Below are 57671 nucleotides of genomic sequence, written 5' to 3'. Positions count from 1 at the left end.
TTGTTCTGAAGAGAATATCGGTTCAAAAGAGAAAAGAGGCCAATAATCATAAGAATTCCCGGAAAAGCCTGGGAAGCTAGCAACCAAAGTATCAAGGGATTCTTGCCCTTGAACTTGAATCTAGACATGGCGTAACCTGCCAGCGTTGTTATGACTATGCAAAGCAGAACGGTGACGAGGGTAACTGTCATGCTGTTCGCAAAGTTCCTGCGAAAACTGGTGTCCTGGAAGATCTTTGAGTAATTTCCAGTATATAACTTCTCGGGAAGCTTTAGGGGATTCTGATAAATATCCATAGTCTCTCTGAAAGAGTTTAGTACTAGCATCAAGAGAGGAGAGAGGATTAGGAGAACTACTACAAAGGCAACGATGTTCATTGTAATTACTACGCTTCTCTTAGGCCTCATTTCTTACCTCCCTAATGTAAAAGGTTACTGGTAGAAGGAGAATAAGCAGACAGATTACGCCGATTGCAGAAGCATAACCCTGCTGAAAGTAGGCGAAAGCGTTCTGATAGGAGTACAGCGACAGCAACATTGAAGAGTTTCCAGGTCCACCGTTTGTCATTGAGTAGACGATATCGAACATGTTGAAAGTCCAGATAGTGTTCAAGGTAACAAGGATCAGAATCAAGCTCTTCATTAGAGGCAGAGTGAGATGAAAGAACCTCTTCAATACACCGGCACCATCTATTTCAGCGGCCTCGTATACATCAGACGGAAGGGACTGCAGTCCCGCCAGAAGAGTCACAATAACGAATGGGAGGCCTATCCAGATGTTTGCGACTATACAGGCGAACAGAGAATAGCCGGGGGTTACCAACCAGTTGGGAGGATTTGCAAATCCCACAGCATTCAGAAAGGAATTCAGCGGTCCCATTACCCCAAAGATGTATCTCCAGATCAGTGCCGCGACAACGGGAGTTGTTGCCCAGGGAAGAAGGATGAGTGCTCTGTATAGCCCTCTGAGCCTTATGTACGGAAGATTGAGCAACAGCGCTATCAGCATACCTATTGCAAGCTCAAATCCCACACATGCGGCCGACCATATAAAGTTGTTCTTCAGTCCGGTCCAGAAGAGGCTGTCAGACATCAGGTCTCTAAAATTCTCAAGGCCTGAAAAGTACTTTCCGCCTCCGAAGACAGCATCGGAAAAGAAACTGTTGTATATCCCGTTAACAAATGGGTATACACTTATGAGCGCTACTACGATCAATACCGGTAGAATATACGGCAGCGCCTTGGCCGTTTCGCTCTTTCTGATTTATCATCACTCCCGACAGTTACCGAGTTAATCGGTAGCATGTTTTTCACAGACTGCCAGTATCACCTTAGTACTGGCGAATACAAGCTCTTAATAAGGAAATAATGAAAGGAGTCTCTCAAAAGAGCTTAGATCAAACAGTACACACAACCTCTGCAGAGTCCTTTCACTCTCCTCAAGCTATAACTGATTATTGAAGCCCGAGTTTCTTCAGCATCTTGTTTCCTTCAGTAACAGTATCCTTAAGGGCGGCATCGAGGCTCTCGCTTCCGAGGATGACTTTTTCGAGATTCGGAACAAACAGCTTCCATTCGAAGGAGTAGAATCCGGGCATCCCCGGCTTCACGTTGTCCGAGTATTGGAGCCAGGCTTTTGCGATGTTCCATTCGTTTTCCGGAGAGCTGAATCTCGGATCCTCGAGAGATGACTCTCTGACAGGGAAGAGATAGTCGCTGTAGCTTATCTCGGCTGAGTTTTCAGTATTTGTCATGAATTCTATAAAGGCAAAGGCCTCATCCTTGTGCTTGGACAGCTTTGAGATACCGAAAGCCTGGGGGTCGGACGCATTGATCTTGTTGTCACCGTTCTTGACAAGAAGCATACCCCAGTTGAAGTTCTTGTTCTGAAGCAAGAACCGTCTGTTCCAGCAGCCGAAGGTAACCATTGCGTACTTTCCGTTTATGAATCCCTGCATTAGAGAGGTGTAGTCTATGCTTATAACATCTCTCGGCATCACCCTGTGCTCCGTTATTAGCGAAAGGTAGAATTCAATAGCTTCTTTTGCCCCCTCATTGATCTCGACCTTCCATTTATGATTGCTGTCCTTAGTAAGTATCGTTCCGTCATTCTGAGCGATCAACGTCCAGTGAAACCTCTCCATTAGCGGAGCAAGGATTCCCCAGGTTATTACATTCCCGCTTTCATCTTTCTTTGTAACGCTTTGAGCAATATCGAGGAGCTGTTCCCACGAAATCATTCTGTCGAGAGGTAATCTGATTCCGCTTTCTTCGAATATGTCTTTGTTGTAGAAGATCACCTGCGTTTCCTGACACCACGGAATACCATATAGATTGCCGGTGAAATCGTAGCAATCTTCGAATATGTGGGCAGGGATGTCTGCAATCATGTCGTCTGTGACGTAAGTGTTGAGCGGTGCAGCGTATCCCATCATCCCATACTCTCGGAACTTCTCTGCATCAGTATGAAAGACGTCCGGTGCATTTCCGCCCTGAAAACTCGTCAACAGGTACTGATCTGAAGACTCCCATGTACCCCAGATGATATTGACCTGAATGTCCGGATTCTCCATGTTCCAGATATCGACCAGATCGTATATTTTGTCGACCGCTGCAGGTTGCCAGGCAAGACAGTAGAAATCGAGGGTAACAGCGAATACAACCGTGCTGACTATGAGAAGTAACGAAAAGAGAAATACCTTCTTCACTTAAATCCCTCCTAGTGGGAGACCTTAACGACAATCTTGATTTTGGTCTTGTCAATAGCATCTTTAAAGGCTTCGTCAATATTCTCCAGATCCCAAACTCTGGAAATCAATCTCGAGAAAGAATCTGGATCGCCAGTGATGAAGCCGAAAGCCTTCTTGAAATCCTTCTCGGAGAAACCAAAAGTGCCGACGAGATCTACCTCTTTATAGTGAATAAAGTAAGGATCTATTTCCAGGATCGTGTCTCTCGACATTCCACCAAACAGTTCAAATGTTCCGCCCGGACAAACAAAAGGTAGAAGCTGATTGACAAGTTCCTTTTTATCATTTGCAAGGATAATTGAATCGAAACGAGATTGACTCTTCTTGAAGCTTTCGAAACTCGAATCACTGAAGTCTATAGTTTTGAGACCGCAGTTTGCTGCCATGGACAGCCTGTTATTATCAACATCGGAAATGTATGTCTCGCATCTCATGTTCTTCAGAGCGTTTCCAAGAAGCAGCCCCATTGGCCCACTTCCAACAACCAGGACCCTGTCTTCAGGTTTTATTCTTGCCTTATCAATGCCATGAATCGCACAGGCAAGCGGTTCTGTAAGGGTCGCGGTACTTTCAGGAACATCATCGGGTATTTTCAGAGTCGCCCTTTCCAGGATCTCCGACGGCACTTTCACATACTCGGTAAAGGCCCCTTCGACCCAGAATTTCTTTGAGCAGAGCTCGGGAACTCCCTTTTGACACATCTCACATTTACCGCACTCTATGTAGGGGGCAATAACATATCTAGAATCACCGAAATCGCGATCTACCGATGCGCCTTTTTCAACAATCCTTCCCGTGAATTCATGCCCTAGAATGCAAGGCGGTTTGAACATGTGGTGACCTTTGTTGAATGTCTTGATATCTGTGCCGCAAACACCGACCATCCCTATCTTGACAAGGCCTTCGTTTACCTGAATTGTGGGAGTATCAATATCTTCGATTTCGATCTTCCCAATGCCCTTGTAAATTGCTGCTTTCAAATCAGCCACCTCTTCTAACAGATAATGGGGGAGTTGGCCTCCCCCATTACGAAAATCACATCTCAACCCTGACTTCGACAACGTACCATGCCCAGTTATCTGATGGATACTTGTCGGTGATTTCAGGGAAGTCGTTGATCGGATACGCGAGCTTTATAGGGCCGCCCTGGCTTGCTGGAAGAGCCCTCAAGCTTTCGCCCGATCTGGTTGAGTGAGTCAGCATTATCGGATACTTCAACGCATCTTCATAAGTTACTGCGAATTCTTTCTCATCGGAGCAGACCATCACGACTTTTTTCGCGCCCGAAGGAACCCCTACGAACTTCAGCAGATCGGCGAGAGTCACTCCCACATATGTTTTGTCACCCATCCAGGGATCGGTGACAAAGAACTCGGTTTGGGGCAGTTCTTTGAACTCGTCAAGTGTGAGTTGCCAGACGCCTTCCTCATTTCTCAACGCGATCACACCACTGATCTTTAGTACGGGATTCGCGATTATTGCAGCAGAAAACAGAAGCATTGCCGCAAGAACAACCACTAAGGTTTTCTTCATACTTATTTCCCCTCCTTATTCTTCCTGAGCAATTCCCTCGGCCACTAACAGTTTCAGAGGATCGACCACTCTCTCGTTGTTTCTAAAGATTCCGTAGAGAGAGTACTTCTCATCTTTGGAAATGGCAAATGGAATGTCCAGATTGGTTATTTGAACCATGAAAGTATCGCTGCCATCGTTAAACGTGTAGGTTGTACCCCACTGACCGGTATTGGAACAATTCGAGACGAGCACAAGAGCTCCCTCAAAGTATTCTGGATTGGTTTTCATAGATTTGATATCTACCGGAGCGCTTCTGACGAAGAGCTTCTTTCTGAATTCTTTATCTCCGACGCGTACAACTATTTCATTTAGGCCATCGCCACATGAAGAAAGATTAAGGTTGAAATAGTACTCGCACCAATACCTCATCTCTCTCTTCAAGACATCGCATTCGAAGACATGATCATTGAGAAGTACTTCAATATCGTCCGATACTGAAGGAAACGTGCAGAATCGGACATACTCCACTCCGGAATAGGGAGTCTCTCTGCTCATGTCGAACCACCCGGAATAATCTTCTGTAAGAGTAACGAAACAATAGTTGAGATCATTTCTCTTCATTTCGAAAAGCGTGAATCCATATTCGTCACCCGTTGGGGAAGGGCCTTCCCACCACGCTCCCGATATGGCGCCGCAGGTTAGCTCAACAAACGGGGCATCGAAGTACTCTATCATAGTATGTCTATGGCCGCTGATGTGATATGAGCACTCGTCTGCAAAGATCTGCATCATCTCATAATAATTGTCGGTCTTTGCCAGATTGAATATCGGTTCATGAGAGAAAACAATTATTCTGGTATTGAGAGCGACAGATTCTATATCTCTTCTTAGCCATTCGAGCTGCACGGAGTCGATCTCGTAGATGAAACTGCCATCTACAACATTGTGGGTATTGAGTACAATGTAGTGCGTTCCGCAGCTGTTGAAAGAGTAATACTTAGGTCCGTATGCGTTGTGAAAAATGTCGTACGGATCTTCCTTCTTTTTGTTTGTCTCATGATTTCCGACTGAGTAGTAAACTGGGATGTCTCCGACTGTGAGATAGTCTCTCACCTTAGTAGCCCATCTGGTTGCAGTCTCGTCGTCGATGTCCTTGATGCTTGCTCCCATGTCGCCGTTGCAGACAATGAAATCGGGACTAATTGTCTCAAGAATCGAAACTAGTTTAGTCATGTATTCATCTGGGTTGTCGATCATCTCTCTGTCGCCCAGGGACTCATAGAAGAGATCAGGATCATCGGCATAGTGAATGTCGTTGACAACCGCGAAGACGCCGTTCTCCACAATCGGCGTCAGCAAGAAGTCGTGATTCTCGACTCCTCTAGCATACCACTCGTTGCATACATAACCATCTGGTTTGATCAGGAATACGAAGCCATTTGAATCAGAGATGTTGTAGAACCCGCCACTGTCTGAAGGTACTATCTCAATTCCATTTGAAATAAGACAACCCTGAACAACCTGATCCTCTGCGTCGAGTATTCCGTTTGAATTAAGGTCAACAAAGACATACCCTTCAATTCCGATCACCAAGCTAACAACAAGCAATACGAAAACCAACAAGAGTGTTTTTTTCATAAACGCCACCTCATTTCGGACTAGCCGTGGACCGTTTTCAGCAGCTTTCTTACGTATTCGGTCTGGTCGTCGGCCTGGAATACATTTCTTCCATAAGCAACTCCCATCGCGCCAAGTTCAAGAGCCTCTCTCGCCATTTCAAAGGCATCCTTTCCCTTCGGCCCGCCGGCAATCACAACCGGCACAGGGACCGATTCCAGAACCTTTGAAAAAGATTCTAAGCCAGTGTAATACACCTTTATCAGATCGGCGCCAAGTTCATATGCGACCCTGGCTCCGAGAGCAATATATTCGGGGTCAGTGAAGTGATCCATGGCTTGCGGAAGCATTTCAGCAATCAGTGGCATTCCTAGTCTGCTGCATTGCTCAGCCACCCTGCCAATAATCTCCAGTGACGCATTTTCGCCATCGCCTCCTATGAATCCCATAACAACGACTCCGTCTGCTCCTATTGATAGCGCATGTTCAACGGAAGTAGTAATTCTGTGATAATCAAACATAGTGGAGTAGTTAGTAGATGCACCGGTTATTCTGCATAGAATCGAAACTTTTCCTCCAAGCAAATCTCCGTTCTTTTCGATAACGCCCGGATTAAGGATTATTGCATCGGGCCGGCCGATAATTATGTTACTCAGAGTCTCCCTGACATTCCTGATGCCGTTTATCGGACCCTGAAACTGTCCGTGGTCCATCGCTACGATTACCGTCTTTCCGTCTTCTTTAAGTATCCGGTTCATTCTAATCAATTTCCCCGTCATAACATCTCTCCTATCATTTGTTCAGAACATATGTGCCTAGATTATAGTACATTCTTTCCGAAAAACAAAACTGAAGCAAATGATTTGGCAGTTTGATTTTTGGGTGAGCAATTAGGAATAGGAGTGAAAATCGGTTTCGGCGATTGGGCCAATAAAGTTGTTCTACTGTTAATTTCCGTTGCTTTCTACTGCAGGAGATGATTAAGTTCTGGGTTAGCTTTGACACCAGATGATTCCAGACACGGTTCTATGATGGAATTAAGATTATTGCAGAAGCCTTTACTTTGCTGATCTACAGATTCTGAAGCCGAGATTTGTAATGGTGTGACCTGGCAAACCTTTCGATCTCACATCGATACTTACACCAACGGGACAGTCTATCCAGCTGCCACCTCTCTTAACTCTGTAAGCTGAGAAAACATCAACATAGGGATTCGTTTCTTCTAACGAAGAGTAGTTGATGTGATAGTCGCTTACCCATTCCCAGACGTTTCCAGACATATCGTATATTCCCAGTTCGTTCGGTGCTTTAGTTCCCACAGGATGGGTCATGTTTTCGGAGTTCGACTTATACCAGGCTATTGAGTCAACCGAGTTTCCACCTGATCTTGTATAGCCCTTGCTCAAGTTACCGCCCCTCGCTGCAAATTCCCACTCTGCGTCTGTCGGAAGCCGGTAACCTTCAACTTCTGAGGGGTCTGTGGTTTTGTTGCCCAATGCGTCAAGCAGATTGCCTTCAAAGTCGTAGGCAAGGGGCAACCCTTCCTTAAGGCTAAGCCAGTTGCAGTAATCAATTGCGTCCCACCAGCTCACGTTGATTACAGGTCTAGACCCTCTTCCCCAACCCGCATCGTCTGGAAGGCTCCTTCCAGTCTCCGCACTGAAAAAACCGTACTCGTCGAAGGTAACTTCGTACTTTCCGATGTAGTAATCGTAATTCAGATGGATCCTTCGAACCGCTTCATTATCCACGCCTTCCTCTCTCCAGGTGGTTCCCATAAGAAAAGTTCCACTTTTGACAAGAATCTCTTCCGGTGTTGAAGCAAAGAGTGAAGAAACTAGAAGAACTATTGCAGTCAGTGAAAGCAATTTGCGCATTGAAAAGTCCTCCTTTGATGATAGTCTATAAAAACAAATCACTGTCGAGATCAGCGATGATTTCGCTTTCGCAACAAGTATGTCAGTCGAGAAGATGCGAAGAGCTTTCCGAAAGGCCCGAGCTGTTAGCACTGTCGGGTATCGTACGTGGAAATTGATGCGTTTTCGGCAGGCTTTGTCCCGGTTTAGCGGGAGATTATCATTTCTCAAAACCAATGCCTTCTGCCTCTGCAACAAGGAATATCTTCAAAAAGCGGCCTGTAGAAATCTGGTTGAACTCATTAGTGAATGATATGAAGGTGAATTTGGCCGGCAGTTGTAATTCTGATTTGCGCACACGGACTGTAATCATCCGCCACTAGAAACAAGAAGCGATATCATCTACCAACCTCTCTATCTTTCTCTCTCGTCCAAAGCTCCACCATCCCACGCTTGCCTCTCCGCAGATCTCTGCCCCTTTCTTTTTACAGATTTTCTTCATGTATGCAAGCGTCTGTCTCCTTCCCAAAGCGGCTGGAAAGAGACCCGTGGCCATAAGGGCAACCTTCTTTCCTTCGATGGGCTCCATTTTGGCAAGATAGCTCTTCATAGCATCGGCGGGTGCTCCACCATTCACCGGAGAGCAGAAGACCAGTCCCTCATATCTTTCGAGATCGGGAGTCTCCGATCTCAGCCTTACCACAGATGCTTCTTTTCCCGCGGAGATCAACTTATCTCTCAGTTTTTCGGCAACGTACAGTGTATTTCCGGTCTTCGAATAGGCGATTATTCCAATCTTCACGACTGTTGCCTCCTTCCTAAATCATCTTTCCATCAATCTTCTGAGTTCCATATACTCTCTACTGGTTCCTTTTCAAGATCCAGTTTCATATGCGAAGTATTCGCTCAGTCCACAAGCTCGAGCGAAAAAGAGTCGTTTCTTCTGTAGGCTTTCACGGTGGTTATAGCGCAGTTGTTTATCGAAATGCCTGATCTCGAGAAGAATCTCTTCGGGTCGATTCCGTTGCAAACGAAGGGAAGGGTCATTGACAGAAAGCCTCCGTGACTTACCGCAAGGACTTCTCCTTCGGGACATTCACTAACAACTGTATTCATAGCCTTCCAAAATCGATCGATAACTTCTCTGTGACTCTATCCGTTGGGGATTCTCTTATCTATCTTGCCATCAATCCAACTTCTTACAAGTTCAAGAAACGCTCTTTCTGCTTCCCCTTCAATGAGCTGGCCCTCAAGTTCGCCAACGTGAAATTCACGGATCTCATCAAGTAGTTGAGGTTCGATTTCAAGATCAGATGAGACTATGCGTGAGGTCTCCCTTGCTCTCAGAATCGGTGAGGTGTAGATCTTGCGAATGTTCCTAAGCTTCAAATAGCGCGCGGCCATTTTCCCTGTATCCTTCCCTCATCGGTTAGGGGAAAACCATTATCGCCATTTGCAAATATCCCCTCTACATTTGCCTGACTCTGTCCATGCCGCATTAGGAATATCGTTGTCATTTTGCCCTCCATAAAGCTCTGTCAGGAAAATGATAACAGATTCCGTCTGGGTATTTTCAAAGCATGAAGATCTGAAGCGCAATGGCGTGACTGACATGTTTTGGCCAGCGTCGATGAGAAGCATGTTCCAACTGTCTTCATACGAGTGAATTCTGCAACTATCAGTCGGTCTCAGAAAAACATATTCAAAGGATTCACTGAAAACTCTATACTAACGCTTAATTGCTTCCCAGGTCCCTTCAACAAATGGATCGAAGATCGTGAACGTTCCCGACATCGTGTTCTTGGTTACCGATCCTGCGAAATCTATTCCTCTTTCAGAAGTCCAGGTGTTTATGTGTACTTCGCGCTCGTTTGAGATCATTCCGAAAAGTTCTCTACAAGCTGAATCAAGACAGAAACTTCCCCTGTAGTTGTATACGATGTGTTGCTCAATATTAAAAGTTGCGGTTTCAGAAGCCCCACCTGAGTAAAACATGATGACATCCCAGCTGCCATTTAGGTTTGGTAGTCCAAAAAAGAGGCATCCAGATGCAAGAAAAACTATCGAGATTATCAAGAGTACAATTAGAAAGCGTTTAGTCATTCTCTATCCACTCCGCGTCAAGAGCATCATGCCTTTTGGCAAGTCGGTTACAAAATCTCTTCAGAAGCGAGAATTTATTCCAATTATACAGGGATTGGATGCTTTTGAAGAGCGTCTTTCGACAGTTTCTGAATAGTAAGAGCTCCAGGATAACATAAGCCAAGCCGTACCGATAAGAGAACGATTGCAGGCCAGGTCAATTCAGAAGAATAGAACTTGGAAGAGATCATCTCTAGAATCAAGCCCAGCGTTGAGTATGGCGACAGAGTTTACGGAAATACTGCGCAGAAATGAAGCTTATTCCTTCTGTTCTTGCTGATTCATTTTTACTTGGAAGTTCATGAGGGTTTGTGTTCTAATAATCTTGAAGTAGAGGCCGGGTTTCTCGTACAGTCTTCATTCATCCTGACTTCTTCAAGAGACTTACCGACTTTTTTGGATAATTATAGATTCATTCAAACATCAATAAGGAAGCAGAGTTGCAAGAATCATACACGAAGTTTTACGAGTCTGGAGGATTTGGCGTTAATCAAAATCCCCAATTAAATCATCATGATGCAGAGAGGAGGAAATGAAGTGTCTGGGAAAAAAGGGAAATTCGTTTTCAACCATGACTTTATCTACAAGATGCCTGTGCACTTTGGTGGCGATCCTTTCTACCCGGTAAGGGTTCTCTACGGAGACAATACCGTTATTACGGTGGAGTATGAGACGGACGAAGAAGCTCTACTGAACCACATCCCTGAAGATTTCGAGCTCAAAGAACCTATCGTTACCGTTCAGTACACCAATTGCCGGGATGTAGACTGGATGATTGGGGGAGAATACAGGCTAATTCAGGTAACAGCACCTGTAAAGTATGTGGGAAACTCAGATGGTCTCGAAGGAGTCTATGCGCTTGTCGTATGGGAGAACAAGACCTGCCCGATAATCGGGGGCCGTGAAGAGGACGGAGTACCGAAGGTGTTCGCAGATATCTCGTCTGAGCGCCATCTGGAAAATCATTGGTTTGTGGCGGCCAGCTACGAGCAGTTTACGTTCCTGAAAATAGACCTCCAGAGAGGCGATGAGGTAAGTGAAGAAGATTTGGCGGAGTTGAACAAGAATCCCAAGATCAATCTCTTTGGGTGGAGGTATTTGCCTAATCTCGGAAAGGGCGGAGCTACCTTGAGTCATGCAACTCTCTATCCTCAGGAGGCCGTTTTCAAACAGATGTGGAATGGTACCGGCACGGTCGAATGGATCGGCCTAACATATGAGCAGCACCCATTGCAGTCAAGAATCATAAGGTCACTGAAGGCTTTGCCGATCAAAAAGGTTACATCCGCGGCAATGGCAAAAGGAATAATTAAGTTGAATGTTGGCGATTCCAGGATACTTCCATAGGATATGAGAGGAGGAGGAAATGAACGGATACTTTGAGAAGAAAGTGGCTGTGGTTACCGGAGCGGCTTCAGGAATAGGGCTTGGTATGACCGAAGAGATGCTTTCCAGGGGGGCAACGACTGTTTTTATGGCCGACGTTAATCAGGACAATCTCGATAGAGAAGCTAAGAGATTGAATTCGAAATACGCCGGTGAAGCTGTACCTTTTCTTACTGACGTCACAAAGGAAGATCAGGTTGAGAAGCTAATCATGTCTGCCAAGAAGAATGCAGGACATCTTGACTTCGTCTTCAACAACGCAGGGATCGGAATGACAATCCCGACCGAGATGGTGACTTTCGAAATCTGGAAAAAGGTTGTGGATATCAATCTCTGGGGAGTGATCTACGGGACCTACCATGCCATACCGATCATGAGAGAGCAAAAATCCGGCCATATTGTAAACACAGCTTCTATAGCAGGGTTGGTTCCGCTTCCATATCAAGCACTGTATGCAAGTACAAAGAGCGCAGTGAAAACCATGACGGAAAGCCTTTATTACGAGCTCTCTTACGAGGGTCTTAAATTCAGTGTTGTATGCCCGGGAAATGTGCGTACGGCTATATTTGGCGAGCTGACTCCCCCGCCGGATTCAGTGTCCGTTGAAGATGCGGTGAACTACATATTTGAGAAGATGGAAAAGGGAGATTTGCTGATTGTCTTCCCGCAGAGCATCCGAGATGCCGAACTGGCCTACAGAACAGACCGAGAGAAGTTCGACAAGCTCGCGTTTGATATGGCCGCAGAACGCCTTGAGAACTACAGAACCAAAGGAACCTACTATTGATCGGGATGAATGCCCATGAAACTGACAAAAGTATTTAGCGAATCGGAGCTTTCTCTGGAAGTTGTAATATTGATGATAGCCGGGCTCATTCTTCTTATTACTGGCATGCTGCTCTTCCCTGTTGCTACAGGCGGCCTACCCTACTATGAGAATGGTCTTTACGGTCTTCTGTTGGTGATGTTTTCGCTGCAGATAATTTCAATGGGGAAAACGCCCTTTGGTGACTTGAAACGATCAAAGCTCGTCGTGGCTGCAGGAATTATCATTGGTGGAATTGGAACGATAACTTGTTTCATTCCAGATGCCTTCAACGATATTCCCAGGCTTCTGCTATTCCTTTTCTTTGGCCCCGGAGGAGCTCTATTGCTTCTTCAAATGATCCTGTCGAAGGATAAACTCAGAGCCTGGTCTGAATATGGGGGAATCTTCCGACATTTGATAGCCGGATGCACGGTGGCATACGTTTCATCGATTCTCATATCGATACTCCTGTGGAACCAGAGTCTTCTAAGTGTTCAGATGACGGCGATCTTGGTTCTGATCTATGGAGCCGCCATTGTATATCTTTCTTTTGTTCTGAGAAAGATATACAGTGCTTACCCGAAAGAGGAAGAGAGGAAAGAAGGAGAAGTTGAACTCCCAATGGACAGGGCAATGATTCTATTCACAAGTGTCTTCATGATAATTCTTGGTGTGCTGTTGATTCCTGTAAATCTCGGGCTTCTGCCTTTTTCGGGAAGTGCCCAGCTTGGTTTGCTGATGATGATTTTCGCTATCCAGATGATTGCCTCGGGAAGCACCCCGATAGGAGTCTTTCCAAGATCGCTGTCTGTGATCTTGATTGGGTTTTTATTTGCATCCCTTGGAACTGTATCGTGCATTATCCCGGAGATCTTGGTCTATCCGCTCACCCTGCTTGTCGGTGTCCTCAATATTTTGGGAGGGGCGATTTCAATAGGCAAGTTCCTTGGTCGGCAGGCGAGCGGAACGGGTGGAGAAGGCAGTAAGATACCCGGTATACTTGTTAAGCTGACCGTCGCCCAGCTCACTCTTAATGTTCTTGCAATCACATTTGGATTATCAATGCTGATTTCTCATCTCTTGCCGGGATTGGTTATTGGCGTGGTCTTGGCGGCTAATGGAGCTGTGCTTCTGTACTTACTTCACGTTCTGTTCGTTATAGATAGAATACAAAAGGGGGTGGAACTCGGAAAATCGACATAGTTTGGATCAAATCCATAGATAAACGCTGAGAAACGCCACCTATTTACCATGACTGTTTCTGAAAACAAGTCTTCACTGAGAGCTGACCTGATCATTGAAAGGATTTTGGGAGCCGGATTCTGTGTACTTCACAGTCTTCGTTTATCGCAGTTGCTTGCTCCAAGAATCCTCTGTCTAATCTGGGGCTGAGGCTTTTTCTTCCCTCAGTCGAAGCAATAACGATTTCACCCTCTTCACTTGAACCACGAAGGACTCAAGTCTGCTTTCGACGGTCGGAGTGAATGGGTTTCCGTCAGACTCAAAGAAGAGTGTCGGGATATTGCCGGCAAGATCAAAGACCTCTCTTTTGAGCTTGTTCGAGTTTCTCCTTTGGTGATCTAGTCCTCTTTCTGCAATGGCTTCTGCAATCCTGGTCGGCATACATCCAAATGGGCCTATAGAAATGACTCCGTCATATCTGTCTATCGATTCGAACAAGACGGCTCCTAGAGTGAGGACTGCTTCTCCTGTAAGCTTGGGGTTCAGAAAGTCCTTTGAGACATCTACCATACCTTCAATATCAACTAAGTGCGCTCTGTAAAGTCCACTTGTTTCGAGGACTTTTTTGACTCGCTTTTCTATAGATCGCTTTACAACAATTTCAACATGTTTCAACCCTCTCTTCAACGGTCCAAGCTCTGTTGGTACATATTTCTTCAGCAATATGTAGTCCAGATAGTAGATCCACTCTTCAATTGGTGAAGCATGCATAATTATTCCATTATCTGCAAAGAACAACTCGAGTGATTTTCTGGAGAACTCGTCGTTTCTAACGTATATCTCCCCTGAAAGCAGAACTTTTGGTGTCGTTTCGAAATCGCTCTTTAGAGGGATCCTTGAGATCTTCTCGCAGATTGTCTCCAATTTTCTGATTACTTCACCATATGAATCACGTCTCAAGCTCTCACGAAGAATCTCGCGAGCTTCTCTAGATGCTTCGATAGCCTCGTCTCTATTTGAGGCTAGCGTAAGAAGGGCATTTTCAACATTACAGAACTCGTCAGCCATGATCATGCTTGTCCATATTCTCAGTTTAGTTTGAAGGCCCATGCCCGCATAACCGTTCTCAGAATTGAGGGAGAACAGTAGAACATTGCTTGCATTGTTCTTGTCCAGCCAAAGATCTATGTAAGTACTGTACTGACCAAATCGGCAGGGGCCGCGAGTATCAGGCATGAAGTACATTATTACGCTTTTGTCGTCCTTGTTTTCCTCAAGGTAGCGAATAAGGCTTCCTAGAGTCAGGTGAAAAGGCAAACATTCCTTGGATAATGAGTTGGATTTTCCCAGCTGAAACTCTAATTCTGTCGGTCTCGGGAGAACGTGAGTGTTGATGCCGACCTTTTCGAAGGCAGCAGCCATGAGCTGAGCTGCAAACTCGCCCATGGTAGGGACGATTACTTTGACCGAGGGATCTGTAATGGGAATGTGTCTTCCGTCCTGCAGCTCTATGCTGAATGTCCCGTTATTCGTTATTAGTTTCGGTCTCTTCGCCCGTTTGCTTTCTACTGGCTCCGCGTTCCTTTCTATGGAGCTTCTAACTACATCGGCAAAGGCTTCGATCCTGGTCTCCACTCCGGCATCCGATGTATGACTATCCAGTTCCAGAATCAGGGATGGCTTTTTCCCCATAATGTCTCTAAAGAAGGAGATCAAAAATGAGTCAGGTCCGCAGCTGAAGTTGGTTATGTAGAGTGCGAAGAGCTTTGGATTATTTTTTACATATCTGGCCGCCTTTAGGTTCATCTCACCCCATGCCCAGTACATTTTCTCATGTGACCTTTCGTTTTCGTAAGGGAGAGCGTCAAAAGTCACTACAGGAATTCCGCGTGAAGCAAGTTTTTCCGGGATTCCCATGTTGGCGTCACTGGAAAAGGCATTGTATGATCGGCCGAAGATCACGACACCGAAATCCGATCTCGCGACGTTTTCAAGAAACCTGTTCCCGATCTCCTTTATCCTTATAACGCTATCTTCGTAGGATTTCACTCCATTGGAAAAAGCGGTCAAAGCTTCTTCGCGGTTCCTTCCCAGTGACTTCGCAAGTAAGACGAACTTCTCTTTCTCTTTTTCGAAGCCCTGCGAAAAATCGAAGAAATCTGTCAAAATTCTTTTCGACCCGAGCTCCTCAAAACTCCCCATTAGCCAGTCCGGTTCGCTCTGCACAAATGGGCAGAACACCGAGTTTTCAACGGAGTTCGCAACCTCTAAACCCTTGACTGCTGGAATGAAGAAATAGTCGGGATTCATCTCCAAAAGATCATACATATAACCATGTGACAGTTCGACTGGAAAACAGAATTCCGATTTCTTTCTATCCCAGCCTCTGGGGTCGGACTTTTCCGGTACGACGATTTTAAACCCTAGACTTCTGAAAAAATTTGAGAAGAGAGGGAAGAGAGTATTCATAGAGAGAGACTTGCTGATTCCTATAGTCTCGATGCCCTTTTCGTCTGACCGTTCAAAGACTATCTTCTCTCTATCGGTAGTATATATGTATTCGTTTCTGTTTATGGGAAGGTTAAGACGAACATTTTCATACTTGTTGCAAGCACCGCCGAAGGGAAACTTCTTCCCTCCAACTTCAATTATGCGGATCGGACACTTTCTGTCGCATTTCTCTGCTCCACCGTCACAAATGAAGGTATTGAGATAGCGCACTTCTTTTGAGATCAAGTCAACCAGCTCAAAGCGTTCTTCTTCCAATTGGCCTTGTTCAAGCTTTTCCTTAACCATGAGTGATACACCAAATGCGCCCATGAGTCCGGGATGAGGTGGGACGATTATCTCCTTTCCAGTAACTGCCGCCATTGCCACGGGGACAGCACGATTGAGACATACGCCTCCCTGCATGAAGACCTTTTTCCCAACCGGTCTCATGGCTTTCACTCTGTTTGTGTAGTTCAGACAGATAGAGTAAACCAGGCCGGCGCAGATATCTTCTCTGGAGATGCCTTCGTTGATCGCAGTCTTAATATCGCTGCTGATAAAGGCCGCACACTGATCGCTGAAGTTTGGTGGAGATTGCCCTTTAAGCGCATAATCTCCAATCTCTCTGTAATCTATGTTCAGAGATTCCTTTGCGGATTCTTCGAGAAATGAGCCTGTACCAGCAGAACAGGCTTCGTTCATTGCATAATCCAGGGCAACCCCATTGGATAAGAAAGTGTATTTGGCATCCTGACCGCCAATCTCAAATATCGTGTCGACTTCTCTATCAAAGAATGAAGCAGCTCTTGCGTGAGCCATGATCTCATTGTAAACGGCACTCGTCTCGCAGAAAAGGCCAACTATCTTTCTTCCAGAACCTGTTACCCCGAGACCAATTATTTCGACAGGAACATCGAGCGAAGCACGAATCTCTTCAAGACACTGGCGTGTAGCGTTTATTGGATCTCCCATAGTCCTGAGATATGAACTAGCAAGAATGGTATTGTCCTTGGTTCTCATAACAACCGCCTTGGTTGTAGTTGAGCCAACGTCTATACCGAGAATGCAAGAATCACCGTCTTCAGCTGTCTCGAAAGGCATCTCCTTGAAATCGACCATGTCTACAAACTTTGAAAGGGGCTCATTCTTGGGGAAAGTCATTATACCTTCCTTGAAGACAGTCTCTTTATCTATCTCGATTTCTTCGAGAGCACTGGCATGTAGATAAGCGCCAAAGGCCTCAAAGAAGAGAGCCTCTTCAGGTATGGTAATTTCCGCGATTTCTTTCAAGTGATTCAGCACAAGCCGGTTTTTTGTTACTCCACCAACTAGAAGTATCTTTTTTACACCAGCCCTGTGCATGAGCTCACCGATCTTGTCGGACATGACCTTTCCAAGACCATTGAGAACCGATTCTTTAGGTGTTCCCTTGTTAAGAGCATGAGTACAATCGCTCTTGCAAAACACGGTACACCTGGAAGAAAGCTCGTAAATCACGTTTGTTTCCACTACGTTTGCTGTATCCAGTTCGACATCCATTCGCTTTAGTTGCTGGAGAAAGAACTCTCCAGTTCCTGAAGCGCATTTGCTTCCTGTGAAGACAGCTGTGATGTTTCCCTTATCGTTTAGCTTATACAGCGTGAAATTCTCTCCGCCCACGCTCACAATTGCCTCATGATCTCCGTACTTGCTTTTCAGTTCTTTGTAGGCAAATTCAGTGGCTTCAACTTCGGGGATTTGCGGAAGATTCAACAGCCTTCTTCCTTTCTTTCCAGTTACTACGACTACTCCTCTTTCAAGGATTTCCGGAAGAAAGCTTTTGAGTACTTTTAGTGGATTTCCTTCATGCAAAAGCCTTCTGGGAGTTTGACCATCATACCAGGAAATAGTGCTTGAGCCTATGCAAAGTCCAGCTCTATCCAATTGACTCGCCCCGGGGCTTTGAAAACGCTACATAAGATGTTAGAAGCATACTAATTAATGATAGCACATATAATTCTATTTAGTTTAACACTCCGAAAAATCATTACTGCGTTTGTACGGTCTCAACTCAGAGATTGGCTCACTTAAGAGCAAAAGCTAATTATGATAGTCGGGCTGGCGTTCATTCCCTATATTCTGACTTTATTACTCCAGGAGGACAGTATAGAGGATCAAGGGCTCTTGGTGAAGGCAGATACATTCTCAAGGACAAAGAAAAAGGTCCATTGGGCGCGGGGAGCCAGTTGCTTTCGAGATCAACGCCAGGCGAGTCGTGTTGTATATAGATGTCAAGAGACCCGTCATCGTTGTATGACAATCTTGACCGATCACCTATTGAGTATCTGTTAATTGGATTAGGCACCATGAACTGGTCATCACCGTACATTGTGATGGACCAGAACCCACCCGGTCCAACGGGTGGAATTTCGTTGCTTTCAAAATGGATCAGGTAATTGTACCTTGAGCCATCATAAGATTCTCCATCGGCATCTGCATAACTTATTGGATAGTAGGTTTCCTCAAGATCGCTCCCATAGAGACCCATGTAAGCGGCCGAAGCTCGAATCTCATACTTACCCTGCATCTGGTTTCGATTACCGAAGACTCGCTTTGTGAGACTCCAGCCATTCTTAGTAGTTCCCAGCAGTTCACCCGGTCTGAGAATAACTTCCATGGCATCTTCAATTCCTTGCTCAATTGCAGCCCGTATTTCGGAATTAAGATCTGCTTCGTCAAACGGAAGATTCGGTCCGATTCCAATAAGGCTGAATCTTTCGATCAAGGCTTTCTCAGATGGATGAATTTCTAGCTGGCCTAGAAGGAAGTTCAGATAGTAGATAAAACCGGCCGACTCGGCTCGTTCCTGTCTGAAGACCGGAAAAGTGTCTGTTCTTACAGATTTAGGGGCTTCATAACCAAGAAAGGAACTCAGGGGCTGGATTAGAAAGCTTTTTTGAATTTTGCGTATCGCATCAAGCTCACCGGATATCTCTGGGTTTATTGAAATCCTTGCTAGACACAAAACAAAGTTTCCTTCGCTGGTGAATACTTCATCAATGCTCTCGGGAACTTCTACTAATGACTTCGGACCGGTGATCAAGAAAGTCCTTGCCCCGCAACCGGTGGTTCTCGTTCCTGCATATGCGAAGTTATGAGTATACATGTCGACAAACTGTAAGGAGTAGTATCTTTCGCAAATAGCAGGTATCTGAATTATGATTGGTTCAGCTCTCAAATCAAGCCATGCAGCCGAGAACACTGTATCGTTGTTCGGGCGGACAATCTCTCTGAATTCAGGTCCAAGCAACCCTTTGCTATGCTTGAACCGGTTGAACGCATCTGGTATCACGGCCTGCAGAGTCATTGTTCGGAAATTCTCAAGCATTGGATAAGCGAAAATATACGCCTGTCGTGCGATTTCCCTTGCTTCGTCGCAGTTGTTCGTTGCCGGAGTCGATCCTGCGCCTAAGAAAGCGAACAAGAACACAACCACAGACAGCAGGGTAAGTAACTTCTTAAGATCCATCTTCGAATCCCCCATGTGAACTACCTGGTGTTGCAAATGGAAGTGGTCATACCAAGTACGATTATGAGCTCTATGAATGGTCTGTTTTCACATCACTTTATGCTAATCACATTATACCTGTATAAGATACAGAAAACGGGACATAGATTCTCCCGCTTATCTGACTGTATAATGGACGAAATTGTTTGGGCAAGTAACAGATCGGAGTAATCAACTGTTAATTGCTTTGGCTTTACCCCCTGAAAGTGATACAAGTTATGTCCATAACTGTGTGGTTTGACTCGAATGAGATAGGGGAAGCATTCGCTCTGGCTGAGCTAACATCGTTCTACACTGATCAGAAGATGCGCCCTTGACTGTAACGCACGGTAATAATATTTGATGAATGTTGGAAGGATCACATCAATGTGAAGGGAGTTGCAGAGCTCACCCGTCTCTCCGTTCGGGCGCTTCAGCACTATGACAAGATAGGACTTCTAAGTCCTAAGCGCAATTTGGCAAATGGATACAGGGAGTATTCCGAAGGAGATCTAGATAAACTTCAGCAGATTCTCTTTTTCAAACAGTGTAGCTTTTCTCTGGAGAGGATCGAGAAGCTTCTAGCAATCCAAGGTTCGATAGAGAGAAGGCCTTAGAACTTCAGAAGAAGAACTTGATTCTTGAGAAAGAGAGAATCGAAGCTATGCTAATCACACTGGAAAGGACGCTCAAAACTATGAGAGGGGAAGATTCGATGAGTCAAAGAGAAAAGTTCAAAGGATTTGATTTCTCTTACAACCCATATGAAGAAGAAGCTAGACAACTTTGGGGTGACGAGACAGTCGAAAAAAGCAACGATTTTATCGCATCGAAGAGCGATCGGGAGAGGAATGACATGGAGAAGACACTAGATGAGCTATTTAGAGGGCTAGCGGAGATTAGGGACGAAGATCCCGATTTAGCCCGCGCCCAGGAAGCAATCGAGAAGATGTATAATACGTTCAACGAAAGCTTTGGACATTACTACACCATTGAGTCGTTTGCCGCCTTGGGACAGATGTACGTGATAGATGAGCGGTTCAAAGTGAACATAGATAAATTCGGTGACGGCCTTTCAGAGTTTTTTTCCAGGGCAATGCAGAGATTCGCCGATCGGCGCCTTGAAAGCGGTCGAGAGCAATAGAAACTCAGACTAGATGATTTTGAGGCCGAAGACTATTTGAGTATCGTCAGATTCCAAACGGACATTGCGCGATTTCCTAGAACAGGTCCTGAAATTGGGACCTGCAGTTTTTTCCACATAATCCGGAGTTATTTCTTGTATTCATTTTCGCGTTTAGACGCATTGAGTTGCAGATATTCTCTCCAAGACTCAGGTCAACTGAATTGGCTATTCCTTATCGGTCGTGGACGGTCCTGATTTCCGGAGCGGTCGTTATCGACATCATTGTGGTAAGCTATAATTCAGATGCATAGCTAATTATATGGTTGTCTCTCGTAAGCGGCATATTATTAGGGCCAGAGTCCGGATCAGATCTGATGAAAGGACTGACCGCTATTGATCCAAGCAGTTTCTGAAAGGGTGGGGAGATTATTTGAACGGGAAAGTTGTTGCTTTTCAAGGTGAACACGGTGCTTATTCAGAACAGGCTATAAGAAAGCTTCTAGGAGAATCCCCTGTCACAATTCCGTGTAGGTCGTTCCAGGAGATGCTGAATCTTGTTCCAGGATGGAAAAGCAGACTACGCAATTCTCCCCGTGGAAAACTCTCTGGCTGGTACAGTGATTCCCGCCTACGATGCTTTGATGGATAGTGATCTTCTTGTCCAGGCAGAGGTTATGCTTCGAATTGAGCACTGCCTTATGGCTCCCAAGGGTAAAGCGATTTGTGACATAAAATACGTGATTTCTCACCATCAGGCGTTGGCACAGTGCTCGGAACACCTGGAAAAAGAGGGCCTTATGGCGAAAGAATACTATGACACTGCTGGCGCAGCGAGGGACCTGGCGGTTTGCGAGATGGAGTCAACAGCTGCAATTGCTAGCGAACTCGCGGCCAAAACATATGGGCTTGATATCTTAAGGAGGAATTTTGAAGATCTCGATACAAATACAACCAGATTCTTCTTAATGGGTAGAGAGTCCATGCCATGTATTGGAAAATGCAAGACATCTATTATATTCACGACGGAACATAAGCCCGGAGCCTTGTTCAGTGTCCTCGGAGAGTTGTCAGATCGCAATCTGAATCTGACGAAAATCGAATCAAGGCCTTTCAAGAGGGAGATGTGGCACTATATATTCTTTGTAGACTTTGAAGGAACGGCAGCTGACAAACGAGTGAAAGAGGGAATCAAGGCAATCAGTGACCGTTGCAGCTACTTCAAGTTCGTGGGTTCGTATCGCTCTGCCAACCACGAGATGTGAATCCATCAACTGATATTCCAAGTCCCCCAAGTCAAGAAGCTGACGTTCTTGAGAAATAACCAATAAGAAATAAGAGTCATGAATTTCTCCTGAAGCCTTACCGACTTCTGTTGAGACTAAAGACCCAATGTCATTTCACAATAATTCCACCTTCTTCAAGAGTATGCCCATGAAGCAGGGAATTATAGCTGCCTACCATTTCAAAATCTCATGGTAAGCGAGCAACGCCTTTGGCTGATTTGTAAATTCGGATGCCTTGTGTTGAGAATAGATCGCAGAGGGCTTCTTTGTTACTTGTCGGTTCTTACGATCCTGAAACCAACAACATATATTCCAATTTCCCCACTTACTTCCTCTCGATAAGGAACCCTTAAAAGTCTTGCAATATTGAAGTAGCTGCCTCCTCTAATTATGAAGTCCGTGCTTCCGTTTATTGGGACGTAGGGATTTGTAGTTGAGTCAGCAGTGTATTCCTGGAAGGGTTCAGTACACCACTCGAACACATTGCCACTCATGTCGTGTATTCCCAACCCATTGGGCTCCTTCTCTCCGACGGGCCATGTTGAGATACTATCCACAATGTCATTGTGAGCATTCTCTCGGTACCATGCGACTTCATCCGGGTCGTTGCTTCCCGAGTACTTAAACAATGACTCTGAATCTCCGCCTCTTGCGGCGAATTCCCACTCAGCTTCCGTGGGCAAGCGGAATCCAATTACCTCAGACGGGTCATCTGCCATGCCGCCTGAAAGATCGAGCAGATTACCGTTGTCGTCATACGCTCTTGCCAGTCCCGCCTTGTCGCTTAACCAGTTGCAGTAGGCAATTGCGTCATACCAGGAAACGGAAATCACTGGTCTCCTTTCTCTGCCCCAGGAGAAATCTTTGGGTTTTGTTCTGCCCAAGTCGTCGCAGAAAGCATCGAATTCATCAAAGGTGACCTCATACTTCCCGATGAAGTAGTCGTAATCTATAGTTACTTCGTGGAGGGGTAATTCATTCTCGTATCCGTCGCCCCAGGTGTCTCCCATTGTGAACTTTCCGCCTTCAACTAATATCATCTCTTCAATTGCAACGAAATTCCAGGAGATGATATTTGAGAATGTACCTTCGTTGTCTTCGGCCTTCACTTCAAATGAATGAACCCCGGTTCCGTAATCATTCCAGACGTATTCTGTTTCAAGTCCATAGTCATCCCAACCTGCTTCATCGACGTTGACGTAGTACTTCGCAATCGTGCCGTCTGGATCCGATGCGCTCCACTCGAGAACGTTCGCTGAGCAATCTATTACTCCTTCAGAACCACCGATCTTCTGGAGAACTGGCGGCTGGTTTTCCCTGGGCTTCTTACACCCTGCAAGCATCACTGCAAACACAACTATCAGCAGTAGTATCAAGAGTCTCTTCATTTCTTCTTAACCCCCTTTTCTTCCGGTAATCGATTGAGAACATATTATACTTATCACATTGTTTCTCTTTACTCTATCATCTTCTAATGCGAGTTCAGAAGTATTGCTACTGAGCGATTCTACCGATTCTGAACCCGGCTAAGCTTGCGAAATCCATGGGAAGGGCAGGAAACCGATAAGATACACGGATATTTACTTCGGGAAAGGCCCAGCAACCGCCTCGACAAATCCGGTGAGTTCCGCTGGAAACGTACGGATTTGCTTTTTGAGAAGCGGTATATTCAGAATAGAAGTCGGTGCACCACTCAAGCACGTTACCGCTCATATCATAAATACCAAGAGCGTTTGGTTCGAGCTGGCCAACCGGGTGGGTCTTATCGCTGGAGTTGTAATCGTACCAGGCTACCAGTGAAGGGTTGTCGCTTCCAGACCACTTGTATTCGGAATTATGTTTTCCTCCTCGCGAGGCATATTCCCATTCGGCTTCCGTCAACAATCTGTATCCAAGTACTTCTGTAATATCCGTCGTTACCTTTCCCTCTGAATCGAGCAACTGACCTTCGTTGACTTCGCAGCGACTTACGTATGCAGGAGGCAGGCCATCCTTTTCACTCAACCAGTTGCAGTATTCTATTGCCATCCACCATGGCACATTGATTACTGGTCTGCTGCCCATTCCCCAGCCTTCATCGGAGGGAATTACGGCTCCCTTATCTACGCAGAACTCATTGTACTCGTTGAAAGTAACTGGATACTTCCCAACAAAAAAACCGTACGTGAGTTCGACCTGATGGGTTGGTTTCTCCATGTTTAACCCGTCTCCCCAGGTATCTCCCATGGTGAAAGAACCCCCACTCACAAAGACGAAGTCTCCCAAATAGGATTCAAATAAGAGAAAAGTGAAAGTCCAGATTATCCGTTCAGAAGCGAGTCCTTTGTCGTCTTTCGCCCTTACCTCAAAGGTGTGATCTCCTTCTTGATATCCGCACCAGGTATAACTGGTCTTTGTACCGTGATCAACCCATTGTCCGCCGTCTGTCCTATACTGATACAGCGAGACGTAGCCATCGTCGTCATAACCGAGCCACTTAAATGTAATGCAGTCATCAAGGGTGTCGCCAGAAGGTCCGGAGGATTCTTTCTCGATCAAAGGTGGTTGATTACTCCTGAAGATGCATGAGGGCGTCAAGAACAGTACAATTGATAGGAAAAGAACAAAGAAAAACAGTTTGAGTTTCATTGTGTTTCCACCTCCATGAAGTGCTTGTACTGAGATAGGCCAAACCTGTGGAAGAGGCAGTTGCCAACTCACGAAGTGCCTCTCTTCACTTCACAGGCCAAATTCTAACTACAGCAACGCCAAACAAGTGAGTGCATCAATTCGAGAACGTCTTGTCGGGTAGATCTCAGAACTATGATCAAGCAAATTGTATCTGGCTATGCGCCAAAAGAAAATCTAGTGGGGAATTAAATGAATTGAAAACACTGCAGACTTCAGCAAATAGTCGATTTCTTGTCGACGCCACAACTACATACTATCAGACTTCTCTTTCTCAGCAGAGGTGAATCTACAGTTGTCGCCTTTTCACGGTACAGTCTAAGCATTTCGTGAATAAGCCTTTAGAAGAACAGTCACCGTTTTGTATGAATTGCTCTTATTACCCTTCACGATGAGTTCGTTGCCCATAATATCGGCGTTCTCGGCTTCGATCTTCCTGGATACCATAATAGGAATGGAAGTAATCTTTCCCGGTGATCTAACAATCAGCTGCCAGCAGTCAGATTCCGATATTCTCCTAATTGATATTATCCTGGGTTGTGAACTCTTTTTGCCTTTGGTGAGCTGTGGTTCAACTGGAAGGATCAAGAACGGGGCTGTATAAGTAATAAAAATGTCCAGCTTCTTTCCCGATATACTTGTGTCAAGTTCAACTCTCTTTGATGTGATTCCGTCGAGGGTTCTTACATGAAGCGGTTCGTTGTTGACAGAAATCCCAACATCACTTGATTGTTTGGGTATCCACGGTGTGAAACGTACAGACAATTCCTTCTCCATATGTATTCTAAAGTGCTGTGTCACTTCTATCCAGTCACTAATCAGTGTCGTACATTCATATGACAACGCCAGACAGTTGCTCCCCAATGCTAGACAGGGAGCTTCTACTCTCCTGAGGTTCACCGGTATTGAAGGCTGAAAGTCAATGATACCCTCGATCATGTTTGGAGCGAAGCCAAGCACACCTTCGTAGAATGGTTGAAATCCCATTGTTTCAGACCAGGCCTGATGAGGACATATCCCGGAAAGTTCGTAGGTATTTCCATGAAGAACTTCCGGGATATACCCTGATGAAAAGTCCTTATTTGTGTATAGATTGGCAAGCATGTGATTGTGAGCGTCAAGATCCGCCCCAAGTCTGAACTGAGCCAAAGCAGCCCAACCGGTAAATAGAGGCCAGACGCTTCCCTCGTGATAGCCTTTGGGATTGAATATCCCTGAGCTCTTTCCTATTATTCTTACCCCCCAGTCAGTGGAAAAGTCATCACTAGCCAGATCTTCGATCTGGGCGGAGATTCTTTCGTGAGGCACACAGTTGAAGATCAAACCCATTGAAGACATAATCGTTCTGAATTTCATTTGCTTTCCCGCTTCATCTATTCCCAGGACAAAACCCGTCTCAGGATCGTATAGTTTTTCGAGGCCAATCAAGCATCGTTCTTGTAGATTTGACAAATGAGACTTAACCCTTTCCTCTCCAAGATAACTGGAAAGCATTTCTATGCCCCTGAGAGCTGCAATCCATATGCAGTTCAAATAGAATGAGGCCTTTGCGCCGTACAGTTTTCCCCCTTCGACCCAGCCGTGGCCAGCAATAGTGTTTTCAATAAGACCGTCACCATCTGAATCGGTTTCTGAGCAGTAGTCTAGAGCTTTCTCTATTCTGCCCCAGTTTTTCCTTGCGAATTCTATGTCGCCGCTCTGCAAGCAGTACCTATACATCGCGTAAAGATAGAGGGGAGTGGAGTCGGCAGCGTCATAGTGAACAACATTGCTGGTAGTGAGTTCATGATAGATCTTTCCATCGATTCTCTGGAATTTCATTAGAAGTTCTAGATTCTCTTTGACGGTGGTGAAGTCTCCACTGTCGAGAAATGCCAGTGAGCACCAGAGGCTGTCTCGGCCGAAGTACCAGGCGTAGCCGGGCCTCGCACTGAACCAGCCCGGTCTACTTGAAGCATATCCAGCTACAAGGCCAGTTCCAAGATTCGGTACGGTCACTCTGAACTTGATTGCTCCAATTCTTGCCATGTCAAGAGCCTCATTGAGTCTTGAGTCATCTGTTATGATCCGCCCCTTCTCGAGGTACTTCAGGTAGAATTCGTTGGCCTTGAGTATCTCATCTTGCATATCGATTTGCTTCGGGAGCTCTTCGTCTTCGATACATGAGATCACCGAGAGCACGGCCGTTCCTGTCACTTTGCTACCAATCGTCACTGAGATCTCTTTGTCAATCCTATCCAAAGATAGTGATGATGGACTCGAGAAGATGAACAGGCTCTTGATCTGGCCGTCCTCGGTCTTAAGAATGAACCCGTTATCAAGTTTGGTGAACCGTTTTTCTCCATTGAAAGCATCATCCATTGGCCACATTATCCTGAGATCAGATTCGATACGAATATCAATGCTGTGTTCTATGTAGTCGTAGAAATCGAACTGCAAGAACAGATAGGGGTTCTCTAGACTACAGAAGACAGTTATCTCTCCGCAGCAAAGCTTATATACGACTCTTTCGGGTGTGTAGAGAACCCTATTGAGCGCTTCTGACAAGTGTTCTCCATCTATAGAGAACTCCATGGATCTAAAGATTCGGAAGGGATGCACCCACACTTCTTCAATTCTATGGACAGAGAGATTTGCAAGAATGCGTCGGCCTGTGGAATTGATGTAACCTCTTGCGTTTTCGATTTCCATAGACGGAACTGGCCAGTTAGTCACTGACAAGACTGATGGAAGTCTTTGATCTGAAGTCTCTGAAGTCTGAACAAATACCGAGTCCGATTCTATCCAGTATTTGCCTTGTCTGTTAGGAGAAAGCAGCCAGAGGATGCTGTTCTCGATGAACCTTCGTGCTTCGGCATTATACGGATTATCGGGTTCCTCAAATGAAAGATAACCTCCTATAGAGAGAACTGGAAAGCCTCCAATATCATGAAGCCAAATCAGTTTTCTCTCCCTAATATAGCTTATATATCTTTTCTCAACGGCCACTACCTTTGCTCTACTGCCAAGATAGTAGAAGACATTCGGTATCTTTTCAAGGCCGTTGAGATGGGTGCTGTAGAAGCCTCCAAACAATCCTTCAAATAGAGGGTGGTTCTTATAGCATTGAAATCCCCTTTTGTCCCACGGGGAGCTGTCCATAAACACTCTTCGCTCTTCAATAGTGCCGGCATCCTCTACCCCAATCGTTTCAATCATTCTGACGGCCTTTCCTATCAGAATTATGGGTTTGGCGCCTATTGAGGGCAATAGAGATTTCAGATCCGGTACGATGTTGTTCAGCATTATCAGTTCATTCTTATCGCAATCAACTCTCGCACTGGTTTGGTATCCAGCTTTCTGAATAATCTCAGCGAGGTGGTTCACTTTCTCTTCAATGACACAGATCATCTGCAGTTTCTTACCTCGACCACAGTTCATCCTGAGAATATCTCTTTGAAAAGTCCAAGTGAGGCTCCCTTTGATACCAGTAAGCTACTGTGGCAATATCGTCCGTCAAGGGCTGGAATGCCCCGTCGGGATACCAGCCAAGCGCTTGCACTGTTACTCTGATTGAGTTGTTGAACCGTATGGGATCAGGAATATGCCAGCGATAGAGGCCGTGCCTGGGAACCTGTCCCTCATCTCTTTTCCATAGGGGGTAACCGCAGAAAGGAGCGGAGAAGGACTCACCAAAACACCATGCACCTCCAAAGTAATCTTCGGTTCCCGTTGTACAGATACTTGGGTCTTCTTCACCGTCAATGAAGAACTTGACTTCTCCCTCTCCCCACCAGCCATTTGAGAACTGAGTCCAGGAGGCAACCGTGCCCACATAATGACCTATGCCGCTAACACAGTCCAGGATTACGTGTTCCGGACACTCTCGAGTGGTCATCGATCTTCTCCATTCTGCATGGAAGTATGCGGCTGATTCAGGTATACTCCCCAGTGAGTAGTCAATCTGATAGAAAAAGTTTTGAAAAGGCTTTGGAGAGAGGTTCTCGACTTCAATTCTCGCGCAGTTTTCGAAAGGCATCGGCCAGTAGCAGTTGAATCCGCCTGATGGATTTACCGCCACAGGAAGCGAGTTAATATTGTATCTCAATCCGTGAGTGCAACCAAAGAAGTCTCCTAGCGGAGCTTCAACTGAAGGAGATTGTTCCCCATCCCAGTAGAACCTTATCAGGCAGCTTCTGTATGCGTTACTGTCAACGGTTATCCAGATGTGCCTTATAGTACCGGGTCCCTCAATTCTTGCCAGTTCGACTCTTCCCGTTGCTGGAAGCTCGATACAAGGTCTGACTTTCCACCCCTGTCCCAGCTTTCTTGCAGGCCCCTTCCCTTCAGGACGTTCAAGAGCTCCTCCGGAAACACTTCCGTCGGGATTCTCCGCAGAAATCGATCGTGAGCATTCGTTTTTGATCTCACATATGTCACCAAAGAATGACAAGTTGATCACCCCTTTCTTCTATTCTGCCAGCGACTGGCTACTTGTCGTAGCCCGATGTAAGTCTTATTCCCTGAACGATCCATTTCTGGGCGAAAATATAGACCAATATCATCGGAATAGACGAAAGAGCTGCAGCGGCCATCTGTGCAGGGTAGTTTGTTACGTATTGAGAGGAGAACATCGCTACGCCGACTTCAATAACTCGCATCTCTTTGCTTCTCGTAACTATCAATGGCCAGAAGAAAGATCTCCACTGTGAAAGAAAAGTGAAGGTCCCAACTGTTGCAATCACCGGTTTGCAAAGAGGCATGATTACTTTCCAGAATATCTGCCAGGAAGACGCTCCATCTATTCTCGCGGCATCTTCTATGCTGCTTGGAAGGCTAAGCATATACTGTCTCATGAGGAACATTCCCCAGATATTTCCAAGCGCTGGAACTATCATCGCCCAATAGGTATCAACCCAGTTCATCGAGTGCAGGATGATGAATCCCGGAATGAGAGTAACAACTCCAGGGAGAAGCATGAAAGTAATGAATAGTTTAAACATGAAATCTCGACCCGGGAAGTGTAAGCGAGAGAGAGCGTAACCGCCCATCGCTACCAGGATTATCTGGCCAATAAGCACTGCAATTGTTATGAATAAAGTGTTGAAGATATATCTTCCCCATGGTTGCGATTGCCACATTTCCACGTAGTTCTCCCAACGAAGAACATCCGGGATCAGCTTTGGTGGAAGTCTGTACATTTCAAACTCTGCCATGAATGAGAAAGAGATCATGAGAATATAAGGAAGTAGTGTGGATAGTCCGAGAAGAATTAGCAAAGCCATAATTATTACTTTGACGAAAATCGGGAAGAATCTGTTATTCATCTCATCATCTCCTCTCTAGAAGTAAGCCTGCCAGCTCTCTTTGCCAAAGAGCTTGAACTCCACCAGAGTCAGCGCGGCCAGCAACAGGAACAAGATCCACGATTGTGCTGCGGCGTACCCCATTCTCATATCCACCCAGGCAGACTGCCAGATATGATAGAAGACGACATCTGTTGACCTAAGAGGTCCTCCCTGGGTCAAGACATAAATTGGAGTGAAGACCTGGAATGACCCAATGACGCTGGTCACAAGAACGAAGAGACTCGTCGGTTTGAGCAGTGGGAGCGTTATCTTCCAAAAAATTCTTGGTTTGCTCGCTCCATCAACTGCAGCCGCGTCATAGAAGTCCTTTGGAATGCCCTGGAGCCCAGCCAGGAATATGAGTAGTTGACTGCCAATAGCAGACCAAATACCGATTATCATCATTGATATCAGTGCGAACTGAGGTGATTCAAGCCAGGCTATTGGCTTTATTCCGACAAGGCCAAGAATGAAATTCAGGACCCCGAAGTCTCGATTGAAAATCCAGCGCCACACGATTGTAGTTGCGACCCCTGCAGTTACAACGGGAAGATAGTAGAGAACTCTCAAGACAATAGATAGCTTTCCCAGCTTGTTTACGGCAATTGCCAGGAGGAGAGAAATGAACATCCCTATTGGAACGTAAATCGAATAAACTGCCGTATTCTTCATTGCATTCCAGAACTTCAGATCTCCGAAGAGCTCAATGAAGTTCTCGAGTCCAACAAACGGCTTAGCTGCATCAACGATACTCCATCTTCTGAACGCGAGGAACAGCGCAAAACCCATAGGACCGACCGCCCACCAGATAAGGTGGACAAGAGCCGGCAGTAGAAAACCATAACCAATGAAAGTTCGTCTTATCAGTTTGTGAGACTCAATGTTTGTCACTATAAAGACGCTTACTATTACCATTACCAGAAGTACTAGAATTGCCCCTATGGAGAAAAACTGAATAGACAAGATAGAGTTTTCTCTATGAGTCTCCTCGAACAACACAGTGAAATCGTATCCGCCAATATTCCGGCTTGCATATGTGTGAATCACATCATTGACTTTCGCAGAACCGGTTTCTATTCCATTTACTTGAGAAGATGTGTCTATCTCGAGATTCGAGATTCTTCTGGCAGTCAGATTAGAGGCGACCACTTCGCCTTCGTGCTGGACAATGAAGTTTGCTCCCGTACTTCGTCTCGATGTGTCAACGAAATCAACGAAGAATCCTTCGTCCCCCTTCAATACTAAATGTTCAACATCATTGAACCAGGCCTTTGATCTCTTCAACCCAACGCCTTCGCTAATCTCTCCAAGAGCTTCACCAAAGACAAAGAAGGCGAATGAAGCGATCAGTACGATCGCAGGCAGATATGCTGTCAGCCCAAATATCATACGAGTACGCTTATTCAGAGCGGCGTGGGATGCTGCCTTCCTGTAGAATGAGAGCAAGACGAAAACGGCAAAAGCGAATGAAGCAAGAGCAGAGATCCACAGAAAAAGCGACAAAGAGGTGTATTTGTCTTCCCAATCCGCATCGGTTGTGAGAGTTGAGAAGAATCCAATTACATCCCAGTTGTCGGAATCATAGACCGCAATTGCGTTTATCGACGCTTTGCTTCCTTCAAATGAGATCTCCGCAGATTCTGGTCTTTGGCTATTTATCGTTTTTCTGAAGAGACTACGAATCAAGTCGTCTTCTATTCTGGGCGAATCTCTGGAAACAGCGAAATCATTTTCGTCACCGAAGTAAACGACGAAATCTCTTTCATACGTTTCACTTGCTTTGTCGAGAAGATCGTCAAATCTGTCGAGAACAACCAGAAGGATATTGTCGTCAAGTAGGCGTATCCCAGTCTGAATGTATGTTTCATCACCATAAACGACGAGCTCAGTCTTCGGATATCCAATCGAAAAGGTAAGATTTTCGAAAAACAGAGAGGAAGATAGACTATCCGGCGCAAAATAACCAAAGTCATCAATCAGGTTGCCTGAGTAATCGAACAAGCCAGCAAAGACAACGTCATCTGAAAAACTCTCGAGTACGGCAGTGACTAATTCTGGCCTCTCAATCAAAGGATTCATCTCCAGGTCGATGTATGCCGTCAGGTTTTGGTAGTTGAGTTTGAAGCTTCTTAGCAAAGAAGCCTCACTCTCGACCAAGAAGTCATTGAGGGCATTTCTGGCATAGAAACCCAAAATGGCAAATGCCGATATCATCAGAAGGCCAACAAACACCAGTAACCCGACAATGATCTTGTAGTGCCTCAAAGTCATCCCTCCCGGAAAACGAGGGGCAGTGCAGACTGCCCCTCAGATGAAGAAATTAGTTTTCACCCTTTTCGATATACGTGTCCATTGTTGCTGCAGCCCAATCCATTGCCTGCTTGACGGTCTCTCCACCTACGTTCATCCTGTCAAATGCCTCTGCCCATGTGTCTTCGAACTGCGGTCTATAGTATTTCGTCTGAGAACCAACCGGGACTCTTGCAAAATCAAGCATTTTGATGAAAGCTGCGTCGAGTTCGTCCTGAGCTGCCTGTAGCTCTGCGATGTCCTTTATTGCAGATATTGCCAGTCCGCCTTCTAAACAACGTTTGGTTTGAGCAAATTCGCTTGAGAGAAACGCAGCAAGCTTTGTCGCGCCTGCTTTGTCGGGAGCGTTGACAGGGACCGCCCAACCGGAAGCGTAGGTTACGGTTGCTTTGCTTTCAGGACTTGCGTAAGGTATTGGTGCAGCTCCAACAACCAGGTCAGCCCCCTTGGCAATCTGACCTCTGATTGACACGTTGAACCATCTACCTGTGATTACCATCCCCACTTTCCCTGTATAGAAGAGTGCAGAAGTTCCGCCCAAAGAGCTAGCCTCCTGAGGAGAAGGTGCATATCCCTTTGAGAGGAGGTCGATGTAGAAGCCGTAATTATTCACGTTCAGATCGCTGTTGAGATAACCAGATGTCTGAGTGAAGTCCGGGCTGAAGACCTCTCCGCCGCCTGCCCAAAGGAGTGGTACAACAACACCGACCCATGACGGGAAAGCGAAGCCCCAAACGTCGTTCTTTCCATCACCAGTAGTGTCCTTGCTCAAGAGACGAGCGGTCTCTGCAAATTCCTCCATTGTCCAGCCATCTTGAGCAGGATAAGGCACGCCAAGTTCATCAAAGACCTTCTTGTTGTAGAATATCCCAATTGGGCTCGTGTCCTTTGGAAGGGCGTACAGACTCCTACCTGATCTGAAGATGTCGACAAGTACTGGGAAATACTCGTCCAAGTTGGTGCCGCTTGCACCTTCTCTGCTCAGCCTGCTGATGAAAGGATTGATGTCTGTCAAGTAGTTGCCTTCGACAAATGCAGGAATCATCTCGGCATCAAGCAGAATGACATCGGGTGGAGTTCCCGCTCCGATGTCGGTCAGGATTTTCTGGTAATAGTCGCCTGGAACCGGTTCGTAGACTACCTCATACTCCGGATTCAGCCTCATGAATTCGGCAATGATTGCCTCGTCAAGAGCTGCTTCTTCAGCGCCTGCCCAGGTCGTGACTCTGAGCTTGGTTGCTCCCAGTACAAGTGAAGAAAGCAAAATCAGAGCAATTACAAGAGAACCTTTCAGATATCTTACCTTTTGCATACTCCCACCTCCATTTTGATTACCTGTCCGCTAGAATGCGGGCGATTAATTGATTACAGTTGTTTTCCCGCCAAGCTGAACTTCAACCGCGCCACTATTCGAAACAACTCTAACTTGCCTTCCTGCCACCTCCAGATTATCGATCTCGAAATCAAGGTCGAAGGGAAATGGATCAAATTCGATTCCATTCTCAGAGATATCAATGCCTACAACGTATCTGATCAGAAGATCGATTACCCATGAATGCTGGTAATCATCGACACCTCTGTAGATACTCGGCCTTCCGTTGAAAGGGTTATAGTGTTCAAAGCAATTCGGTCTTCTTGGATCACCGTCAAAGAACATCATTTTGATGAACTTCTCGATAATCTCAACAGTCTTTTCGCGAAGGAGTGGGTCTTTGAATCTTCTTGCACATATTCCTAGAACGTCTACGATATGGCTGTTTGTCATTGGCCATACTCTTCCGTTCCAGGGGCAGTTGTGTCTTTTTCCTTTCCATTCGGCCCATTGACTGAAGGAGTGATCATCTAGACTTGTGGCTGGTACTGGGAACTCGGTCCAGAACTCTGCTGGATTGAGCAGATGCTTCTTGAGACCAGGAATGTGAGACTCATCTACGATATCCGTTAGATAGGGATAGAAGCATACTGCTGCCTTCACTCCGGTTCTCTTGAAATTGGCTGGATTGACATCTGAGAAGATTTCGTAATCCGGATCCCACATTGTTTCAAGAACGGCCTTCTTCGTCTTCTCGGCGCTCAATTTGAAACGGCTGCTTTCTTCATCAAGACCGAGAATTCCCGCCATCCAGGAGAGTGCCTTCTTGAGGTTGTATACATAGACTGTTGCATCTACGCCTTTAAGCCTTATATTATTTGTCCAGCCGTACCTATCAGACATTGGATCAACGGCAGTGTATCTGCTCATAAACTCCTGTCCTGTCTCGAACTGATCGACTACATCATAGAGTCCGGAGTTCTCCTGATCTCTAGATGAATCGAAGTAGGCTAGATACTTCTTTAGTGGTTCATAAATCCTGCTTATGAAATCAATATCTGGGTGAACACTATGTAGATCCCGAATCGCCCTCCCCCAGTCGGCGTGGTAGAAACCGTTCTCCTGAATCTGGTTAACATAGATATGACCTACGAACGCCCCATCTTCTTTCTGATTCTCCAAGAAGTTCAGCAGACTCCCTTGACCAATACTCGGACTGTTGGACCAGCGAGTTTCCAGGATATGGCATTGTGCGCTGTAAGTGATCAGTGCTCTGAAGTAGTCGAGGCCTTCGGCAATTGCCGGATGCTTCATAAATGACTCGCTAACCTCGCTTGTGAACAGTTTTAGTCCATACCACCTGTAGTAGTAATATGTCTGCATGAATGGATCACTAACGCGAAACTGAGGCAACGATGCAAAATACCGTTCCCAGGTTTCCGTGCTCTTTTTAACAGGATCTATACTGAGCAGCCTTTCTCCTCTCTCAATAACCTCTTCTCCACTTTGCGCAGCACCAAGACCACAGACAAATACAGACTCGTCCATCGGATCGATAGTGATTCTTCTGTGAACGCCCATGTAGAGTAGTCCGTTTCTGTTAATGCCATTATTAACGATTCCGGCCAAGAGCCCTTTCTTGCTAAGTTTCTCGTAGAATGGAGTCAATCTGAAATTCGGGATGTTGGCCGTTCTCTCTGAAAAGGTGATGTTGTAGTTCTCCATGGCTTCAAGTACTAACATCACCTCTGACTCGATTGGTCTTCTGTTTGGTTTGATGAGTTTCTTTCCGAAGAGAATTCCGTTTTTCGCAGGTTCTGCATGCGTTATATCTGTCTCTAGATCACTCTCAGAGCACTGCTGGGCTGTCCAAACCACAACATCCAACTCGATCAGTTCCTCGCCCATGTTCTTGAGCGTTACTTTTGAGAGAAGAAAGTCCTCTTCTAGCAAAGTTTTCTCTTCGATCAACTCAATATTCTCAGCCGAAAACCTGCTCTTAAGAACCGCCGGGTTCCATGTCCTGTCTACGCACCTGAAATCGATTGGGATTCCATTCTTCATTGTGCTGATCGCATAACCTGGATCAATTCTCATGTCAAAGTAACTCAGAAAATCCCATGCTCCCGGACTATCGAGAAACACCGGAAATGGAGGAGCCCATAGGAGCCTGTTCCCCCCTCCTAAGTACCATTTGTCATCTCTTTCAAGAATCTTCAGTACATCAATCTTCATATGAGTCACTCCTATCAACTTCCTGGCAGTTATGAAGCAGTTCCCGACCATAACCAGTTAGGTCAACTATGTCCTTCTTGTCAATCTCGATGATCTGATCGTAGACTCTCAGTGCGCCCTTAACATCTCTGGATGCTATTGCCTCATAGAGGTCCTCATGAAGAGGCAGTCCGGCATCTCCGAAAGTATCCAATCCGAGTGGCGACTTCCACAAGATCTCAAGTCCATCAAAGACCACGTCGAAAACCTCCTTGAGGAATCGATTGTGAGAGATCTCAAATATCTTCTTGTGGAAGGCAGCGTCTGTATTTGCGAGGTCATGCTTGTCTCTTATAGCCTCTAGAAGTTTTTCCATACAGCGAGAAAACTCTTCAATATCACTCTGACTTGAATTGGATATTGCGAGAGCTATCGCAGATTTCTCTAAAGTGCTTCTGACTTCTATCAAGTCAAATATATCTCTTGCGCTGTCTGTCTCAATCTCAAAATTGACATTGAACTGAATTCTTAACTTCGTTCTCTTTAGAACAAAAGTTCCGCTTCCGTGAACGGTTCTGGTTATGCCTTCATATTCGAGAACCCTGAGCGCTTCACGCACAACGGTTCGACTTACGCCCAATCGTTCAGTAAGTTCGAGTTCCCCCGGAAGTCTCTCTAGATCCTCGAGGACTATCATTTTCTTGAGCTTGTTTACTACATCTGTCGCGGTTCGTCTTCTTGCTTTCATAGCCAATTGACCTACCTCAACTTGATTTGTTGTCTACTCACCAGACAAGTTATTAATCATATTTTATTACCTCAACCATTGAATACTTCAGACGTACTATAGCTGCCTGCGTTTCGTTAGGTTTATTTGCAGGGGATTATCTAAGAAAACGAATTCCATCTTTACCGAGAAAAATGTTGTTGTCAACAACTATGACTTGAGTATTCTGAAGCAAGAAAAGACTTTCGCGAAGAGACAAGGTGAAATTTATCGCAATCAGTGGACCAGCTCCTATGGTTGGACGAATAACAGCACCGAAATCAGATGGTTCGCCTACTTCCTAAATAAAAGACAAAACAGTACAACTGATGCATTTCAGGAACAGAGGGATCATTACCGGAAAACTTATTAGCTTTACATTATTGAACTGCAATGATAGTCCAAGCCGAAGAATATCTCTTGCTTGAGGTCGATACCTTTTTTTTCGTTCACTCTTAACAGACAGAAGGGCTTCGCATACTTGACGAGCGCTATGGTGTTTACAAAGAGCCGGTAATCTCACTACAAATATGTTCGCCTCCGATAACTAGTAATCACTACGCCGGCCTTAATCGCAATGAACCCGACTACTGTAAGTGTTACTGGCAGCCCAACTGCCGTTATCCTTCTCATTCATTTGCAAGAAAGCAAGAAGCCGGAGTCAAGTTCACTCTCCGGCTTAAGTAAGCGGTTTTCGAAGACAACTACTTGGCTAACATCTTCTCCATTACTTCAAGTGCCTCGTCAGAAAGTAGAATCATGGCCAATCTTTGAGGTGTGATTCTGTTCTGCAAATTATTCTGCAGTGTCTCAGGTCTCCTGTCGGTAATTCTTTCAGAAACCTGCTCTTTGACAACTTTCATTCTTTCCTGAACATCAAGATTCTTCAATCGCTTCTGAGCTTCGGGCGGGAGATTCTCCAGACGATGTCTCATCTGTTCCGCTACATCGGGAAGCTTCTCCTCAATTCTTTCTCTCATTTCATTTACTCTGCTTGTGCCTACGCGGTTCGAAGCTACCCGTTGCTGCAAGTACTCGGCAAGATTTTCACCCTGCTTGATAGAGATTATTGATTTTAAACCTGTTAGATAATTCTCCATTATGGATTGCGTTCTAGTCGCAAAAGCTTCTCTTTCTGGAAGAGGAGCAATTTCACCTGAAATTGCCTCCTCGAGAGTGCTCTCAAGAGTATTAGTAATCCTCTCTTTGAGGCCTTCGAGTTCCTCGCGAGTGGATTTCGCAAGATCGTAAATCTCCTGAAGCTGCTCAGGAGAAAGTTCAACTGCGTTTAGCACATTTGCTATCTGAATCTGGCGCTGCAGTTTCAGAATATCTTTATCTACTCTGTTTCCGAAATTTGGAGCTGCAGTAGCGACGACCCCGAAGATCAATACCATTACCGAAACAACCAGTATCTTTTTCATTCTTGTCACCTCCATATGAAACTAAAACAATTATAGAAATCAATAAGTGGAAGGAACGTGAAATCGCTCGATGAAACCACTTCTCGTTGTGATGAAATGGTGAACTCTCTTATCTGGTCTATCAGTCGAGATTCCTCAACCATCTGAAAGCAGTATAGTGGATAAGTAGTTTGGCTGCAAGAACGAAGTTCTGATGAGTGTAGTGTCAGTTAATAGGAAAGAAAGGTAACGTTCGGAGACAGCAGGGACATCGACAACGATCAACTCATCCTCAGATCAAGCCGTGCAGGCGAGTATAGACTGTCGTTACCTGAACTGACTATACTCTGTCATTAGCCCTAAGAACTTGCTGAGGTGAGCAAACGAACCAGCATTCCTCACCGGGTAACTTGAATTTTAATCTTTTTGCGGCTGTGGATCAGGGGCATCAAAAAAGCCCGCTCCTTCTCTCGATGGTTCTATTGTTTTATCCGGCTTTTGGTTGGTCCTTGTTGAACAGTAAACACTGGAGAAACTTATAGCATAACCAGCACAAGAAAGAGAGTTCCTTCAGAAACAGCAGAAATAGTCGTCACAAAACAATCGCAAGAACCCCCGGGCTTTGCCGAACACTGCCGTCAGCAAAATACCAGAAGGCTCTTGCGATCTATCAGATACTATCTGCTTTTGACTGGCCATCTGTTCAAGACACGACTGTTCTTATTTGTGAATTATCCACCAGTTGTTGATTTGATATTTATCGGTATCGTTCACAGTGCCACAGTTGTAGGAAGAGGTGGAACTGGTATAAACCTGATGATACGAAACGTACTTGCCACTGGAAGCATGCCTAAGCCTTACTATCTCTCCGTAGTACAGTTTGTCTGAGCCGAACAGAGTTCCCAGAACATTGATTCCTGTAGGCTCGATGAATAGGTCCCACTGAGCAGTATCATGATTCAGATACAGACAGTAAGTCGTACTTGGATATTTGTACTTGTCGTCTTTTGTATCAATTGTGTAGTACTTAGAAAGGTTATATGGAGCGAGGCACATGTCACTTAGCTGCGTTGTGGCCCGCAACCATACCGCGTGATCTTTTGTGACTGGTCCCGTCGACCACCCCCAGGAATCCCCAGTTCCTTTGTCACCTTTGTTTGTTAATATCAACCACGAACTATATCTCCCCGAGGTTGTTCTGTTTGTGCTGTTGACCTTCACAAGATCGACTCCAAAACTATCCCATGTAGGAATGAAGAGAATCCAGTTTTTTTGCCAGTACGCCTCGTCATCGATTTTCATATATCTGTTGAGCGCGACATTCAGGACTCCTATATGATCCGGGTCAGTAGGGTCAGTGCTTCTTCCGTATATGATCTCCCTCTGCAGATTGTTGACTCTCAATGAGGGAGCGTAGGCCGATATTGCTAGAGATTGGACATATGAGGTCTCCGGGCCTATGTTCAAAGCATACTTCGTTTCATCTAGGTATTCCTCTGCGATAAACAGATTACTGCAGATATTCTTATGAGTATTCTCAAGAAGGGTTATTGCGTAAGGCGTCTGAACCACATTGTTGTTGGTGCTCCTGGAAATCGTGTATTTGCCTTCTGAAAGGTTTTCAAAGACATATCTTCTCAACACTACCCCTGGCTCGACTGTCTGCTCTGTATCTTGATATGTATATCCTAAGAGACGATATGTGCCGAGTGGATCACTCGCTTCTAATGCTTCGTCAATAGCGGTGAGCTGAATATCCTGTTTGTCCAGAGTGAGTTTGATGCCGGAAGCGGAATTCCTGAACACGTTGAATGCCGGGAGCAAAATCCCTAGAGTTTTCTGGAAGCTGGGCAGTGTTGTAGGTAACGACATGGGTTCGGTATTCCAGAAAACTCTCACGACTATCCCGGAATCCAATCCCATAGCCTTCAGGGCTGCGTTGTCTGCTTCGTTGTAGAACCAGGCTTTGTCAGCATCATAAGCAGGGTTCAACATAAGGCCTTCGCCACCGACAATGTATGTTACGAATGTCTCCAGCCAATGCCAGAAGACTTCAACTTCCTCTGCGATGTACGAGTTGTAGTTCTGCAAGTGCAGCTGCGAAAGGCTACTCCCCTGCTTGTGCTCATATTCAACCAGAAGGTTCAGAGCGAGGAGTTGACGGGTTGTGAGAGCTTTGAAAAGACCTATGTAAGCTTGAACGTACTCTATAAACACAGGCGAATCGGCAGGACATCTCTGTGAGAATCCAAAACCGGTATCTGTAGTTCCATCGATCAGCTTGGCCGATCTAATGGCATTCATTGCGTTGGTAATGAAAATCTCGAACAGCGACATATAACTCGTGTCAGCAGTTCCTCCAACGATAACCTTCTTGATGTTCAGCATTACCTGATCGAGCGAGCTGTTCTGAATATCGTACATCAGTTCCTGGATGGCGACATCTGTGGTAGTCGTTGCATCGAGAGTTGTAATGAACATATACTTGTTGGTGCAGGTTTCGATCGGAGTGAAGTAGTTCTGATCTACCATTCTCACATACGAATCGTAATACTGCTTGTCAAGCTTCGTGAGAATGCTCTGTATTTCGGCATCAATAGTATCAAGCTTTGCAGACATCACGTCCAGCTTGTCGTTTATCTCCTGAACCTGGTTGAGAATCTCGCTTATCATTTCTGCGCTTTGATCACCGAGTCCAAACAGGCTTTTCATAACCCACGATATCGCACTTACGGCACCCTTTGATACTATACCGGTTGTTATTCCCTTCAAGAGGTCCTTGGCTATGCTTGAGATGTCAATATCCAGAGTTACACCAACGCCGAAATTGTACTTGGCGCCGCCGACAATTGCCTCGACAATTACCTCTATGAAGTCCCTGTAAACTCCGCCGAAGTTTTCATGGACGAAGTCCGAGAGCCTTTTCATAGAGAAATACGAGGTCTCGAATTTAGGGTGAAGCTGGCTCAATACATTCACCTCAGGGGGGACGTTTAGAGCTTCTCTGACCTGACTAATGGCCTCTGCATAGCTGGTTTCCATTCTGAACATGTAGGCCGTAAAAACTGATGTGACTGGATTTACAAGTATTTGCTCCGAATAGAACGACTCTTCGACAACCGAGGCAAGGGCATCAGTCCTTTCCTGTTCTTCGGGAATATCGAAGGAGGCCAGAAGTATTACCGGAAAGTTCAGCCCCGTGGGTATGGGTATCGAGAACCTCCTATAATTGTCGGTTTCAAACTCCCCTTCAATGACCTGATTCCCGTCTAGGTCAAAGACCTTCACGATAGCGTTTTCAATATATTCGTCTGCAAAAACTGTGCCTTTAATTGCATTTGTTCGAAGAAGACCAACGCAACCCGTGACAAAGATTAGCAATACCAGAAGAAATAAGAGAGAATACTTCTTCATTTACAACGCCCCAAATATCTCGATTGGTAAATCAGCTTCATGGCAAAAGCGCAGCTATGTGAGTGTTCAGGGCTCGGAAGAAAGTTGATTTATCGAATTAAATAGAAGATTTATGGAAAATCAGTCATTTGTTCACACTGTGAAAGTCAAATCTCTGGTAGCGAAAATGAAACATTTTTTGTGGTCTAGGAGCCTTAGGAATTCTGGGCTGCAAAAATCTTTATCGAGTATCTTCAGAAAAGAGATTAGACTTGAAAGCTGTCTGAAGAGGTTACGAAGAAAGAGAAAACCCCCCCCTATTGGTAAAATGAGAGTGAAGGAGGTCTGCTTTCAGGACCACAGAAGGGCGAAATCTGATAGTGACAAAGCATAACCTGGAGTGATACATCTCTGAAGCTGGAAGCTTTGGAGCATCAAACCGAGAATCGGAATTCTTTAGAAAGAGGTGCCTCATATGGAGATAGGGATAGTAGGACTTGGCAAAATGGGAGGCAATATCGCCAGAAAACTCGTCGCCGGCGGACATACTGTCATCGGCTATAATCTGAACTCGGAGATCACAAAGGCTCTGGCTGAAGAGATAGGACTTTACCCGGCCTTTTCTCTGGAAGAGCTTGTGGGAAAGTTGACGCCGGTTCGGATTCTTTGGTTGATGATTCCAGCAGGCGTTCCAACTGAAACGACCGTAAATGCTCTTAAAGACTTGCTAGATTCTGGAGATATCGTCATTGACGGAGGCAACAGTAATTATAAAGACTCAGTTAGGCGATCGGAGAGACTTTCAGAAAGAGGAATCAAGTTCGTAGATGTAGGCACTAGCGGAGGAATTTGGGGATTGACAGAAGGTTACAGCATGATGATTGGAGGGGAAAGAGAGATCATAGAGAACCTCACGCCATTATTCACAACGCTTTCGCCTGAGCAAGACAAAGGGTGGGGAAGAGTCGGACAAGCGGGAGCCGGCCATTTCGCAAAGATGATCCACAACGGAATAGAGTATGGGTTGATGCAGGCCTATGCGGAAGGATTCGAGATTCTTAGAGCGAAGAAGGAGTTTGATTTCGATTTGAAGGAAGTGACCGATATATGGCTTCACGGAAGCGTGATCAGGTCATGGCTTCTTGAGTTGATTAGCGATATACTAGCCGGTGATCAGGATCTCCGCAACATAGAGCCATGGGTTGCAGATTCTGGAGAAGGACGATGGGCAGTTGTTGAGGCAATGGATCTCGACGTCCCCGCCCCGGTAATTACATTGTCTCTACAGAAGCGAATTGAGAGCCGCGTTGAAGAGGATTATTCGGCAAAACTCCTTGCAGCCATCAGAAACAGGTTTGGCGGCCACGAAATAAAACAAACGAGACTGGAGAGTAGAGATGGCGAAGACTGAGAATTCAATAATGATTGTATTCGGAGCTTCCGGTGATCTTACACAACGGAAACTGATTCCGGCTGTTCACTCCCTCGGTTGTGAAGGACTGCTGCCTGAAAAATTCGACGTTATCGGCGTTTCTAGGAGCAAGATATCGGATAAAGACTTTAGAGATAGGTTATTCTCTGGGGTTCAGGATTACTCCAGATCTGATCCAAAGATCTGTAATCTCTGGAAGGGATTTGAAACTAAGATCGAGTACTTGCAGGGCGAGTATGATCAAGAAGAGACATACAGCGAACTGAAAAAAAGGATAGACAAATTGGAGAAGAACGAGCAGGCTAGATTAAATCTTCTTTTTTACCTCTCTATTCCTCCCGAAATGCATTCGATCATACTGAGACACTTGGGCAAATTGGGTCTCAGTGGATCTGAGGGAAGAGAAATCCGCGTCGTGATCGAGAAGCCTTTTGGAAGAGATCTTGAAAGCGCAAGAAAGTTGAATTCGATCGTTCACGAGTCTTTTAGGGAAGACCAGATTTTCAGGATAGACCACTTTCTCGGGAAAGAGACCGTTCAGAATATACTTGCTTTCCGTTTTGCCAATTCGATATTTGAACCAGTATGGAATCGTCAATACATTGATCATGTTCAGATAACTGTTGCTGAGGATATTGGAGTAGAACACAGGGCAGGATATTACGATACCGCTGGGGTTTTGAGAGATATGTTTCAAAATCACATGCTTCAGCTTCTGACTTTAGTGGCTTTGGAACCGCCAGCAGTTTTCGAGGCTGATGCTCTAAGGGATGAGAAGGTCAAAGTTCTGAGATCAATGAACAAGTGTTCAGACGTCGTTCTGGGTCAGTATGATGGCTATCTTGAAGAAGAAGGAGTTGCTAAGGATTCAAAAACGCCTACATATGCTGCACTTAGGATGTATGTGGATAATTGGAGATGGAAGGGAGTCCCATTCTATCTTCGATCTGGCAAGAAGATGAAGAGAAAGGTTTCGGAAATCTCCGTCCATTTCAAGAGCGTTCCTCATATGCTTTTTGGACAATCCGGAAATGGCGAAGATGTTAGTCCGAACATTCTATCTCTTTGTATTCAACCTGACGAAGGAATGAAGCTGTATTTCGAGGCAAAGATTCCTGGTGGTCCGATGAAGACCAGAACAGCCAAAATGGATTTCAGTTTTTCCAGCGGATTCGGTAATGACACCCTCCCTGATCCATACGAGAGACTCCTTTTAGATGTAATGCAGGGTGATGCATCATTGTTCGCCAGATCTGATGAAATCGAGTTAGCTTGGGGAATAATCGACCCTATAATAAGAAGACAAGAGAATGGAGAAATCAAGTTGTGCACTTATGCAACCGGTAGTTGGGATCCCGAAGAAAGCAGTTTTCTCGTTTCGAGGGAAGGCCGGGAGTGGTTTGTTTGCTGTTGTGGTGAGGATGGAGAACTACCAGAGGAGCAAGATGGCGGCGGCAAATAGGCAGTTGAGCATCTTCGAAAACTTTGAGCAGCTATCACATGCGGCCGCCGAAACTTTGGCAAAACTAATCGAGAACAAAACAACCGTTCATGAGAGATTTTCAGTAGCTCTTTCGGGAGGTTCTACGCCCGAAAGACTTTATGAAATTCTTGCCGAAGAACCTTACAAACAAGGTATTCCCTGGCGAAAAGTCGACCTTTTCTGGGTAGACGAGAGGTGCGTTACTCCCGATGACGATGAAAGCAATTACGGACTCGTGAAGGAGCTTCTGCTTAGAAGGATCGAGATTCCCCAGGAAAACATTCACAGAATCAAAGGTGAATTATCCCCTGAGATTGCCGCGGCTCAATACGAAACAGAACTGATTGACTATTTTGGAAAACATTCCACAGATTTCGATCTTGTAATACTGGGATTTGGAGAAGACGGCCACACGGGGTCTCTCTTTCCCGGTTCGACTGAAATTATCCACCGTGATTCTCTCGTACTTACCAGTGAAGTGAGCTACGATGGAAGGCCATCCAAAAGGGTTACGCTTGGTCTGCGAGCTCTAAAGCAGGCCAGAAACATCTTCGTTTTGGCCTCCGGAAAGGCGAAGGCAAAGATCGCAAGGTTGGTTCTGGTCCAAAATGACTGTGAACTACCAATAAGTCTTGTATCTCCTGAATATGGGAAACTCTTCTGGATGATCGACAAAGAAGCGGCTCAACTTCTGCCTAAAACTTTTCTTGATGAGCTTCAGAAATCCAATTCTTGACTTTGTTTTGACTAGAAGATCTCAATTGGATCAGAGATAACCGACTTCGTAATCTATTAGAATCCGTTAAGAGAGCAAAAGCAAGAGATTCTTCGATGCTCGAAATCGACTGAGTAGAGTTTCCTTTCATGAATTCCATGATATTCGTTGGCTACATAGATAATTCCTCGGAGTTCCCCGATCAATAGCTATTGATTGGGGCTAAGCTCACATTCTAAAGAATGCCCTTTCAGAAGAATTTCGAACATCATAACTGTTAATTCCGTGTTTTTGCCTCCATTTGGTTCAGGTCGAATCTCATTGACTTCCGATTAACAACTGGCAAGTAGTATAATTTCAATAAAAGAAATGACGTTTCAATAGATGAAATATGGGGAGGCATATTAATGGACGTTGTTGGCAGGTTTGGGAGGATACTCATACCAATGAGTACCGCGTTTGCAGCTGATTATTCGATCGACTATCCTATGACCAGGAGGATAGCCAGCTATTTGATTGGAAAGAAGTACTGTGATTCCCTTGTTATAGCCGGAACAAACGGCGAGTTCTACTCAATGAGCTTCGAGGAGAAGGTAAGGCTCTTTGCAGAAATCAAAGAGGAAGTTGGCGACAGGGTACCATTGATAGCCGGAACAGGTACGGCTAACACTTGCGAGACAATAGAACTTACGAAAGAAGCGGCGAGATTAGGATACGATGCTTCTATGGTAGTTGTTCCCTATTACTGTCACCCGACTCAGGAAGGAATCTACTACCACTTCTCTCAGATATGCAAGAATACCAATCTTCCGATCATGGTCTATAACATTCCTCTCTTTACGGCTTCGAATATCGATCCGGCGACTCTGGCCAAGCTAACTGAGTTTGAGAATATCGTTGCCGTCAAAGATGAGGCCGGAATTAATCCGTTGCAGACCTCTGCCTTCCTGAAGGCAACAAAGGGGAAGATAGTGGTTTATTCCGGAGACGACCTAATGGTTCTCTCGGTCATGAGTCAGGGTGGAATAGGCGTTATAAGCGGAGGTTCGCACGTAATTGGGGACATGATGAGGAACTTGATAGACGAGTTCCTCTCTGGTGATGCCACCAAAGCGACAAGTAGCTTCAAGGAGCTTTACGAGCTTTTTAGTGCTTTCTTTGGTAGAAATAGGCGGCTTACAAACCCGTTGCCGGCAGTAAAAAAGGCCTTCGCGCTCCACTCGGGACTGGATGTCGCGAGAGTGAGACCGCCACTCATGGAAATTGAAGAAGACGAAGTGGCAGTGCTGAAAGATACTCTCAGAAAGTTCGGGAAAATTTCTTGAGCTTCAAGAACCAAAAAACCGAAAGGGGGTTTAGCAATGAAAAAGGGATTAATCGTGGGTCTTGTTCTGCTGTTAGTTAGCATTTGTTTTGCCGTGGAGGAGACTTATACGATACGGTTCAACACGGTAGCTGCACCGACGCAACCTCAGGTTCTGGCCATGAACAAATTTGCAGAGATTGTAGGAGACTTGAGTGGAGGCAAGATAGACGTGAAAGTCTTCCATTCAGGACAACTTGGTGACCAGCAGACATCGTTGCTTGCTGTGATGAGGGGTGATCTTGAGATGGCAGGCGATGGAGCTCCATCATGGTTTGCGGATCTCGGAAACATGCCTAAGATGGGGGTTCTGAATGCCGCCTATATCTTCAAGGACCTCGATCACATGTATTCGGTTATGAACAGTCCTCTGGTTAAAGGTTGGTTTGATGAGTTGGCTTCGAAGACCGGCATGAGGGTTTTGGATACATGGTATCTCGGTATGAGGCAGCTCAACACAACCGAAAAGGCAGGTCCCGTTTACAAGCCGGAAGATCTCAAAGGTATGAAGATCAGGATGCCCAACAATGAAGCATTCATGGACATGGGACGTGCAATCGGGAGCAATCCAACTCCAATGGGTTTTGGAGAAGTTTATCTTGCGCTTAAGCTGGGTACTATCGACGGCCAAGATAATCCTCTTCCAACTGATCTATCGGCCATGTTCGTTGAGGTCACTAAGTACATAATTCTTACGGATCACTCAATTGGAATGATAAATCCAGTAATCAATGAAAAGTTCTGGCAATCTCTGCCGGCAGAATACAGGACCTACATTATCAAAGCTCTTGAAGTAGCACGTTTCTACATGAACTACCTGGTTCTGGAACAAGAATCGAAGCTTCTTAAGCAATTTGTCGACGAATACAAAATGGAGATAATAGTTCCCGACAAAGAAGCCTTCATGAAATACGCGAGAGAGTTCTATTCACAAGATAAGTTCGACAAAGCGTGGGGCGCAGGAATGTATGAAGCAATCCAGTCTTATCCTTCCGACTAGCTGAAGCAAGAAGAAGTAGCTTGGACTGGGTAATCCCGGCCCAAGCTACTCTTTGTGGAGGACGATCATGAAGAGGTTCTTTGGAGTATTGTTTAAGTCGGTTCAAATTGCACTGAATCTGATAGAGTCTTGGGGAGGGATAATCTTCCTGGGATTGCTTTTTTTAAGTATCTTCCTGCAGGTTGTTCTGAGATATGTATTCAGGACTCCTTCACCCGAACTATTCGAGGTTGCCCAATATAGCTTCATATGGACTATATTCCTCGGTGCACCATACGCTAGGAAATTCGATGCACATATTAAATTCGACATTATATTCGTCAAACTTCCCAGAAAGGTGCAGCTGCTTCTCCAGATAACATTCGATCTCTTCTTTTGCATTGTGCTTTTAGTAACATTGGGACCTGTGCTCGGCGATGTTCTTTTCTATAAGATCATCAAGTCCGAAGTCTTAAGGATTCCCTGGACTTATCTCTTCATGTGTTTCCCCATTTTCATGGTCTTGACTTTCATTCACAACGTAATCTGGATAGTGAAGAGCTTCATAGAACTCTTCTCCGGAAGGATCGTTCCCAAGGAGGTTGAACCATGGGATTGATACTCTTTTTCATAGTATTCGGTGCTGCCTTCGCCCTGGGTTATCCGATAGCGTTTGGAATGATCATGGGGGGCTTTGCATACTTCATCACTTCAGGAATGGACCTGGGAATCTTCCTCGACATAATGGCAATCGAACTGAGGGCCCAGGACGTTCTCCTTGCGGTTCCCATGTTCATATTTGCTGCAAACGTAATGAATGATACCGAGATAACCGACCGGCTTTTCGGTTTCTTGAAGCAGCTCTTGGGAGGTGTAAGGGGTGGACTTGCATACGCGAACATCGGTGCCAGTATTATCTTTGCGGGAATGAGCGGATCGGAAATAGCTGACGTTTCCGGTCTTGGAACAATAGAGATAAAGGCAATGATGGACAATGGTTATGATGGAGCTTTTGCCTGCGCTGTTACATGCGCTTCGGCAACTATTTCTCCTCTCATTCCTCCCAGTATTCCGATGGTAATCTATGCCATGCTAACAGGAACCTCTCTGGGATATCTGTTTCTTGCAGGAATAATACCTGGGCTTTTTCTTGGCTTTCTTGAAGCTGGGATGGCCTTCTATCTTTCGAAGAAGAGAAACTATCCGGTAGGAAAGAGATATCCACTCAAAGTACTTGCGAAGAGCTTCATTAGATCCTTTCCTGCCCTGATGGCTCCGATTATTCTCCTAGCCGGTATCTACGGAGGAATATTCACTCCAACTGAATCCGCGGCCGTTCTCGCTGCATATTCTATACTTGTAAGCATCTTCATCTATCGTACGCTTGGAGTCAAGAAGCTGAGAAAGATAATGCTCAAAACTGTTTATAATGTAGGTGCGATAAGCTTCATGATTGCCGGTGCCTTCGTTGTAAAATATGTGCTTGCAAGAGAAGAGATACCTCTATTGCTGACGAACGCTTTCATGGATATGGGACTTCTTTCCAGTGAATGGGTGCTGCTTTTAAGTGTTAACGTTCTCTTCTTCATACTTGGAATGTTCTTTGATGTGTCCGTCATACAGCTTGTGGTTATACCAATAGTCTTTCCGCTCGTGAGGGCAGTGGGAATAGATCCCGTTCACTTCGGAATCGTGACCACTTTCAATCTTATGCTCGCACTTGACACACCTCCCTATGGACAGACAGGCTTCATTACAAGCGCGATTAGCAAGACTCCGGTCGGAAAGGTTTTTAAGGAAATGCTAAAATACTGGATACCGATAGAAGTAATGGGACTAGTAATAATTACTTACTGGGCCGATTTTGTTTTGTGGCTGCCAAGATTACTGGGGTATGCTCATTAGGTCATGATTGAGGCTTTTGAATGCAGAGTGTTGAAAGGATAGTAAGGATCGTAAATTCATTTAGTCTTGAGAAATCAAAGCTTAGCCTAGACGATTTGACGAAAAAAAGCGGTCTTCCAAAGGCCACCGTGTATAGAATTGCGGAAGCTCTGTGCAAAGAACATATGCTTGAGAAGGATACCCTAACGTCTACATACAGAATAGGAATCAAGCTCTTTGAACTGGGGAGTCTCTATCTTTCCTCTATGAGACTTAAAGATGTGGCATTTACTGAGATGGAGAAACTCCATTTGAAGACGGGTGAAACGATACACATGGGTATACTTGACGGGAATGAAGTCGTCTCCATTGAAGGATTTGAAAGTTCAAGGTCACTGCACACGAAGCTTTTGATAGGAAAACGAGCCCCTCTTTACTGCACCGCAGTCGGTAAAGCGATTTTGGCGTTTCTTCCTGATGCCGATCGTGAAGAGATGATAAAGGCTCTTGATCTTGTCCCTCAGACTTCAAGAACCATAACAGACAAGAATACTCTTAGGGAGGAATTGGAGACAATTAGATTGAGAGGAACGGCGTTTGACAAAGGAGAAAACGAAGAAGGAGTTGCATGTCTCGGGGCTCCTGTTTTTGATTCATCGGGTGAGGTCGTTGCATCAATAAGCATATCCGGTCCGATTTTCAGGATGGGAGAGAAAGTGATGTTTGAGTATTCCAATCTCTTGAAAGAAGTTGTGGAGAGAATCTCTTTTGCGCTAGGGCACGGATCACAGATGTAATGCCAAGTAGCTTGTCTAGACTTGTTTTGATAGACACATTGTTGATTAAGAATCCAACTATCAGTTCTCAATGACCCGGCGCGCGTCTTACAACCATCTTCCTTCAGATGCTTTTCTTGTCGTTCTTCAGAAGTCAGTTCGGTATGCAATGTCTGTGGCTGTGAATGCAGAATCAGGATTCGTTGGCGTTGTCCAGCATCTGCTTTCTGGTCTTCTGAGAATACCTGAGTCACAACATCCAAGATTCCCGTTCTCTATTTGAAGTAAACTGAAGTTTCTTCATATTCTAAGTAGATACTCTACCATTGATAAAAATCCAAGCGCAAATCTGGCAGCACACAATTGCACCTCTGACAGTAATTGAAGCGTGAAGAAAAATCGTTTGCATAAGAGACGCGTTCGCGATTGATGAATGAACAGCGTCTACTCTCTCCACAATCCATAAGCCTAATTTGACAAGTACGTGAAGCTACGGGAATCTGCTTCAGTTACCGTCAACTCTCCGCAGAGTCTTAATAATGATTTTTTTCACAATACATGAGGAATATAATTACGTGTAAGAAGACTAGAAGATATGTGGTTCACGTATTTTGGAGGAAGTTACAACGAGTATTGAATGTAGGGGAGGATTCATGATGCGAATAGCGGTGGTTCTATTGACAGTATTTGCTGTCGTCTTTCTGGCTACAGGGTGTATCTTCAAAACCGTTACTCTCACTATGCTTGAACCAGAAAACGGTGGGGAGGTTCAGCCCCTTCCTGGGGTTCACAATTACCTTACTGGTACTGTTGTGAGCATCGAGGCAACTCCCGGAGATAACTGGGATTTCGATCGATGGGAAGTAAATGGAGGGTTCTATTCAAGCGAGGAAGCAACGACTCTTAAGATGGACTCCGAAAAGGTCGTCAAAGTTTTTTTCGTGAGGAAACCTGTAACCCTGACGATGCTTGAGCCCTCTGGACAGGGTGATGTCGATCCGGATCCCAGCATGCTTTCCTTTGAGTATGGAGCTGTTGTAGACCTATCGGCTACCCCAACCAGAGGTTGGGAATTCGATCGCTGGCAGGTGAATGGAGCCTTCTACTCGAGCGCAGAATCTACGACTCTGACGATGGACAATGATAAGACTGTGAAGGCGTTCTTCAACGAAGAGCCTGCAGCTTCGGTGACACTATATATGCTCGAACCCATTGGGCAGGGTGAGATTCAGCCTCTAGCCGGAGATCACGAGTATAATGCTGGGACAGTCGTTACTCTTAAGGCAACCCCCTCTGAAGGCTGGTTGTTTGACCACTGGTTGGTTGAGGGCGCATTATATTCCAGCGACCAGGAAGCCTACCTCACAATGAATACAGATAGGAATGTAAAGGCAGTTTTTGTCAGGAAGACCTACACACTTACAATGCTCCAGACTTCAGGAAGTGGAAGTGTTGAGCCTCCAGTCGGTTCGCATGTTTATGAGGAAGGCACTGAAGTTATGCTAGTTGCTTCGCCTGCAAATGGTTGGGAATTTGATTACTGGCAGATCGATGGGGTAGTTGTTACAGGCAATCCGGAACACAAAGTAACAATGGACGCAAACAAGACGGCAAGAGCCTTCTTTGTCGAAGAACCACCTGTAGTCTTTACCTTGACGATGATGGAACCCTCCGGGCAGGGCTCTGTGAGTCCTCCGGTTGGGAATCACACATACATTGAAGGAACCCTTGTCTCCTTAACGGCAACTCCCGAAGAAGGATGGGAGTTTGAGTCGTGGTATGTGGATGGAGTGAATTTCTCAAATATCGCGAACGTCACAATTGTCATGGATAGCAACAAATCCGTCTCAGCCTCCTTTGTGAAAAAGGCTGAGAAGGTGATTCTAGAGATCTACAAGTCCGGAAGAGGGACAGTAAGCCCGCCGGAAGGGATGTATGAATATGATAAAGGATCTTCTGTCGATCTAAGTGCAACACCTGCTTCTGGTTATCACTTTGAAGAATGGCTTGTTGATGGTACAACTTATCTGGTGCAGAACATAACGATAACACTCGAGTGGGACACGGTAGCTATCGCTACTTTTAGGTGTAACTGTGGGGGCGAAGGTCAAGAGTGACGGTAGGTCTGAAGTATAGGTAGAGATCAAGAGTCGCTTCTCACTATCTCAAGGAATCCTTTGACGACTCTTTTGTCGAACAACGTGCCGGAGTTCTTGAGAAGACACTTGATCGTTTCTTCTTCGCTCCAGGCCTTCCGGTAAGGTCTATCGGAAATCAGCGCATCGTATACATCAACAACGGCGAATATTCTGGCGGCCAGCGGTATCTCTTCTCCTTTAAGTCCTCGAGGATGAGTATGCAGAAAGCAGATGTGAAGATAGACCAGGAAAAGATGGCTTCGGAAGTCAAATACGATGGCAAATACGTTCTAAGAACGAACACAAAACTAACCAATAGAGAGGTTGCTCAATCGTACAAATTACTGTGGAAAGTAGAGAGGGCATTCAGGGAACTGAAGAGCGGACTCGATCTTCGTCCTATATACCATTACACAGACACGAGGGTGAAGGGCCACATAATGATCTGTTTCCTTGCGCTTGTAATGGAGACTGCCTTATGTAGAAAGCTGAAAGAGATTGGAAGTGCTTTCTCTTACGCAGAAATACTCGAAGACTTGAAAGAGATAAGGGCAGTTGAGCTAACAGTAGAAGGCAAACGCTTTCTTGCAAGGACTGAAATGATGGGCAATGCTTACGACGCTTTCAAAGCACTCAAAATAAGACCCCCGGATCTACTCAAAGAGATTGCATAATATACCACTGTGGTGGTACGTCTGTTTTTCTTTTCATTTTTTCCTTTGTTTAGCTGTTTTTAGATTATGCGCTGTCAAAGTTGAGTCATTTGCGGGCGGTAGAATTTGCAGCTCAGTTGCGACGGAGTTCAGATTATTGTGTAAGCATGTGACGAAATCATTGAGTGAATCCTGTCGATGTTGTTCACATATCGGTTATTATTAAAGGTCAGGCAAAAGAAGAAGTGTATAATTATCATGTTAGGAGTAACGGTAATTTGAGGTGGTGATTTTGATGGGTTTTGCCGTCAAAAGAAGCAAAAAGCCCAGAATAGGACACATAAGAAACAACTTCATAAGAGCATCCGTTCTACTCGGAATAGTAACACCCGTATCGGTTTATGGAATTGTTGGATTCTTGAGCGCTGGAGATAGACTAGATGGTTTTGGATGGTTGTTATTTCTTTTGATAGCTGTCTGGATCCTTGTCGGAGCTATCTGGATTCTGTCTCTGAAAGCCTATCTAGAGGCGCGTGAGCAAGTAAAGAAGAGCCTGGGAGGTTTCAGAAGAAGAAATCTCAAACCGGCAGGCATCATGTTCAATAGATCACAGGCGAGTCCAATAAGGATGAAATCAACTTGACTTTCGATTATTGATGAACCACTCGTATAGTTCGGGATTAGAGTAAGTTTCTGTCCATGAATCGTGTCCGGCATCGGGATATATGGTTAACATGGGATGTGCACCGAACTCTTTCAGTGTCCTTACTAGAACTCTACTCTCTTCGATCGAGACTATGTTGTCCTTTTCACCATGAAAGGCCCAAACAGGAAGGTCTTTGATCTCTGCGACTCTCTCCGGAAAACCAAGAATTCCAAGTCCCCCGCCGCAGATTGGTGCAATGGCCGAGAAGAGTTTAGGGTACTCGACGGCCATATGCCATGTGCCAAATCCTCCCATTGACAGTCCTGTCAGATACAATCTTGAAGAGTCAACTCTATACTGTTCAACTATTGAATCTACAAGAAATCTCAGATCCTGAAGTCTGTTAAGCCACCAATCGTTTTCCGGGCATTGAGGTGAAACAGTTATGAAAGGAAAATCTGTCATCTCATCCACTACTTTTGGAATTCCATGCTTCTTAAGTAGCCTGAGATCGTCTCCCCTCTCTCCTGCGCCGTGAAGAAAGAGAATGAGGGGCCAATCACTCCCTTCAGAGTTGTACTGCAGTGGGAGTGAGAACAAGTAATCGAGCTTCCTGTTTAGAGAATAACTAATTCTTGATGAGTGAAGTTCCATTGTCACACCTCCTGGCAGTCTTCAATCAACAGCATAACATTACGGAAGTAGAATTCTTTAGCTCAATTTACAGTAAGAGACGTCTTGATCATCGGCAGGATTTTGATCGGCAACATACCGGCAGATGTCCATAAAGAGGAGTGAGAATCTATATTAGCTGACCTTGATGAGACGCATCGGAGGTTTATGAGCACATGTTTTCTATTGATTTTTCTATTGGTACCGAGTCATTAGCTGTTGGTCATACAGATCGGGCTTTCGTGGCTCGAGAGCGACCAGGGCCCAATGAGTCTACAATGATCGGCAGTGATGTGGGTCTAGTCAACTTCACCTGGTTCTATAGACCGAAATACCTGCCAGGATAGTTTCTTCAACTGCCAGATCTCGATTAAGCATCACTATATCAGCTATAGACCCTTCTTTCAGTCTACCTCTGTTGCTGATTCCAACGCTCTGAAGGGCGTTGTAGGAAGAGACTCTCGATAGTTCCTGAAGACTGCAGCCGGTCCACTCCCTGAAGTTTCTGGAAGCTCTGTCCATGGTAAGAGTACTTCCCGCAAGAGTCCCATCTTCGAGAGTTGCCTTGCTGCCATTGACTTCTACTCTTAGGCCTCCAAGATCATATGTTCCGTCATTCAGTCCGGTCGCATCAAGAGAATCAGTGACCAAAATTATGGCTTCACTACCACGAATCTTATGAATCATTTCAACGAATTCAGGCGCAGTGTGGATACCGTCTGCGATCATTTCCAGCTTCATGGGCAGCAAGAACCCTGATCCAACACAACCAATCTCCCTGTGATGAAGAGTGTTCATTCCGTTAGGAAAGTGAGTCATTCTCTTGCAGCCGTTCTCGTAAGCTTTCTTCATCTGAAGATAGGTGGCGTCTGTATGTCCAATAGAGATAGTGATTTCTCGTTTTGCAATCTCGGGGAGAACTTCAAGAAAGCCTTCGATTTCCGGAGCCATTGTTATGAGCAAAACGATATCCGATAGCACAGACTTAAGTTCTTCAACTGTTGCAGGTCTTATTACAGAGGGGTTCTGAGCGCCCTTTTTCTTTGGGTTTATGTATGGACCTTCAAAATGAACTCCCCTAACTGCTGTTCTGGGCCTCTCGGTAACATAGTCAGAAACAAGATCAGCAACTCTTTTCATTTCTTTCGCTTCAGCAGAAACTGTCGTTGGAAGAAAAGAAGTCACACCATGAGTTACAGCGAACTCCTCCCACCTTTCAAGATCTCTTGTATTCATCGTCATGCAGTTAATTCCAATTGCACCATGCGAATGCGTATCGACAAAGCCAGGCATGGCTATTGAACTGAAATCTCCGCCCGTTTTCGCAATTGATTCGATTTTGTTTCCAGATATTCTGATATTTGCGATGTATTCCCCATCGACTGGATCAACAACGAGAACCCTTTTTAATTCCATTCAAGTCATCTCCCTTCAGACTCAATTATTACATCATTGAGAGAAATCTGGGCAACGCATGAGCGAAGTCACTTGGTGGCAGGGAGGATACAGGGGGTATGAAAGACATCTCTAGAACGATAAGACATTCTTCGTCTTTGGAAGAGAGGGGGCGTATTCTCTGTTTTCGGAAAGTGAGCCGTTAACGGTTAACTGCTAAGGCTTCTGCACTTCTGGCTGCATTTCTCTTTCTTGTCGGAGAACGACGGGCCGTTGATTGCCGATGTTTATCAATTCTCGCTTTCTAGAAGCGAAGCTCTCTATAACGCTCTTTAGGGACTCCGTTTTCTACATCTAGTTTGCTTTGATAAGAGTACAGGCATCACCGTCTAGATAGCATCAGAACTTTTACAGCGGTAAGATCAAGCTATAGCCTTACATTTGGCATATAAAATGGCTTAACGGTTTGTCAGTTGAAGTTCTGAAATCAGCCAATACAGAGAAAAATGAAAATGAAAGTCGGCTTGTTGCCACTACTTGCCTTTGAGAAGGCCTATTCATGGATCTTATAGTCAATTCTCCGAAGTCCTCTTCATTGGAAGAACGTCTTGTTTCTCAACTTCCAGGTCTGAGATGGGGCTAGAGAACAGATACTTGAGCCCTCCTGTATCGATTTTAGCCGGTTAGCTTCACTGCTCCACTGGAAATTGAGCGCTTGAAATACGTACTTCTGGGAAAACTGCGAAGGTCATCCCTTGAGATCGCAAGACGAAAATACATCATAAGACTACAATTAGTGTTTAAATTTCTAAGGTCAAACAATATATACTTGCCTTGTTGTGTCCAATCAGGCAACAGAAAAGAGGGGGGTAAGCCATGAAATTGAAACTGGTTCTTGTAATCGTTCTTATTTCTACGGTTGCTTTCGGCAATTTCTTTCAACGGTCCGACGAGTATTTGAGAAGACAGAACGAACTGAAAAGCGCCCTGGAATTCTCACTGACATTTGAAGAGGCTAAAAAGATCATTATGAAACATTATCCGGAACTCAAGATCGATGAAGAAGTGAGAGAGTTCATCGTTGAAAGAGACATACAGAGAGCTATCGTTGACGGCGCAGAGATGTACTATACAGACTTGGAGCACAACCTCTTTACCCGCGATCCCGAACTTGTCGAGCGAGAGCCAGAGTGGTCGGCGGGCAACGTCTTGCTGGTCAGGTACCTTCTAGAAGAGTACGGACGGAGGAATACGCCTTTCGCCTCCTTCAAGCCAGCTCACAGCCCGTATTTCAACCCGAAGAATTACCTTGTGGAATATAAAGTAAATACTGAAAGATCTCTCCTGCCGGATAAAGGTTCGCTGAGAATCTGGTTCCCCCTTCCTTTGCAGACAGCGGCTCAAGAGAATATCTCTGTACTTGAGGTGACCCCGAAGGAAGCGGTGGTCGGCCTTCCCAGAACTTCCGGCGATATAGCTTATGTCCTCTTCGAGTTCGATCTTTCGAATCTCGTTGAGGATCTGGACATAACCGTGCAATTTACTTTCACACACTATCAGCAGCAGTTCGATATAGATCCCGATCAGGTGGGCGAATACGACAGGGAAAGCTCGCTTTACAGAGAATACACGAAGTCCGAAGGAAGCATATATTTCGATGAAAGATTCGAGGAGCTTGCCAGAAGCGTTGTTGGAGATGAGACCAATCCTTACCTTCAGGCAAAAGAGATATATTACTACGTTGTCCAAAACATCAAATACACTTTTATGGCCCACGTTGCAATAGAGGCGGCCGGAATTCCGGAAAGCCTCTACTCTTTTGAACACGGTTACGGTGATTGTGGTACTCAGTCGATGATCTTTTCAGCCCTCTGCAGATCGATCGGAATACCTGCAAGGGCGCCGGGAGGCTTTCAGGTCTTTTCCGGACAGCTGGGTTCTCATTTTTGGGCCGAGTTCTTCCTGCCGAATTACGGTTGGGTTCCTGTAGACACCTCGGCAGGACAGATTGCGACCTACACTTATGGTATTACCGAGGAAGAGCGAAAGGCGTTCATCGATTACTTCTTTGGCAACCAAGACCCTTTGAGACTCGTGGTTCAAAATTCCGTCGACTTCCTGCCCGCCGAAAAACCTGCCGACACTCAGCTGCTTGAGATCACGCTGCAGAGTCCGTTCGTCGAAAGCGAATTCGGCAATGAAGAGTTCGATGTCACTATTGCAATTCTTGATTCTTTCAGCATGAAGACGATTTTGTTGAAATAGAGCCGTGGTAGGGGGTAGCGGGTAGGGGGTCGGTAAGAGCAAAAGATCAGTTGCAAGATGCAGAAGTGATGCTGCCTCCGGCAGGAAGTGAGGCTCGCTGCGCGAGGAAGTGATGCCCGGAGGAACGTCCGGGGAAGTGATGCTGACGCTTTCGCGCCAGGGATTAAAGATCCCGTAGAAGCACTAAGGGTATACCGA

The 57671-nt window shown here is 45.4% G+C and carries 43 protein-coding genes and 2 pseudogenes (1 of these 45 running past the window's edge); 18 read left to right on the top strand and 27 right to left on the bottom strand.

Going from position 1 to position 57671, the window contains the following annotated elements:
• The 11 genes and pseudogenes from V512_RS00225 to V512_RS00175 form a co-directional block, all read right to left on the bottom strand.
• A protein-coding gene (locus tag V512_RS00225) for a carbohydrate ABC transporter permease (RefSeq protein WP_099828459.1) crosses the window boundary here: on the bottom strand, positions 1 to 407 show its 5' end (the start). The gene continues 421 nt to the left of window position 1, outside the view; the window shows 407 of its 828 coding nt (coding positions 1-407); it begins with the start codon at positions 405 to 407; its stop codon lies beyond the left edge, outside the window.
• Positions 397 to 1215, bottom strand: a complete 819-nt coding sequence (locus tag V512_RS00220; protein ID WP_099828458.1) for a sugar ABC transporter permease — start codon at positions 1213 to 1215, stop codon at positions 397 to 399. The genes V512_RS00225 and V512_RS00220 overlap by 11 nt, the downstream gene beginning before the upstream one ends.
• A gap of 238 nt (positions 1216 to 1453) precedes the next feature.
• Complete coding sequence (locus V512_RS00215) at positions 1454 to 2707, bottom strand: sugar ABC transporter substrate-binding protein (protein ID WP_099828457.1); 1254 nt, start codon at positions 2705 to 2707, stop codon at positions 1454 to 1456.
• Between the two features lie 11 nt (positions 2708 to 2718).
• A complete protein-coding gene (locus V512_RS00210; protein ID WP_099828456.1) occupies positions 2719 to 3729 on the bottom strand; it encodes an alcohol dehydrogenase catalytic domain-containing protein in 1011 nt (336 codons plus the stop codon).
• Between the two features lie 55 nt (positions 3730 to 3784).
• On the bottom strand, positions 3785 to 4282 hold the full coding sequence (locus V512_RS00205) for a molybdopterin-dependent oxidoreductase (protein WP_099828455.1): 498 nt from the start codon (positions 4280 to 4282) through the stop codon (positions 3785 to 3787).
• A 15-nt stretch (positions 4283 to 4297) separates the two neighbouring features.
• Positions 4298 to 5902: a metallophosphoesterase gene (locus V512_RS00200; RefSeq protein WP_099828454.1), complete on the bottom strand. Its 1605-nt coding sequence runs from the start codon at positions 5900 to 5902 to the stop codon at positions 4298 to 4300.
• A gap of 20 nt (positions 5903 to 5922) precedes the next feature.
• On the bottom strand, positions 5923 to 6660 hold the full coding sequence (locus V512_RS00195) for a fructose-bisphosphate aldolase (protein WP_099828453.1): 738 nt from the start codon (positions 6658 to 6660) through the stop codon (positions 5923 to 5925).
• A 279-nt stretch (positions 6661 to 6939) separates the two neighbouring features.
• Positions 6940 to 7758, bottom strand: a complete 819-nt coding sequence (locus V512_RS00190; RefSeq protein WP_099828452.1) for an SUMF1/EgtB/PvdO family nonheme iron enzyme — start codon at positions 7756 to 7758, stop codon at positions 6940 to 6942.
• 358 nt (positions 7759 to 8116) lie between these two features.
• On the bottom strand, positions 8117 to 8539 hold the full coding sequence (locus tag V512_RS00185) for a flavodoxin domain-containing protein (protein ID WP_099828451.1): 423 nt from the start codon (positions 8537 to 8539) through the stop codon (positions 8117 to 8119).
• 104 nt (positions 8540 to 8643) lie between these two features.
• A pseudogene (locus V512_RS00180) lies at positions 8644 to 9236 on the bottom strand (histidine phosphatase family protein).
• Between the two features lie 229 nt (positions 9237 to 9465).
• The gene (locus V512_RS00175) at positions 9466 to 9840 is read right to left on the bottom strand and encodes a hypothetical protein (RefSeq protein ID WP_099828450.1); all 375 of its coding nucleotides are present in this window, start codon (positions 9838 to 9840) and stop codon (positions 9466 to 9468) included.
• A gap of 576 nt (positions 9841 to 10416) precedes the next feature.
• Between V512_RS00175 and V512_RS00170 the strand changes: the two genes are divergently transcribed.
• The 3 genes from V512_RS00170 to V512_RS00160 are packed head-to-tail and all read left to right on the top strand — an operon-like array spanning position 10417 to position 13276.
• Positions 10417 to 11226 carry an acetoacetate decarboxylase family protein gene (locus V512_RS00170; protein ID WP_099828516.1) on the top strand — a complete coding sequence of 270 codons (810 nt, stop codon included), beginning with the start codon at positions 10417 to 10419 and terminating at the stop codon, positions 11224 to 11226.
• Positions 11227 to 11245: 19 nt separating this feature from the next.
• On the top strand, positions 11246 to 12052 hold the full coding sequence (locus V512_RS00165; RefSeq protein ID WP_099828449.1) for an SDR family oxidoreductase: 807 nt from the start codon (positions 11246 to 11248) through the stop codon (positions 12050 to 12052).
• Between the two features lie 15 nt (positions 12053 to 12067).
• Positions 12068 to 13276: a hypothetical protein gene (locus V512_RS00160; RefSeq protein ID WP_243392163.1), complete on the top strand. Its 1209-nt coding sequence runs from the start codon at positions 12068 to 12070 to the stop codon at positions 13274 to 13276.
• Between the two features lie 174 nt (positions 13277 to 13450).
• On the opposite strand, the gene V512_RS00155 is transcribed toward V512_RS00160, so the two are convergent.
• Together V512_RS00155 and V512_RS00150 are read right to left on the bottom strand one after the other, a co-directional pair.
• On the bottom strand, positions 13451 to 17668 hold the full coding sequence (locus tag V512_RS00155) for an acyl-CoA dehydratase activase (RefSeq protein WP_099828447.1): 4218 nt from the start codon (positions 17666 to 17668) through the stop codon (positions 13451 to 13453).
• A 181-nt stretch (positions 17669 to 17849) separates the two neighbouring features.
• A complete protein-coding gene (locus V512_RS00150) occupies positions 17850 to 19253 on the bottom strand; it encodes a DUF1254 domain-containing protein (protein ID WP_099828446.1) in 1404 nt (467 codons plus the stop codon).
• Between the two features lie 401 nt (positions 19254 to 19654).
• Between V512_RS00150 and V512_RS15335 the strand changes: the two are divergent.
• The 3 genes and pseudogenes from V512_RS15335 to V512_RS15240 all read left to right on the top strand — a co-directional run bounded on the left by V512_RS15335 (position 19655) and on the right by V512_RS15240 (position 21659).
• Positions 19655 to 20415 (top strand): annotated as a pseudogene (locus V512_RS15335) (MerR family transcriptional regulator).
• A gap of 412 nt (positions 20416 to 20827) precedes the next feature.
• A complete protein-coding gene (locus V512_RS15245) occupies positions 20828 to 21046 on the top strand; it encodes a prephenate dehydratase domain-containing protein (RefSeq protein ID WP_258006308.1) in 219 nt (72 codons plus the stop codon).
• The gene (locus V512_RS15240; protein ID WP_258006307.1) at positions 20952 to 21659 is read left to right on the top strand and encodes a prephenate dehydratase domain-containing protein; all 708 of its coding nucleotides are present in this window, start codon (positions 20952 to 20954) and stop codon (positions 21657 to 21659) included. The genes V512_RS15245 and V512_RS15240 overlap by 95 nt, the downstream gene beginning before the upstream one ends.
• 290 nt (positions 21660 to 21949) lie before the next feature.
• Here V512_RS15240 and V512_RS00135 read toward each other — a convergent pair whose 3' ends face one another.
• The 11 genes from V512_RS00135 to V512_RS00085 form a co-directional block, all read right to left on the bottom strand.
• Positions 21950 to 23068, bottom strand: a complete 1119-nt coding sequence (locus V512_RS00135; RefSeq protein ID WP_099828445.1) for an SUMF1/EgtB/PvdO family nonheme iron enzyme — start codon at positions 23066 to 23068, stop codon at positions 21950 to 21952.
• Positions 23069 to 23174: 106 nt separating this feature from the next.
• Positions 23175 to 24308, bottom strand: a complete 1134-nt coding sequence (locus V512_RS00130) for an SUMF1/EgtB/PvdO family nonheme iron enzyme (protein ID WP_099828444.1) — start codon at positions 24306 to 24308, stop codon at positions 23175 to 23177.
• A 357-nt stretch (positions 24309 to 24665) separates the two neighbouring features.
• On the bottom strand, positions 24666 to 27767 hold the full coding sequence (locus V512_RS00125; RefSeq protein WP_099828443.1) for a GH116 family glycosyl hydrolase: 3102 nt from the start codon (positions 27765 to 27767) through the stop codon (positions 24666 to 24668).
• A complete protein-coding gene (locus V512_RS00120) occupies positions 27748 to 28788 on the bottom strand; it encodes a glycoside hydrolase family 172 protein (protein ID WP_099828442.1) in 1041 nt (346 codons plus the stop codon). The genes V512_RS00125 and V512_RS00120 overlap by 20 nt, the downstream gene beginning before the upstream one ends.
• 28 nt (positions 28789 to 28816) lie before the next feature.
• Complete coding sequence (locus V512_RS00115; protein ID WP_099828441.1) at positions 28817 to 29653, bottom strand: carbohydrate ABC transporter permease; 837 nt, start codon at positions 29651 to 29653, stop codon at positions 28817 to 28819.
• 15 nt (positions 29654 to 29668) lie between these two features.
• Entirely contained in the window at positions 29669 to 31939 is a 2271-nt protein-coding gene (locus V512_RS00110) for a sugar ABC transporter permease (protein WP_165775306.1), read from the bottom strand.
• A 55-nt stretch (positions 31940 to 31994) separates the two neighbouring features.
• Positions 31995 to 33296, bottom strand: a complete 1302-nt coding sequence (locus V512_RS00105; protein ID WP_099828439.1) for a sugar ABC transporter substrate-binding protein — start codon at positions 33294 to 33296, stop codon at positions 31995 to 31997.
• 45 nt (positions 33297 to 33341) lie between these two features.
• Positions 33342 to 35531 carry a hypothetical protein gene (locus tag V512_RS00100; protein ID WP_099828438.1) on the bottom strand — a complete coding sequence of 730 codons (2190 nt, stop codon included), beginning with the start codon at positions 35529 to 35531 and terminating at the stop codon, positions 33342 to 33344.
• Positions 35521 to 36258 carry a FadR/GntR family transcriptional regulator gene (locus V512_RS00095; protein ID WP_180979948.1) on the bottom strand — a complete coding sequence of 246 codons (738 nt, stop codon included), beginning with the start codon at positions 36256 to 36258 and terminating at the stop codon, positions 35521 to 35523. Before V512_RS00095 ends, V512_RS00100 begins: the two co-directional genes overlap by 11 nt.
• A gap of 722 nt (positions 36259 to 36980) precedes the next feature.
• The gene (locus tag V512_RS00090; RefSeq protein WP_099828436.1) at positions 36981 to 37700 is read right to left on the bottom strand and encodes a hypothetical protein; all 720 of its coding nucleotides are present in this window, start codon (positions 37698 to 37700) and stop codon (positions 36981 to 36983) included.
• Between the two features lie 699 nt (positions 37701 to 38399).
• Positions 38400 to 41093 (bottom strand): hypothetical protein, encoded by a 2694-nt coding sequence (locus tag V512_RS00085; protein WP_099828435.1) that lies wholly within the window; start codon positions 41091 to 41093, stop codon positions 38400 to 38402.
• Positions 41094 to 41547: 454 nt separating this feature from the next.
• Here V512_RS00085 and gnd point away from each other — a divergent pair, with 454 nt between their 5' ends.
• The 9 genes from gnd to V512_RS00040 all read left to right on the top strand — a co-directional run bounded on the left by gnd (position 41548) and on the right by V512_RS00040 (position 51821).
• A complete protein-coding gene (gnd, locus tag V512_RS00080; protein WP_099828434.1) occupies positions 41548 to 42483 on the top strand; it encodes a phosphogluconate dehydrogenase (NAD(+)-dependent, decarboxylating) in 936 nt (311 codons plus the stop codon).
• Positions 42470 to 43966 carry a glucose-6-phosphate dehydrogenase gene (zwf, locus tag V512_RS00075; RefSeq protein ID WP_099828433.1) on the top strand — a complete coding sequence of 499 codons (1497 nt, stop codon included), beginning with the start codon at positions 42470 to 42472 and terminating at the stop codon, positions 43964 to 43966. Before gnd ends, zwf begins: the two co-directional genes overlap by 14 nt.
• A complete protein-coding gene (gene pgl / locus V512_RS00070) occupies positions 43950 to 44723 on the top strand; it encodes a 6-phosphogluconolactonase (RefSeq protein WP_165775305.1) in 774 nt (257 codons plus the stop codon). Before zwf ends, pgl begins: the two co-directional genes overlap by 17 nt.
• A 386-nt stretch (positions 44724 to 45109) precedes the next feature.
• Positions 45110 to 46027: a 4-hydroxy-tetrahydrodipicolinate synthase gene (gene dapA, locus V512_RS00065; RefSeq protein ID WP_099828431.1), complete on the top strand. Its 918-nt coding sequence runs from the start codon at positions 45110 to 45112 to the stop codon at positions 46025 to 46027.
• Positions 46028 to 46063: 36 nt separating this feature from the next.
• Positions 46064 to 47065 carry a DctP family TRAP transporter solute-binding subunit gene (locus tag V512_RS00060; RefSeq protein ID WP_099828430.1) on the top strand — a complete coding sequence of 334 codons (1002 nt, stop codon included), beginning with the start codon at positions 46064 to 46066 and terminating at the stop codon, positions 47063 to 47065.
• Between the two features lie 67 nt (positions 47066 to 47132).
• Positions 47133 to 47663, top strand: a complete 531-nt coding sequence (locus tag V512_RS00055) for a TRAP transporter small permease (RefSeq protein ID WP_099828429.1) — start codon at positions 47133 to 47135, stop codon at positions 47661 to 47663.
• On the top strand, positions 47654 to 48949 hold the full coding sequence (locus V512_RS00050; RefSeq protein ID WP_099828428.1) for a TRAP transporter large permease: 1296 nt from the start codon (positions 47654 to 47656) through the stop codon (positions 48947 to 48949). The genes V512_RS00055 and V512_RS00050 overlap by 10 nt, the downstream gene beginning before the upstream one ends.
• A 20-nt stretch (positions 48950 to 48969) precedes the next feature.
• A complete protein-coding gene (locus V512_RS00045) occupies positions 48970 to 49725 on the top strand; it encodes an IclR family transcriptional regulator (RefSeq protein ID WP_099828427.1) in 756 nt (251 codons plus the stop codon).
• 635 nt (positions 49726 to 50360) lie between these two features.
• Positions 50361 to 51821 carry a hypothetical protein gene (locus V512_RS00040; protein ID WP_243392162.1) on the top strand — a complete coding sequence of 487 codons (1461 nt, stop codon included), beginning with the start codon at positions 50361 to 50363 and terminating at the stop codon, positions 51819 to 51821.
• Between the two features lie 26 nt (positions 51822 to 51847).
• Here V512_RS00040 and V512_RS15330 read toward each other — a convergent pair whose 3' ends face one another.
• The gene (locus V512_RS15330) at positions 51848 to 52066 is read right to left on the bottom strand and encodes an HD domain-containing phosphohydrolase (RefSeq protein WP_347708246.1); all 219 of its coding nucleotides are present in this window, start codon (positions 52064 to 52066) and stop codon (positions 51848 to 51850) included.
• On the opposite strand from V512_RS15330, the gene V512_RS00030 reads away from it, so the two are divergent.
• A complete protein-coding gene (locus V512_RS00030) occupies positions 52061 to 52516 on the top strand; it encodes an IS1634 family transposase (RefSeq protein WP_243392161.1) in 456 nt (151 codons plus the stop codon). The genes V512_RS15330 and V512_RS00030 overlap by 6 nt on opposite strands.
• Positions 52517 to 52790: 274 nt before the next feature.
• Positions 52791 to 53138 carry a hypothetical protein gene (locus V512_RS00025; RefSeq protein ID WP_099828425.1) on the top strand — a complete coding sequence of 116 codons (348 nt, stop codon included), beginning with the start codon at positions 52791 to 52793 and terminating at the stop codon, positions 53136 to 53138.
• On the opposite strand, the gene V512_RS00020 is transcribed toward V512_RS00025, so the two are convergent.
• Both V512_RS00020 and nagA read right to left on the bottom strand, forming a co-directional pair.
• Entirely contained in the window at positions 53130 to 53795 is a 666-nt protein-coding gene (locus V512_RS00020; RefSeq protein WP_099828424.1) for a prolyl oligopeptidase family serine peptidase, read from the bottom strand. The genes V512_RS00025 and V512_RS00020 overlap by 9 nt on opposite strands.
• Positions 53796 to 54122: 327 nt before the next feature.
• Positions 54123 to 55229 carry an N-acetylglucosamine-6-phosphate deacetylase gene (gene nagA / locus V512_RS00015; RefSeq protein WP_099828423.1) on the bottom strand — a complete coding sequence of 369 codons (1107 nt, stop codon included), beginning with the start codon at positions 55227 to 55229 and terminating at the stop codon, positions 54123 to 54125.
• A gap of 855 nt (positions 55230 to 56084) precedes the next feature.
• Between nagA and V512_RS00010 the strand changes: the two genes are divergently transcribed.
• Positions 56085 to 57473 carry a transglutaminase-like domain-containing protein gene (locus V512_RS00010; protein ID WP_099828422.1) on the top strand — a complete coding sequence of 463 codons (1389 nt, stop codon included), beginning with the start codon at positions 56085 to 56087 and terminating at the stop codon, positions 57471 to 57473.
• Positions 57474 to 57671 lie beyond the last annotated feature (198 nt).

Origin of the sequence: Mesotoga sp. Brook.08.105.5.1, assembly GCF_002752635.1 — a bacterium.
GTDB lineage: Bacteria > Thermotogota > Thermotogae > Petrotogales > Kosmotogaceae > Mesotoga.
This window is presented reverse-complemented; position numbering and strand designations above follow the sequence as displayed.

Excerpts from the sequence above, each read along its gene's own strand:
- V512_RS00100 (WP_099828438.1), bottom strand. The coding sequence starts at position 35,531 with ATGAAGATTGATGTACTGAAGATTCTTGAAAGAGATGACAAATGGTAC.
- V512_RS00165 (WP_099828449.1), top strand. The coding sequence starts at position 11,246 with ATGAACGGATACTTTGAGAAGAAAGTGGCTGTGGTTACCGGAGCGGCT.
- dapA (WP_099828431.1), top strand. The coding sequence starts at position 45,110 with ATGGACGTTGTTGGCAGGTTTGGGAGGATACTCATACCAATGAGTACC.
- V512_RS00160 (WP_243392163.1), top strand. The coding sequence starts at position 12,068 with ATGAAACTGACAAAAGTATTTAGCGAATCGGAGCTTTCTCTGGAAGTT.
- V512_RS00150 (WP_099828446.1), bottom strand. The coding sequence starts at position 19,253 with ATGGATCTTAAGAAGTTACTTACCCTGCTGTCTGTGGTTGTGTTCTTG.
- V512_RS00050 (WP_099828428.1), top strand. The coding sequence starts at position 47,654 with ATGGGATTGATACTCTTTTTCATAGTATTCGGTGCTGCCTTCGCCCTG.
- gnd (WP_099828434.1), top strand. The coding sequence starts at position 41,548 with ATGGAGATAGGGATAGTAGGACTTGGCAAAATGGGAGGCAATATCGCC.
- V512_RS00045 (WP_099828427.1), top strand. The coding sequence starts at position 48,970 with ATGCAGAGTGTTGAAAGGATAGTAAGGATCGTAAATTCATTTAGTCTT.
- pgl (WP_165775305.1), top strand. The coding sequence starts at position 43,950 with ATGGCGGCGGCAAATAGGCAGTTGAGCATCTTCGAAAACTTTGAGCAG.
- V512_RS00040 (WP_243392162.1), top strand. The coding sequence starts at position 50,361 with ATGCGAATAGCGGTGGTTCTATTGACAGTATTTGCTGTCGTCTTTCTG.
- V512_RS00105 (WP_099828439.1), bottom strand. The coding sequence starts at position 33,296 with ATGCAAAAGGTAAGATATCTGAAAGGTTCTCTTGTAATTGCTCTGATT.
- V512_RS00010 (WP_099828422.1), top strand. The coding sequence starts at position 56,085 with ATGAAATTGAAACTGGTTCTTGTAATCGTTCTTATTTCTACGGTTGCT.
- V512_RS00195 (WP_099828453.1), bottom strand. The coding sequence starts at position 6,660 with ATGACGGGGAAATTGATTAGAATGAACCGGATACTTAAAGAAGACGGA.
- V512_RS00125 (WP_099828443.1), bottom strand. The coding sequence starts at position 27,767 with ATGAACTGTGGTCGAGGTAAGAAACTGCAGATGATCTGTGTCATTGAA.
- V512_RS00205 (WP_099828455.1), bottom strand. The coding sequence starts at position 4,282 with ATGAAGAAAACCTTAGTGGTTGTTCTTGCGGCAATGCTTCTGTTTTCT.
- V512_RS00060 (WP_099828430.1), top strand. The coding sequence starts at position 46,064 with ATGAAAAAGGGATTAATCGTGGGTCTTGTTCTGCTGTTAGTTAGCATT.
- V512_RS00175 (WP_099828450.1), bottom strand. The coding sequence starts at position 9,840 with ATGACTAAACGCTTTCTAATTGTACTCTTGATAATCTCGATAGTTTTT.
- V512_RS00025 (WP_099828425.1), top strand. The coding sequence starts at position 52,791 with ATGGGTTTTGCCGTCAAAAGAAGCAAAAAGCCCAGAATAGGACACATA.
- V512_RS00090 (WP_099828436.1), bottom strand. The coding sequence starts at position 37,700 with ATGAAAAAGATACTGGTTGTTTCGGTAATGGTATTGATCTTCGGGGTC.
- zwf (WP_099828433.1), top strand. The coding sequence starts at position 42,470 with ATGGCGAAGACTGAGAATTCAATAATGATTGTATTCGGAGCTTCCGGT.
- V512_RS00190 (WP_099828452.1), bottom strand. The coding sequence starts at position 7,758 with ATGCGCAAATTGCTTTCACTGACTGCAATAGTTCTTCTAGTTTCTTCA.
- V512_RS00055 (WP_099828429.1), top strand. The coding sequence starts at position 47,133 with ATGAAGAGGTTCTTTGGAGTATTGTTTAAGTCGGTTCAAATTGCACTG.
- V512_RS00130 (WP_099828444.1), bottom strand. The coding sequence starts at position 24,308 with ATGAAACTCAAACTGTTTTTCTTTGTTCTTTTCCTATCAATTGTACTG.
- V512_RS00020 (WP_099828424.1), bottom strand. The coding sequence starts at position 53,795 with ATGGAACTTCACTCATCAAGAATTAGTTATTCTCTAAACAGGAAGCTC.
- V512_RS00135 (WP_099828445.1), bottom strand. The coding sequence starts at position 23,068 with ATGAAGAGACTCTTGATACTACTGCTGATAGTTGTGTTTGCAGTGATG.
- V512_RS00115 (WP_099828441.1), bottom strand. The coding sequence starts at position 29,653 with ATGAATAACAGATTCTTCCCGATTTTCGTCAAAGTAATAATTATGGCT.
- V512_RS00095 (WP_180979948.1), bottom strand. The coding sequence starts at position 36,258 with ATGAAAGCAAGAAGACGAACCGCGACAGATGTAGTAAACAAGCTCAAG.
- V512_RS00200 (WP_099828454.1), bottom strand. The coding sequence starts at position 5,902 with ATGAAAAAAACACTCTTGTTGGTTTTCGTATTGCTTGTTGTTAGCTTG.
- V512_RS00030 (WP_243392161.1), top strand. The coding sequence starts at position 52,061 with ATGCAGAAAGCAGATGTGAAGATAGACCAGGAAAAGATGGCTTCGGAA.
- V512_RS00085 (WP_099828435.1), bottom strand. The coding sequence starts at position 41,093 with ATGAAGAAGTATTCTCTCTTATTTCTTCTGGTATTGCTAATCTTTGTC.
- nagA (WP_099828423.1), bottom strand. The coding sequence starts at position 55,229 with ATGGAATTAAAAAGGGTTCTCGTTGTTGATCCAGTCGATGGGGAATAC.